Annotated in this window: 53 protein-coding genes (1 of these 53 running past the window's edge); 33 read left to right on the forward strand and 20 right to left on the reverse strand. The window is 65.7% G+C overall.

Annotated elements, in window-relative coordinates; all coding sequences use genetic code 11:
- Positions 1 to 449: 449 nt before the first annotated feature.
- Complete coding sequence (locus DNK34_RS13840; RefSeq protein WP_131175716.1) at positions 450 to 893, reverse strand: hypothetical protein; 444 nt, start codon at positions 891 to 893, stop codon at positions 450 to 452.
- A gap of 126 nt (positions 894 to 1,019) precedes the next feature.
- On the opposite strand from DNK34_RS13840, the gene pip reads away from it, so the two are divergent.
- The 14 genes from pip to trhP all read left to right on the forward strand — a co-directional run bounded on the left by pip (position 1,020) and on the right by trhP (position 15,303).
- Complete coding sequence (pip, locus tag DNK34_RS13845; RefSeq protein WP_131175715.1) at positions 1,020 to 1,991, forward strand: prolyl aminopeptidase; 972 nt, start codon at positions 1,020 to 1,022, stop codon at positions 1,989 to 1,991.
- Positions 1,988 to 2,425 (forward strand): D-aminoacyl-tRNA deacylase, encoded by a 438-nt coding sequence (gene dtd / locus DNK34_RS13850; protein ID WP_131175714.1) that lies wholly within the window; start codon positions 1,988 to 1,990, stop codon positions 2,423 to 2,425. The genes pip and dtd overlap by 4 nt, the downstream gene beginning before the upstream one ends.
- A gap of 161 nt (positions 2,426 to 2,586) precedes the next feature.
- Positions 2,587 to 3,378 (forward strand): transporter substrate-binding domain-containing protein, encoded by a 792-nt coding sequence (locus DNK34_RS13855; RefSeq protein ID WP_131175713.1) that lies wholly within the window; start codon positions 2,587 to 2,589, stop codon positions 3,376 to 3,378.
- A gap of 107 nt (positions 3,379 to 3,485) precedes the next feature.
- Positions 3,486 to 4,448 carry an amino acid ABC transporter permease gene (locus tag DNK34_RS13860; RefSeq protein ID WP_131175712.1) on the forward strand — a complete coding sequence of 321 codons (963 nt, stop codon included), beginning with the start codon at positions 3,486 to 3,488 and terminating at the stop codon, positions 4,446 to 4,448.
- Complete coding sequence (locus tag DNK34_RS13865) at positions 4,441 to 5,175, forward strand: amino acid ABC transporter ATP-binding protein (protein WP_131175724.1); 735 nt, start codon at positions 4,441 to 4,443, stop codon at positions 5,173 to 5,175. Before DNK34_RS13860 ends, DNK34_RS13865 begins: the two co-directional genes overlap by 8 nt.
- 384 nt (positions 5,176 to 5,559) lie before the next feature.
- Complete coding sequence (gene rloA2 / locus DNK34_RS13870; RefSeq protein ID WP_131175711.1) at positions 5,560 to 6,060, forward strand: retropepsin-like aspartic peptidase RloA2; 501 nt, start codon at positions 5,560 to 5,562, stop codon at positions 6,058 to 6,060.
- Between the two features lie 117 nt (positions 6,061 to 6,177).
- Complete coding sequence (locus tag DNK34_RS13875) at positions 6,178 to 8,208, forward strand: methyl-accepting chemotaxis protein (protein WP_131175710.1); 2,031 nt, start codon at positions 6,178 to 6,180, stop codon at positions 8,206 to 8,208.
- A 945-nt stretch (positions 8,209 to 9,153) separates the two neighbouring features.
- Positions 9,154 to 9,831, forward strand: a complete 678-nt coding sequence (gene creB, locus DNK34_RS13880) for a two-component system response regulator CreB (RefSeq protein ID WP_131175709.1) — start codon at positions 9,154 to 9,156, stop codon at positions 9,829 to 9,831.
- A gap of 61 nt (positions 9,832 to 9,892) precedes the next feature.
- Positions 9,893 to 11,314, forward strand: coding sequence for a two-component system sensor histidine kinase CreC (gene creC, locus DNK34_RS13885; protein WP_131175708.1), 1,422 nt, complete (start codon positions 9,893 to 9,895; stop codon positions 11,312 to 11,314).
- A gap of 119 nt (positions 11,315 to 11,433) precedes the next feature.
- Positions 11,434 to 11,871: a CBS domain-containing protein gene (locus DNK34_RS13890; protein ID WP_131175707.1), complete on the forward strand. Its 438-nt coding sequence runs from the start codon at positions 11,434 to 11,436 to the stop codon at positions 11,869 to 11,871.
- A gap of 190 nt (positions 11,872 to 12,061) precedes the next feature.
- On the forward strand, positions 12,062 to 13,417 hold the full coding sequence (gene creD / locus DNK34_RS13895; RefSeq protein ID WP_131175706.1) for a cell envelope integrity protein CreD: 1,356 nt from the start codon (positions 12,062 to 12,064) through the stop codon (positions 13,415 to 13,417).
- Between the two features lie 48 nt (positions 13,418 to 13,465).
- Positions 13,466 to 13,768, forward strand: a complete 303-nt coding sequence (locus tag DNK34_RS13900) for a hypothetical protein (protein ID WP_131175705.1) — start codon at positions 13,466 to 13,468, stop codon at positions 13,766 to 13,768.
- A complete protein-coding gene (locus DNK34_RS25450; RefSeq protein ID WP_165496925.1) occupies positions 13,765 to 13,914 on the forward strand; it encodes a hypothetical protein in 150 nt (49 codons plus the stop codon). Before DNK34_RS13900 ends, DNK34_RS25450 begins: the two co-directional genes overlap by 4 nt.
- 72 nt (positions 13,915 to 13,986) lie before the next feature.
- Complete coding sequence (trhP, locus tag DNK34_RS13905) at positions 13,987 to 15,303, forward strand: prephenate-dependent tRNA uridine(34) hydroxylase TrhP (RefSeq protein WP_131175704.1); 1,317 nt, start codon at positions 13,987 to 13,989, stop codon at positions 15,301 to 15,303.
- Positions 15,304 to 15,370: 67 nt separating this feature from the next.
- Here trhP and DNK34_RS13910 read toward each other — a convergent pair whose 3' ends face one another.
- The 6 genes from DNK34_RS13910 to DNK34_RS13935 form a co-directional block, all read right to left on the reverse strand.
- Positions 15,371 to 16,279 carry a restriction endonuclease gene (locus tag DNK34_RS13910; RefSeq protein WP_131175703.1) on the reverse strand — a complete coding sequence of 303 codons (909 nt, stop codon included), beginning with the start codon at positions 16,277 to 16,279 and terminating at the stop codon, positions 15,371 to 15,373.
- Positions 16,280 to 16,599: 320 nt separating this feature from the next.
- On the reverse strand, positions 16,600 to 17,304 hold the full coding sequence (locus DNK34_RS25720; RefSeq protein ID WP_131175702.1) for a hypothetical protein: 705 nt from the start codon (positions 17,302 to 17,304) through the stop codon (positions 16,600 to 16,602).
- Positions 17,301 to 17,945, reverse strand: a complete 645-nt coding sequence (locus DNK34_RS13920; RefSeq protein ID WP_131175701.1) for a hypothetical protein — start codon at positions 17,943 to 17,945, stop codon at positions 17,301 to 17,303. The genes DNK34_RS25720 and DNK34_RS13920 overlap by 4 nt, the downstream gene beginning before the upstream one ends.
- 71 nt (positions 17,946 to 18,016) lie before the next feature.
- A complete protein-coding gene (locus tag DNK34_RS13925; protein ID WP_242675164.1) occupies positions 18,017 to 18,268 on the reverse strand; it encodes a hypothetical protein in 252 nt (83 codons plus the stop codon).
- A 180-nt stretch (positions 18,269 to 18,448) separates the two neighbouring features.
- Entirely contained in the window at positions 18,449 to 19,156 is a 708-nt protein-coding gene (locus tag DNK34_RS13930) for a 3'-5' exonuclease (RefSeq protein ID WP_131175700.1), read from the reverse strand.
- Positions 19,153 to 21,084 (reverse strand): putative nucleotidyltransferase substrate binding domain-containing protein, encoded by a 1,932-nt coding sequence (locus DNK34_RS13935; RefSeq protein WP_131175699.1) that lies wholly within the window; start codon positions 21,082 to 21,084, stop codon positions 19,153 to 19,155. The genes DNK34_RS13930 and DNK34_RS13935 overlap by 4 nt, the downstream gene beginning before the upstream one ends.
- A 302-nt stretch (positions 21,085 to 21,386) precedes the next feature.
- On the opposite strand from DNK34_RS13935, the gene DNK34_RS13940 reads away from it, so the two are divergent.
- Positions 21,387 to 22,427: a glycoside hydrolase family 5 protein gene (locus DNK34_RS13940; protein WP_131175698.1), complete on the forward strand. Its 1,041-nt coding sequence runs from the start codon at positions 21,387 to 21,389 to the stop codon at positions 22,425 to 22,427.
- Positions 22,428 to 22,538: 111 nt separating this feature from the next.
- Positions 22,539 to 23,582, forward strand: a complete 1,044-nt coding sequence (locus DNK34_RS13945) for an acyltransferase family protein (RefSeq protein WP_131175697.1) — start codon at positions 22,539 to 22,541, stop codon at positions 23,580 to 23,582.
- 254 nt (positions 23,583 to 23,836) lie between these two features.
- On the opposite strand, the gene DNK34_RS13950 is transcribed toward DNK34_RS13945, so the two are convergent.
- Complete coding sequence (locus tag DNK34_RS13950) at positions 23,837 to 26,014, reverse strand: malate synthase G (protein WP_131175696.1); 2,178 nt, start codon at positions 26,012 to 26,014, stop codon at positions 23,837 to 23,839.
- A 710-nt stretch (positions 26,015 to 26,724) separates the two neighbouring features.
- On the opposite strand from DNK34_RS13950, the gene DNK34_RS13955 reads away from it, so the two are divergent.
- Complete coding sequence (locus tag DNK34_RS13955; protein ID WP_131175695.1) at positions 26,725 to 27,243, forward strand: glycine cleavage system transcriptional repressor; 519 nt, start codon at positions 26,725 to 26,727, stop codon at positions 27,241 to 27,243.
- A gap of 52 nt (positions 27,244 to 27,295) precedes the next feature.
- Here DNK34_RS13955 and DNK34_RS13960 read toward each other — a convergent pair whose 3' ends face one another.
- The 7 genes from DNK34_RS13960 to DNK34_RS13990 all read right to left on the reverse strand — a co-directional run bounded on the left by DNK34_RS13960 (position 27,296) and on the right by DNK34_RS13990 (position 35,410).
- Complete coding sequence (locus DNK34_RS13960) at positions 27,296 to 29,722, reverse strand: TonB-dependent receptor (RefSeq protein ID WP_131175694.1); 2,427 nt, start codon at positions 29,720 to 29,722, stop codon at positions 27,296 to 27,298.
- Positions 29,723 to 29,953: 231 nt separating this feature from the next.
- Positions 29,954 to 30,919: a FecR family protein gene (locus DNK34_RS13965; protein WP_131175693.1), complete on the reverse strand. Its 966-nt coding sequence runs from the start codon at positions 30,917 to 30,919 to the stop codon at positions 29,954 to 29,956.
- Positions 30,916 to 31,437, reverse strand: a complete 522-nt coding sequence (locus tag DNK34_RS13970; RefSeq protein WP_131175692.1) for an RNA polymerase sigma factor — start codon at positions 31,435 to 31,437, stop codon at positions 30,916 to 30,918. The genes DNK34_RS13965 and DNK34_RS13970 overlap by 4 nt, the downstream gene beginning before the upstream one ends.
- Before the next feature lie 169 nt (positions 31,438 to 31,606).
- On the reverse strand, positions 31,607 to 32,494 hold the full coding sequence (gene rarD, locus DNK34_RS13975; RefSeq protein ID WP_131175691.1) for an EamA family transporter RarD: 888 nt from the start codon (positions 32,492 to 32,494) through the stop codon (positions 31,607 to 31,609).
- Positions 32,495 to 32,577: 83 nt separating this feature from the next.
- Positions 32,578 to 33,552, reverse strand: a complete 975-nt coding sequence (locus tag DNK34_RS13980; RefSeq protein ID WP_131175690.1) for a serine/threonine protein kinase — start codon at positions 33,550 to 33,552, stop codon at positions 32,578 to 32,580.
- 300 nt (positions 33,553 to 33,852) lie between these two features.
- Complete coding sequence (locus DNK34_RS13985) at positions 33,853 to 34,617, reverse strand: TOBE domain-containing protein (RefSeq protein ID WP_131175689.1); 765 nt, start codon at positions 34,615 to 34,617, stop codon at positions 33,853 to 33,855.
- Between the two features lie 55 nt (positions 34,618 to 34,672).
- Positions 34,673 to 35,410, reverse strand: coding sequence for a ComF family protein (locus DNK34_RS13990; protein ID WP_131175688.1), 738 nt, complete (start codon positions 35,408 to 35,410; stop codon positions 34,673 to 34,675).
- Between the two features lie 81 nt (positions 35,411 to 35,491).
- Between DNK34_RS13990 and bioB the strand changes: the two genes are divergently transcribed.
- From bioB to DNK34_RS14040, 10 genes are all read left to right on the forward strand, one after another.
- Entirely contained in the window at positions 35,492 to 36,547 is a 1,056-nt protein-coding gene (gene bioB / locus DNK34_RS13995; protein ID WP_131175687.1) for a biotin synthase BioB, read from the forward strand.
- Positions 36,548 to 36,634: 87 nt separating this feature from the next.
- Positions 36,635 to 37,810, forward strand: coding sequence for an 8-amino-7-oxononanoate synthase (bioF, locus tag DNK34_RS14000; RefSeq protein ID WP_131175686.1), 1,176 nt, complete (start codon positions 36,635 to 36,637; stop codon positions 37,808 to 37,810).
- On the forward strand, positions 37,803 to 38,525 hold the full coding sequence (locus DNK34_RS14005; protein WP_131175685.1) for an alpha/beta fold hydrolase: 723 nt from the start codon (positions 37,803 to 37,805) through the stop codon (positions 38,523 to 38,525). The genes bioF and DNK34_RS14005 overlap by 8 nt, the downstream gene beginning before the upstream one ends.
- On the forward strand, positions 38,518 to 39,309 hold the full coding sequence (gene bioC / locus DNK34_RS14010; RefSeq protein WP_131175684.1) for a malonyl-ACP O-methyltransferase BioC: 792 nt from the start codon (positions 38,518 to 38,520) through the stop codon (positions 39,307 to 39,309). The genes DNK34_RS14005 and bioC overlap by 8 nt, the downstream gene beginning before the upstream one ends.
- On the forward strand, positions 39,306 to 39,989 hold the full coding sequence (bioD, locus tag DNK34_RS14015) for a dethiobiotin synthase (protein WP_131175683.1): 684 nt from the start codon (positions 39,306 to 39,308) through the stop codon (positions 39,987 to 39,989). The genes bioC and bioD overlap by 4 nt, the downstream gene beginning before the upstream one ends.
- A gap of 68 nt (positions 39,990 to 40,057) precedes the next feature.
- Positions 40,058 to 40,345: a hypothetical protein gene (locus DNK34_RS14020; RefSeq protein WP_411269311.1), complete on the forward strand. Its 288-nt coding sequence runs from the start codon at positions 40,058 to 40,060 to the stop codon at positions 40,343 to 40,345.
- A 270-nt stretch (positions 40,346 to 40,615) separates the two neighbouring features.
- Positions 40,616 to 41,365 carry a putative metalloprotease CJM1_0395 family protein gene (locus DNK34_RS14025; RefSeq protein ID WP_131175682.1) on the forward strand — a complete coding sequence of 250 codons (750 nt, stop codon included), beginning with the start codon at positions 40,616 to 40,618 and terminating at the stop codon, positions 41,363 to 41,365.
- A gap of 156 nt (positions 41,366 to 41,521) precedes the next feature.
- Entirely contained in the window at positions 41,522 to 43,327 is a 1,806-nt protein-coding gene (locus DNK34_RS14030) for a phenylacyl-CoA dehydrogenase (protein WP_131175681.1), read from the forward strand.
- A 297-nt stretch (positions 43,328 to 43,624) separates the two neighbouring features.
- Positions 43,625 to 44,914 carry a GGDEF domain-containing protein gene (locus tag DNK34_RS14035; RefSeq protein WP_131175680.1) on the forward strand — a complete coding sequence of 430 codons (1,290 nt, stop codon included), beginning with the start codon at positions 43,625 to 43,627 and terminating at the stop codon, positions 44,912 to 44,914.
- A gap of 119 nt (positions 44,915 to 45,033) precedes the next feature.
- Entirely contained in the window at positions 45,034 to 46,812 is a 1,779-nt protein-coding gene (locus DNK34_RS14040; protein ID WP_131175679.1) for an acyl-CoA dehydrogenase C-terminal domain-containing protein, read from the forward strand.
- A gap of 515 nt (positions 46,813 to 47,327) precedes the next feature.
- Here the strand turns inward: DNK34_RS14040 and DNK34_RS14045 are convergent.
- A complete protein-coding gene (locus DNK34_RS14045) occupies positions 47,328 to 47,834 on the reverse strand; it encodes a nucleoside deaminase (RefSeq protein WP_131175678.1) in 507 nt (168 codons plus the stop codon).
- Positions 47,831 to 48,874 carry an ABC transporter substrate-binding protein gene (locus tag DNK34_RS14050; RefSeq protein WP_131175677.1) on the reverse strand — a complete coding sequence of 348 codons (1,044 nt, stop codon included), beginning with the start codon at positions 48,872 to 48,874 and terminating at the stop codon, positions 47,831 to 47,833. Before DNK34_RS14050 ends, DNK34_RS14045 begins: the two co-directional genes overlap by 4 nt.
- 578 nt (positions 48,875 to 49,452) lie before the next feature.
- Here DNK34_RS14050 and DNK34_RS14055 point away from each other — a divergent pair.
- Entirely contained in the window at positions 49,453 to 50,448 is a 996-nt protein-coding gene (locus tag DNK34_RS14055) for an isopenicillin N synthase family dioxygenase (protein WP_242675330.1), read from the forward strand.
- Here the strand turns inward: DNK34_RS14055 and DNK34_RS14060 are convergent.
- On the reverse strand, positions 50,442 to 51,380 hold the full coding sequence (locus DNK34_RS14060) for a LysR family transcriptional regulator (RefSeq protein ID WP_131175675.1): 939 nt from the start codon (positions 51,378 to 51,380) through the stop codon (positions 50,442 to 50,444). The two genes, DNK34_RS14055 and DNK34_RS14060, sit on opposite strands and share 7 nt — an antisense overlap.
- A 102-nt stretch (positions 51,381 to 51,482) precedes the next feature.
- Between DNK34_RS14060 and DNK34_RS14065 the strand changes: the two genes are divergently transcribed.
- The 4 genes from DNK34_RS14065 to DNK34_RS14080 are packed head-to-tail and all read left to right on the forward strand — an operon-like array spanning position 51,483 to position 54,314.
- Positions 51,483 to 52,181: an MOSC domain-containing protein gene (locus DNK34_RS14065; RefSeq protein WP_131175674.1), complete on the forward strand. Its 699-nt coding sequence runs from the start codon at positions 51,483 to 51,485 to the stop codon at positions 52,179 to 52,181.
- Positions 52,178 to 52,411, forward strand: a complete 234-nt coding sequence (locus tag DNK34_RS14070; protein ID WP_131175673.1) for a hypothetical protein — start codon at positions 52,178 to 52,180, stop codon at positions 52,409 to 52,411. Before DNK34_RS14065 ends, DNK34_RS14070 begins: the two co-directional genes overlap by 4 nt.
- Positions 52,411 to 53,616 carry an aminotransferase class III-fold pyridoxal phosphate-dependent enzyme gene (locus tag DNK34_RS14075; RefSeq protein WP_131175672.1) on the forward strand — a complete coding sequence of 402 codons (1,206 nt, stop codon included), beginning with the start codon at positions 52,411 to 52,413 and terminating at the stop codon, positions 53,614 to 53,616. Before DNK34_RS14070 ends, DNK34_RS14075 begins: the two co-directional genes overlap by 1 nt.
- On the forward strand, positions 53,607 to 54,314 hold the full coding sequence (locus DNK34_RS14080; RefSeq protein WP_131175671.1) for a type 1 glutamine amidotransferase: 708 nt from the start codon (positions 53,607 to 53,609) through the stop codon (positions 54,312 to 54,314). The genes DNK34_RS14075 and DNK34_RS14080 overlap by 10 nt, the downstream gene beginning before the upstream one ends.
- A gap of 103 nt (positions 54,315 to 54,417) precedes the next feature.
- Here DNK34_RS14080 and DNK34_RS14085 read toward each other — a convergent pair whose 3' ends face one another.
- Positions 54,418 to 54,978, reverse strand: coding sequence for an NADPH-dependent FMN reductase (locus DNK34_RS14085; protein ID WP_131175670.1), 561 nt, complete (start codon positions 54,976 to 54,978; stop codon positions 54,418 to 54,420).
- A gap of 219 nt (positions 54,979 to 55,197) precedes the next feature.
- Between DNK34_RS14085 and DNK34_RS14090 the strand changes: the two genes are divergently transcribed.
- Positions 55,198 to 55,356 (forward strand): YqaE/Pmp3 family membrane protein, encoded by a 159-nt coding sequence (locus DNK34_RS14090; protein WP_003450258.1) that lies wholly within the window; start codon positions 55,198 to 55,200, stop codon positions 55,354 to 55,356.
- Positions 55,357 to 55,813: 457 nt separating this feature from the next.
- Here the strand turns inward: DNK34_RS14090 and DNK34_RS14095 are convergent, their stop codons facing one another.
- Positions 55,814 to 55,910, reverse strand: the 3' end of a protein-coding gene (locus tag DNK34_RS14095; RefSeq protein ID WP_131175669.1) for a hypothetical protein. Its footprint extends 275 nt past the window's final position; only the last 97 of its 372 coding nucleotides appear in the window; the start codon falls outside the window, past its right edge; the stop codon is at positions 55,814 to 55,816.

Here is a 55,910-nt window from a genome sequence, read left to right on the forward strand (position 1 = left end):
GGTGGGTTGCGGCGGCCTGCTCCAGGGACGACCGTCAGACCGAATGCGTCTCTACCCACCCTACGATCCGCGCCAGTCATCCGTAGGATGGGTGAAGCAGCGCTGGGCAGTGACCGGTCGGGCAAGGCGGTTGTGGAGCGCTGCGTAACCCATCAAGCGCTATCGGGCTATGTACCGATGGTGGGTTGCGGCGGCCTGCTCCAGGGACGACCGTCAGACCGAATGCGCCTCCACCCACCCTACGATCCGCGCCAGTCATCCGTAGGATGGGTGAAGCAGCGCTGGGCAGTGACCGATCAGGCAAGGCGGTTGTGGAGCGCTGTGTAACCCATCAAGCGCTATCGGGTGATGTACCGATGGCGGGTTGCGGCAGCCTGCTCCAGGGACGGCCGTCAGACCGAATGCGTCTCTACCCACCCTACGATGCCAGCACGCCCGTCAGCTGAGCCTCAATCCCACTCCAGTCGCGCCAGCTTCCACTCGCCATCGTCCTGCCACCACTCGAGCTTCACGCTGAAATGCCGCGCACTGTCGGGGATCAGCCCCTCGGCGCCGGTCAGGGCGACCTGGGCCTCGGTGTAGCCTTTTTCGCTGTAGGTCGGATCGATGTGGCTGTGCTTGCTCAGGGCCAGTACCTTGACGTTCTTGTGCCGCAGGAACAGCAGGGTCATGGTGCGTCTGGCCCACTCCCGGTCGTTGACCTGCTGGGCGGTGAACTCGCCATGCAACTGCTCGAGCACCGCGCCGGTCTGCTTCGCTTCCAGGTTGTCCTGCAACTGCTGCACGGCGGCGTCCAGCGCCGCCTGCGGATCGCTGCCGCCAGCGCAGCCACCGAGCAGCGCGAACGTCAACATGAACGGCAATGACCGGGCTACAAATTCCCTTATCGACATGCTCAACTCCTGTTTCATGGTTATGATGCCCGACAGAGCGGAAAACGGTGGTGGCTCGCCGACCGGCGCACGAGCGGTCGTGCGGGCGTGCCGAGCGTACCCTAAACCTTCACTCAGGAGCACACCATGCAGACGCTGTATCCGGAGATCAAACCCTACGCCCGCCACGAGCTGGCGGTAGCGGAGCCGCATGTCCTCTACGCCGATGAAAGCGGCTCGCCGGATGGTCTGCCCGTGGTGTTCGTGCATGGTGGCCCGGGGGCGGGTTGCGACGCGGCGAGCCGTCGCTACTTCGATCCCAACCTGTACCGCATCGTCACCTTCGATCAGCGCGGCTGTGGCCGCTCGACGCCGCATGCCAGCCTGGACGACAACACCACCTGGGATCTGGTCGCCGACATGGAGCGTCTGCGCGAGCACCTGGGTATCGACAAGTGGGTGCTGTTCGGCGGCTCCTGGGGCTCGACCCTGTCGCTGGCCTACGCCCAGACCCATCCGGAGCGGGTGCATGCGCTGATCCTGCGCGGCATCTTCCTGTGCCGTGCGCAGGAGTTCCACTGGTTCTATCAGGAAGGCGCCAGCCGCCTGTTCCCCGATTACTGGCAGGACTACCTGGCGCCGATTCCGGCCGAGGAGCAGGGCGATCTGATGCAGGCGTTCTACAAGCGCCTGACCGGTTCCGATCAGATCGCCCAGATGCACGCGGCCAAGGCCTGGTCATGCTGGGAAGGGCGCACCGCCACGTTGCGGCCCAACCCCCAGGTGGTCGATCGTTTCGCCGAAAGCCACCGCGCCTTGTCGATCGCCCGCATCGAATGCCACTACTTCGTCAACAACGCCTTCCTCGAGCCGGATCAACTGCTGCGCGACATGCCCAGGATCGCCCACCTGCCGGGGATCATCGTGCATGGCCGCTACGACGTGATCTGCCCGCTGGACAACGCCTGGGCCCTGCACCAGGCCTGGCCCAACAGCGAACTGCAGATCATCCGTGATGCCGGCCATTCGGCCGCCGAGCCGGGTATCACCGATGCCCTGGTGCGCGCTGCCGACCAGATCGCCCGGCGCCTGCTCGACCTGGCCCCCGACGAAGCATGAAGGCGCTGCTGCAACGGGTCAGCAGTGCCCGCGTGGAAGTGGCGGGCGAGGTGCTCGGCGCCATCGACCAGGGCTTGCTGGTGCTGGTCGGCGTCGAGCCCCAGGACGACCAGGCCAGTTGCGCCAGGCTGCTGCACAAGCTGCTCAATTACCGGGTGTTCAGCGACGAGGCGGGCAAGATGAACCGTTCGCTGCGCGACGTCGGCGGCGGCCTGCTGCTGGTCTCGCAGTTCACCCTGGCCGCCGATACCCGCAGCGGCCTGCGCCCCGGCTTCTCCACCGCCGCGCCACCGGCTCTCGGCGAAGCGCTGTTCGAGCACCTGCTGGAGCAGGCCCGGCTGCAGCACCCGCAGGTCGGCAGCGGCCGCTTCGGCGCCGATATGCAGGTGCATCTGGTCAACGACGGGCCGGTGACCTTGCTGCTGCAAACCTGACGATCTTAGCTTCAAGCTTCAAGCGAGAAGCCGTGCCTGTTCCGCTTGCAGCTTGTCGCTTGAGGCTCATGGCTGCCCCTCGCCATTCATGACGATCGCGGTTAGCATGCCGCGCCGCGTTTCTCCGCGCGCCCATCACTGTCTGCCATTCAGGATCAAGAATGAAGAAGCTTCTCGCCTCACTGCTGTTATCCGCCTGCGCCGTCACCGGCCTGGCCCAGGCTGGCGTCGTCGACGATGCGGTCAAGCGCGGTACCCTGCGCGTGGGCATGGACCCGACCTACATGCCGTTCGAGATGACCAACAAGCGTGGCGAGATCATCGGCTTCGAAGTCGATCTGCTCAAGGCCATGACCAAGGCCATGGGCGTCAAGCTGGAGCTGGTGTCCACCGCCTATGACGGCATCATCCCGGCGCTGCTGACCGACAAGTTCGACATGATCGGTTCGGGCATGACCCTGACCCAGGAGCGCAACCTGCGCATCAACTTCTCCGAGCCCTTCATCGTGGTCGGCCAGACCCTGCTGATCCGCAAGGAGCTGGCAGACAAGGTCAAGAGCTACAAGGATCTGAACAGCGCCGACTACCGCATCACCTCGAAGGTCGGCACCACCGGTGAGATGGTCGCCAAGAAGCTGATCGCCCAGGCCAAGTACAGCGGCTTCGACAACGAGCAGGAAGCGGTGATGGACGTGGTCAACGGCAAGGCCGATGCCTTCATCTACGACGCCCCGTACAACGTCGTGGCGGTGAACAAGGCCGGCGCCGGCAAGCTGGTGTTTCTCGACGAGCCCTTCACCTTCGAACCCCTGGCCTTCGGCCTGAAGAAAGGCGATCACGACAGCCTCAACTGGATCAACAACTGGCTGCACCAGATCCGTGAAGACGGCACCTACGCGCGAATCCATGACAAGTGGTTCAAGAACAGCAACTGGCTGAAGGATATGGAATAAAAGCAGCCATAAGCTTCAAGCTTCAAGCAAGAGCAAGAGCAAGAGCTGGATGCGGCAGGTTGGACCCTCGGCCCAACCTGCCTTTTGCCTGTATAGCGGGATTCATCGTGACTAGAAAACAACGCCGAACCTGGCCCTGGCACCTGCTGACCGGTCTGATCCTGGTCGTGGTGGCCGTGGGCATCTGGTACTCCACCTCGCTGATCGCCTACGAGTGGCGCTGGAACCGGGTACCGCAATATTTCGCCTACCAGGCGGAAGAGGCGCAGCGTGCCGCCGATTACGGCCGCGTCGAAGCGATCCGCGACCAGGGCGACGACGCCCTGGTGACCCTGCTCGGCGAGTCGGGCGACGCGCAGGTGCTGAGCGTGGCCCGTGACAGCCTGCAGTTCAGCCAGGGTGACGATGTCGCCGAGGGCGATGTCATCGGCGTCAATCGCCACTGGGCCGCCGGGCCCTTGCTCTGGGGGCTGTGGACCACCCTGTGGATCTCCGTGGCCGCCGGTGTGTTCGGTCTGCTGCTCGGCCTGCTCACCGGCCTGTGCCGGCTGTCGGCCAATCCGACCCTGCGCCACCTGTCGACCCTGTATGTCGAGCTGGTGCGCGGTACGCCGCTGCTGGTGCAGATCTTCATCTTCTACTTCTTCATCGGCACGGTGCTCAACCTGTCCCGGGAGTTCGCCGGGGTCGCCGCCCTGGCATTGTTCACCGGGGCCTATGTCGGCGAGATCGTCCGCGCCGGGGTGCAGTCCATCGTCCGTGGGCAGGACGAAGCCGCACGCTCCCTGGGCCTCAGCGCGGCGCAGTCGATGCGCCACGTGATCCTGCCGCAGGCCTTCAAGCGCGTGCTGCCGCCGCTGGCCGGGCAGTTCATCAGCCTGGTCAAGGACACCTCTCTGGTCTCGGTGATCGCCATTACCGAACTGACCAAGAGCGGCCGCGAGGCCATCACCACCTCGTTCTCCACCTTCGAGATCTGGTTCTGCGTGGCGGCGCTGTACCTGGTGATCAACCTGCCGCTGTCGCAGATCGCCAACCGCCTGGAACGGAGGCTTGCGCAAAGTGATTGAAGTCCGTGATCTGGTCAAGGTGTTCGATGCCCGTGGCCATCAGGTGCGTGCCGTCGACGGCGTCACCACCCGGGTGGCGCGCGGCGAGGTGCTGGTGGTGATCGGCCCGTCCGGCTCGGGCAAGTCGACCTTCCTGCGTTGCCTCAACGGCCTGGAGGAGCTGGACGCCGGTTCGGTGAGCATCGATGGCGTCGACCTGGCCAACCCGAAAACCGATATCAATGCCTACCGCCGTGAAGTCGGCATGGTGTTCCAGCACTTCAACCTGTTCCCGCACATGACTGTGCTGGAGAACCTGTGCCTGGCGCAGAAGGTGGTGCGCAAGCGCGGCAAGGCCGAGCGCGAGGCCAAGGCCCGCGCGCTGCTGGACAAGGTCGGTATCGGGCAGAAGGTCGACGAGTTCCCGTCGCGCCTCTCCGGCGGCCAGCAGCAGCGCGTGGCCATCGCCCGGGCCCTGTGCATGGAGCCCAAGGTGATGCTGTTCGACGAGCCGACCTCGGCCCTCGATCCGGAAATGGTCGGCGAGGTGCTCGACGTGATGAAGCAACTGGCCCTGGAAGGCATGACCATGGTCTGCGTGACCCACGAAATGGGTTTCGCCCGGGAAGTGGCCGACCGCGTGCTGTTCTTCGATCACGGCAAGCTGCTGGAGGATGCGCCGCCGGCGCAGTTCTTCGCTCAGCCGAAGGACCCACGAGCACAGGCGTTCCTGCGCCAGGTGCTTTAGGCTGCGCCAGCTACAAGCTACAAGCTACAAGCTACAAGCGCCGAGCCCGCTTGCCGCTTGTGGCTTGCCGCTGCGAAGGAGTCGAGCTATCCGCGTAGGATGGGTGAAACCCATCAATCGCCGAGGGGGCGCCTATGGCAGAGCGGCAAACCGCCGCCCGTGTAGGAGCGTCGACCTCGGCGCGATGCGATGCTGGCTATTCCACAGGCGCGTCACGACCACCAATCGCCGCGGGGTCGCGGCTCCTACGGGGTCTGGGCAAACCGCCGTTTTGCGGGCCAAACGCTTAACTAACTGGGTACTTGTCGCTTGCGTTGCCGAGTCGAACCATCCGGGGTGCGATCAGTCCGAATGCTGACTATTTCTGCATGAGGATGTTCTGGCGTGAAAACCGTTCTAGCCCTGCTGGCAGCTATCGTTACGCTGCCCGCGATGGCGAATCAACCGACGCTTTATGGCCGTTACGAATACATCGGGCTGCCGCAGATTGGTCAGACGCTCAAGGCCAAGATGGATACCGGGGCAATGACCGCGTCGTTGTCGGCGCGGGATATCGAACACTTCGAGCGCGATGGCGAGGACTGGGTGCGTTTTCGTCTGGCCATCGAGGAGGCCGACGAGCAGGTCTTCGAGAAGCCCCTGGCGCGTATTACCGAGATCAAGAATCGCGCCGAGGAGGGCGGTTCGGACGCGCCATCCTTCGCCAGGCGTCCGGTGGTCGACATGGACATCTGCCTGGGCGAGGAGGTGCGTACCATCGAGGTCAACCTGACCGACCGCAGCCACTTCGATTACCCGCTGCTGATCGGCGCCAGTGCCCTGCGTGAACTGGAGGCGGCCATCGATCCGGCCAATCGCTATACTGCGGCAAGGCCTCAGTGCTGAGCGAATAAAGCCGACGGCCTGCATAGCCCTCTGCCTGGCACAGGCGTGTTTCTTGCTTGGCGATAGCGTAATGCCACACCGTAGTATGCGTGTGGCTCAACGTTTTTGAGGTGCTGTATGAGTGGACTGCTCAAACCGGGTATTCGGCTGCTGGAGCGTGTCAGCTTCACGCGCAAGTTCCAGCTATTGTTCGTGCTGTTCATCGCCCCCCTGGGCTATGCGCTGTGGGTGATCGCCAGCAGCAATCTGGCCAGGATCGAGCTGCTCGATCGCGAGCTCGATGGCATGCAAGGCATCCACGCACTGGCGCAGGTGGAACAGGAACTGCTCGAGCAGCGCCTGCTGCTGGCGCGCTGGAAGGGCAACGACCCGGCTGCCGAAGCGCTGCTGCGCGAGCGCGCGCCGCGTCTCGACCAGGCGCTGGAAGCGGCTACCGAGCGTCTGCAGCAACCTTCGCTGGGTACCCAGGCCCGTCAGCAACTGGAGGCCCTGCAGGCTTCGCGTGGCGAGCTGGATCTGGCCATACTGGGCAAGATGGCCCTGCTCGACGCTCTGGAGCGTTACCAGAAGACCCTGTCCCTGCTGTTGGTACTGCGCGAGCAGGTGGCCACCGACAGCGGGCTGATCCTCGACCCGTACCTCGACACCTACCTGATGATGGAGCAACTGACCTTCACCCTGCCGCGTCTGCTGGAGAACCTCGGCAATTTCGCCAGCCAGGGCTACGGGTCGTTGGTGGCGCAGCACTTCACCCTGCAGAACCGGGTGCTGGTGCGTGACCTGCGTCGTTCGCTGGAGCTGTCCGGGGCGCAGATGATCAAGACCCGTACCACCCTCGAACAGGCGTCGGCCGCCAGCATGGTCAGGCTGCAGGCGCCGTTCGTCGAGGCCGAGCAGGGGCTGCAGCAGTTCTTCGGCGAGATCGACCGCGACATGTTCGAGGCCAGCCCGATGGTGTTGCAGCCCGCGCAATTCGTGCAGCGTGTCGAAACCCTGCAGGGCCACCTGCTCGGCCTGCGCGAGGCGGTGTTCGAGCAGTTCACCGCCAGCCTCGGCGATTACCGGCAGCAGGCGCAGCGCGACATGCTGCGCACCATCCTGATCTTCGGCGCCCTGACGCTGCTGGCGCTGTACCTGTTGCTGTGCCTCAACGCCTCCATCCGGCGCAGCACGGCCGGCATCATCGAAGCCGCCGAAGGGCTGCGTGACGGTGACCTGCGAGTGCGCATGCAGGTGCATGGCGCGGACGATCTGGCGAGCATCGCCGCGGCCTTGAACACGGCCGTGGCGCAGCTGCGCGATTCGATGCAGGGCGTCGGCCGGGAAAGCCGGAGCCTGGACGAAACCGTGCAGGGGCTGGGTAGCCAGGCCAACACGTCGCTCGACGCGGTCGAGCAGCAGCAGGCGCAGATGAGCCAGATCGCCACGGCCGCGACGCAGATGGCGGCCACCGCCCAGAGCGTTGCGCAGAGCTGCGAGCAGGCTGCCGTCGAGGCCGGGCAGACGCGTGAAATCGCCAACCAGAGCAACCAGCGCAGCACCCGTACCAGCGCCAGCATGCGCGAGCTGAGCAAGCGCCTGACCGGCAGCGCCGCCACGTTGCAGCAACTGCGCCAGCAGACCGAGCAGATCACCCGTGTGGTCGACGTGATCAAGGGCATCGCCGAGCAGACCAACCTGCTGGCGCTCAACGCGGCCATCGAGGCGGCGCGGGCCGGCGAACAGGGACGCGGCTTCGCCGTGGTGGCCGATGAGGTGCGCTCGCTGTCGCAGCGTACGCAGAATTCCACCGCGGAAATCGCCCAGACCGTGGCCGACCTGCACAGGGTGGCCGGCCAGTCGGTCAGCGAAATGGAGCAGGCGGTCACCCAGGCCGAAGGCGATGTCGGCAATGTCCTGGCCATGAGCGAAGACCTCGATGGCATCGTCGAGTCGGTGCAGCGGGTCAGCGACCGGCTGGCGCAGATCGCCACCGCCGCGGAACAGCAGGCGGCGACGGCCGACGAGGTCAGCGACAATATCCAGCAGGTCGACCAGGCCGCCAGTGCCTTGCTGGCGGGTGCGCGCATGGTCAATACGGCAGCGGATCAGTTGCGCCAGGGCAGTGAACGACTGGCACAGAATACCGGGCGTTTCCGCCTGCAATAGAGGCTGTCGAGCGGGGATCGATCAGAAAACGTACGCCTTGGCGCAGGCCGCGCCAGCCGTGGCCTGCGCCGTGTCATCCCCGCGTTGTCCACAGGTTCGTCCACGCAAATTGTGCATGCTTCGAGCGAACATCCGCATGCGTCGCTGCCCGTGGGTACTCTTCGATAAAAACCAGCAATTACAGTGGGTTGGATTCTTTGTCCTGCGCTTTTTCAGCGCTCTGGTCAAAAACTGTACGGGCCTTTGCAGGCCCCGTCGAGCCTGCCTGGCAGCGCTTCATCCCGAGCTTATCCACAGTATCTTCCACGGTAATTGTGCATAGTCGCCGAAGCCTTTTCACTGGGCTGGTGGGGCCGATCGTTTTTCACGTGAAAGAACCTGTCTCAGCGCAATGGCTGCTATCGCATCGCCCCGAGGTCGGGGCTCCTACGGATCGGTGGCAACCGCCCATGTGTAGGAGCCGCGACCCCGCGGCGATTGCTGACCGCGACTCGGTATGGCATGAAGCGGCCTATCTGGACATTCCCGAAAAAGTCTATTTCCCGTTTCTGCTCATAAAATGTACGACGCCACGCAGGGCGCGGCGGCTCTGCTTCAGCGGCAGCCATCCCCGGTTTATCCACAGATTATTCCACGTTATTTGTGCATAGCGCCGGGGCTCTCCTCCGCACGCCGAAGTCGGCGCGGTCCTGATGGGGAAACTGCACTGAATACAGTGCCTTATGACGATTTATCGGCTGTGGAAAAGGCTCCGATCAAAAAACCTACGCTTGCCCGCAGGCCAGGCGAACAGCGCTTCCGACGCTTTCATACCAGACTTATCCACAGTTTCATCCACCTGTTCTGTGGGTAATTGCATGACGCCGCATCGGCGGCGCCACCCTTGACGTCATGCCTGCCCTGTCGCAGGCTCCTCGACCCAGAGTGCAGCAGCAGGGATGCCCCATGGCGACCATCCTGATCGTCGAAGATGAAGCCGCGATTGCCGATACCCTCGTCTATGCCCTGCAGGCCGAGGGCTTCGCCACGCGCTGGTCGACCCTGGCCGGGGAGGCGCTCGAGCTGCTGGCCCGCGAGGCCTTCGACCTGCTCATCCTCGACGTGGGGCTGCCGGATATCAGTGGCTTCGAGGCTTGCAAGCGTCTGCGGCGTTTCTCCGAGGTGCCGGTGATCTTTCTCACTGCGCGCAATGACGAGATCGACCGGGTGGTGGGGTTGGAGATCGGCGCCGACGATTACGTGGTCAAGCCCTTCAGCCCGCGTGAAGTGGCGGCGCGGGTCAAGGCCATTCTCAAGCGTGTCGGCCCTCGAGAGGCCGCCGCGAAGGCGGTCGATGGGCCGTTCCGCATCGATAGCGAGCGGGTGCGTATCGATTACCACGGCCATGCCCTGAGCCTGACCCGCCTGGAATTCCAGTTGCTGCAATGCTTGCTGGGCCAGCCGGAGCGGGTGTTCAGCCGCGAGCAACTGCTCGATGCCCTGGGCGTGGCCGCCGATGTCGGTTACGAGCGCAATATCGACAGCCACATCAAGAGCCTGCGCGCCAAGCTGCGCCAGGTCGCCCCGCAGGCCGAGCCGATCCAGACCCATCGCGGCCTGGGCTACAGCCTGAGGCTGGAATGAGCGCGGGCGCCGCCGTGGACGGGAACAAGAGGCCGATCCTGGCGCAGGGGAGTGAACGCTGATGCCCCTCGGTGTACGCATCTTCCTGGCGTACTTCCTGTTCGTCGGCCTGTCCGGCTGGTTCGTGCTCAGCACGGTGATGGATGAGATCCGTCCCGGGGTACGCCAGTCCACCGAGGAGACCCTGGTCGATACCGCCCACCTGCTGGCGGTGATCCTGCGTGACGAGGTCAAGTCGGGGCGCCTGACCCAGGGCGAGCTGCCCGAACTGCTCAAGGCCTATGGCCGGCGCGAGCCCCAGGCGCAGATCTGGGGCGTGCCCAAGACCCAGGTCAATCACCGCATCTATGTCACCGACGCCCGGGGCATCGTGCTGCTCGACTCCAGCGGCCTGGCGGTGGGGCAGGATTATTCGCGCTGGAACGACGTGTACCTGACCCTGCGCGGTCGCTACGGCGTACGTTCGACCCGCGAGGATGCCAGCGACCCGGATTCCTCGGTGATGTACGTGGCCGCGCCCATCGTCGAGGCCGGCGAGATTATCGGCGTGGTCTCGGTGGCCAAGCCCAACCGCACCCTGCAGCCTTACATCGAGCGCTCCCAGCGGCGCCTGGGCTGGCTCGGCGCCGGGCTGATCGGCCTCGGGCTGCTGGTCGGCGGTTTGCTCAGTTGGTGGTTGAGCGGCTCGCTGCGGCGCCTGACCCGTTACGCCCAGGCGGTCAGCGAGGGGCGCCGCGCCGAGCTGCCCAATGTGCGCGGGGGCGAGCTCGGGCAACTGGCTCAGGCGGTGGAGCGGATGCGCACCGAACTCGAGGGCAAGGCCTACGTCGAACGCTACGTGCACACCCTGACCCACGAACTGAAGAGCCCGCTGGCGGCCATTCGCGGCGCGGCGGAGTTGCTCGAGGGCGATATGCCCGACGAGCAGCGCCAGCGTTTCGTGGCCAATATCGGCGAGGAAGGCGCGCGCCTGCAGAACCTGGTCGAGCGCCTCTTGCACCTGGCCCAGGTGGAGCAGCGCCAGGGCCTGGAAGAGCGCGTGGCCGTGCCGATGCGTGCCTTGATCGACAGCCTGGTGCTGGCGCAGATGGCGCGCATCGAGCGTGCCGGATTGCGTGTGGATAACCTGGTTGGCGAGGACCAGGTGCTGCTCGGCGAGCGCTTCCTGCTGCGCCAGACCCTGGCCAACCTGCTCGATAACGCGCTGGACTTCACCCCGCCGGGTGGCGTGATCCGCTTCTCCATGGGCGTGCAGGGCGAGATGCTGCAATTGCGCCTGTTCAACCAGGGCGAGGCGATTCCCGACTATGCGTTGCCGCGCCTGACCGAGCGTTTCTATTCCCTGGCGCGACCGCAGGGTGGGCGCAAGAGTACCGGCCTGGGGCTGAACTTCGTCCAGGAGGTGGTCGACCTGCACGGCGCTGAGCTGCGGATCGGCAACGTCGAGGGCGGCGTCGAGGTCTGCCTGAGTTTTCCGCGTTGACGCGCGCACCCGAGCGCTACGCATGCCGCGGCAACCACCTGGCTCGGCCCATGATGCGGATGTCGAGAGTTTGGCTATGCTGAGCTGATCGCCAATCGACCGGTACAGGGAGAACGCGCATGAAAAAGACCGTGGCCGATGTGCTCAAGGGCAAGTCCTACACCGATGTTTACAGCGTTACTCCCTCCACCTCGGTGTTCGATGCGGTGAAGCTGATGGCCGAGAAAGGCATCGGCGCGCTGGTGGTGCTCGACGGCAGGCGCCTGGCCGGCATCGTCAGCGAGCGCGACTACGTGCGCAAGATCGCCGTGCTGGAGCGTTCGGCCGCGGCGCTGACGGTGGGCGATATCATGACCGCCAAGGTCGTCACCGTGGAGCCGAAGGAAGACAGCCGGCGCTGCATGGAGCTGATGACCAGCGGCCGCCTGCGCCACCTGCCCGTGGTGGAAGACGGGCAGGTGATCGGCCTGCTGTCCATCGGTGACCTGGTCAAGGAGATCATCAGCGAGCAGGAAAACCTGATCCAGCACCTGGAGCAGTACATCCGCGGCGAATAAGACCCGGCAATGGCCCAGCGCGCGTCAGCCCGGACGCGCCAGGGGCCGCGCTTTTCATCCGCCTCGCGCCACCCTGCGCATCCGCTGGCTGTTTCCCCACAATCTCCACAGGATCTCCATCCAGGCTCCACGCGGCCTCCACAGGGCGTGGCCAGACTCCGTGCATCGAAACCGCACGGAGAGCTGCGCCATGAACCGAAGCCTGACCCTGAAACTGGGCACCATCGCCCTGTTGATCCTGTTGCTGATGATTCCCCTGCTGCTGATCGACGGTCTGGTCGGCGAGCGCCAGCGGCAGCGCGACCAGGTGCTGCAGGACATCGCCCGCAGCGCCAGCTATCGCCAGCAGCTCAGCGGACCGATTCTGATCGTGCCCTACCGCAAGACAGTCCGGCAGTGGAAGAGCGTGGCCGGCTCCAGTGAGCGTTACCTGGAGGAAGGCACGGAGCGCGGGCGCCTGTACTTCCTGCCGGATCGTTTCGTCCTGAATGGCGATGTACGCACCGAGCTGCGCTATCGCGGTATCTACCAGGCGCGCCTGTATCACAGCGAAAACCGTATCAGCGGGCAGTTCAACGTGCCGGCCCAGTACGGCCTCGGCGACGACATCGAGCATTACCAGTTCGACCAGGCCTTCATCGCCGTGGGTATCAGCGATGTGCGCGGCATCGGCAACGATCTCAAGCTGCGCCTCAACGACACCCTGCTGAATTTCCAGCCGGGCACCGGCAGCGATGCGCTCGGCGCCGGTGTGCACGTGCCGCTGCCTGAACTGGATGCCGGCCAGGAGCAGGCGCTGGCGTTCGCCTTCGAGCTCAACCTGCAGGGCACCGAGCAACTGAGCATCACCCCGGTCGGCCGCGACAGCCAGGTCGAGCTGCGTTCCGACTGGCCGCATCCCAGCTTCATCGGCGACTACCTGCCCACCCAGCGCGAGGTGAGCGGGCAGGGTTTCACGGCCCGCTGGCAGACCAGCTTCTTCGCCACCGACATGGAAGAGGCCCTGAACGCCTGCGTGAACGGCTCCTGTGGCGCCTTCCAGAGCCGTGTGTTCGGCGTGAGTTTCATCGATCCGGTGGATCAGTACCTCAAGGCCGATCGGGCGATCAAGTACGCGCTGCTGTTCATCACCCTGACCTTCGCCGTGTTCTTTCTCTTCGAGGTGCTCAAGCGCCTGGCCGTGCACCCGGTGCAGTACGCCCTGGTCGGGCTGTCGCTGGCGCTGTTCTACCTGCTGCTGTTGTCGCTGTCCGAGCACCTGGGCTTCGCCCTGGCCTACGGCTTGTCGGCCCTCGGCTGCGTCGCGCTGAACGGCTTCTATGTCAGCAGCGTATTACGCAGCTGGTCGCGCGGCATGGCCTTCGGCGCGCTCCTGGCGACCCTGTACGGGCTGCTCTACGGCCTGCTCGGCGCCGAGGACTACGCCCTGCTGATGGGTTCGCTGCTGGTCTTCGCCGTACTGGGCTGCATCATGCTGCTGACCCGCAAGCTGGACTGGTACGGGGTCGGCAAGAGCCCCGCCAGCGAACCGGCCACCCACCCCTGACGACTGACCGGCGCGGCCTGGTCTGGCCGCGCCCATGGAGATTCGACCATGCGCGCATGCCTGCAATTTTCCGCCTGCTTCGCCCTCGGCCTGTGCCTCGCCGCGGTGCTGCTGATCGGCCTGATGTTCGTCGGCCGCTTCGACTGGATCGACCTGCTGCTGCTCAGCGGCAAGCCGTTCGCCCAACTGAGCCTGCTGCTGTTGCCCGGGTCGTTCTGGGATGGCTTGACCGGGGTGGGCGATGCGGCCGCCAACCACGCCGTGCAATCCTTCCTGCAACTGTGCGTGGCCCTGGCGCAGATCGCCCTGCTGCTGGCCCTGGGGTTCTTCCGCCTCTGGTACCGGCGATGAGCGGGCGCATCGGCCTGCGCGAGGATGCCCGTGTCGGCCAGTTGCTGGCGCGGCGCATCGCGCTGCTGTTCATGACCGCGCCCCGGGCGCCGCTGCCGGCTGCCGCGTCCTGTCCGTCGCGGCATGGCGGCGATGCGCCGGCATAGATGCAGATCAATGGCCGTCGCCGCCGCTGCTTCTAGAATCGCCGGCCCCGTCATCCGTGAGCCCGCGACGTCATGTCCATCCCGCCCTTTAGCCCCGAACTGCTGTCGCCGGCCGGCAGCCTGAAGAACATGCGCTACGCCTTCGCCTATGGCGCCGACGCGGTGTATGCCGGCCAGCCGCGCTACAGCCTGCGGGTGCGCAACAACGAGTTCGATCACGCGCACCTGGCCCAGGGCATCGCCGAGGCCCATGCCCAGGGCAAGCGCTTCTACGTGGTGGTCAACATCGCGCCGCACAACGCCAAGCTGAAGACTTTCCTCGACGATCTGCAGCCGGTGATCGAGATGGCTCCCGATGCCCTGATCATGTCCGATCCGGGGCTGATCATGCTGGTGCGCGAGCAACACCCGCGGATGCCCATTCACCTGTCGGTGCAGGCCAATGCGGTGAACTGGGCCAGCGTGGCGTTCTGGCAGAGCCAGGGCTTGCAGCGGGTGATCCTGTCGCGCGAACTGGCGCTGGGCGAGATCGAGGAAATCCGCCAGCGGGTGCCGGCCATGGAGCTGGAAGTGTTCGTCCACGGTGCGCTGTGCATGGCCTACTCCGGGCGTTGCCTGCTGTCGGGCTACCTCAACCGCCGTGACCCCAACCAGGGCGCCTGCACCAATGCCTGTCGCTGGCAGTACGACGTCAAGGCCGCCAGCGAGAACGAACTGGGCGAGATCGTCCGTCAGGTCGAGCCGACCCTGGGCATCGGCGCGCCGAGCGAGCGGGTGTTCGTGCTCGAAGACGGCATCGAGGCCGGACAGCAGATGCCGGTGTTCGAGGATGAACACGGCACCTACATCATGAACTCGCGGGATCTGCGCGCGGTGCAGCACGTCGAGCAACTGGTGCGCCTGGGCGTGCATTCGCTGAAGATCGAGGGACGCACCAAGTCCCACTACTACTGTGCGCGCACCGCCCAGGTCTACCGCCAGGCGATCGACGACGCGGTGGCCGGCCGGCCCTTCGACCGCTCGCTGATGGACAGCCTGGAGTCCCTGGCCCACCGCGGCTACACCGAGGGTTTCCTGCGCCGCCATGTCCACGACGAATACCAGAACTACCAGCACGGCAGCTCGCTGTCGGAACGTCAGCAGTTCGTCGGCGAGTTCACCGGCGAGCGCCGTGGGGAGCTGGCCGAAGTGCGGGTGAAGAACCGCTTCGCCGTCGGCGATGGCCTGGAGCTGATGACCCCGCAAGGCAACCTGCGCTTCACCCTGGAGCACCTGGAAAACGCCCGGGGCCAGCACGTCCCGGTGGCCCCGGGCGACGGCCATGTGCTGTACCTGCCGCTGCCGGCCGGGGTGGAACTGCAGTACGCCTTGTTGATGCGGGATCTGTAGCGGCGCCTGCCGAGCTTCATTCGTGGGATGGCGGCATCGGCTAGATGGCGCGTGGCAGCGACCGGGCTCAGTCTTCGGTGAAGTAATCCGAGTCGATCTGCTTGATTTCGTAGATCTGCTTCACGTTGCAGCCCAGGTTGTTTTCGACCATCAGCCGTGCCAGTTCCACGCCATCGATCAGCACCACCTTGATATCCAGGCTCTGCGCCGCTGCGCGTGCTCCCGGGGAGAACTCCGAGGTGGTGATGAACACACCCTTGCGGGCGCGTTGGCGGGTCAGGGCGCCGATGAACTTGTCGATTTCCGGGCGATGCACCGTGTTGCTCCAGCGCTTGGCCTGCAGGTAGATCACGTCCAGGCCGAGCTTGTCTTCCTTGATGATGCCATCGATGCCATCGTCGTTGGTCTGCTGGGTCGCCTGGCCGGCTTCCTTGCGTGAGCCGCCGTAGCCCATGGCGATCATCAGATCGACCACCAGTTGTTCGAAGAAGCTCGGCGAGGCGTTGCGCACCTGGGCGAGCAATTCATCGGCGAGCGACTGCAGCAGGGCCTGATGGGCCAGGTTCAATTGCTCGTCAGGCGTGATGTCATCTGCCGGCTCGGCCTGTGGCAAGGGCGCATCCCCCGCCGGGCGTACACCGTGAAAGGCACTGAATTCCGGATACTGCTTGAGCCAACTGACGGTGATCCGCTGTGGCCCGCTCGCCAAGGCTTCGCGGCCACGCTCGGTGATCTGTACGAGGCCCTTGCCCGGAATGCTCAACAATCCCGCCTTGTTCAGATAAGTGCGCGCCCAGCCGATGCGGTTGTTGATCACCGTCTGCCGGCCCGAAGGCAGCATTTCGTGGCGCTCGGCTTCGCTCAACTGGAACTGCTCGATAACGCTCTCGCGCAGGGCCTTGAGGCTCAGCGGTAGCCCATCGGCAACCGTGGCCAGAACCGGGCGCATGACGGATTGGAAGTCGGGGATGGCCATGGTCGTTTCCTATGTCGTTCAGGTGCCGATGGGCGCCTTCAGTTTCTGCCTGGCATCTGCGCACCAGTCGGCGATGGCTGCTTCGATTGCGTTGCGATCCGCCAGTTGCGCAGGGTTCGGTTCAGCCGCTGGCAAGTGACTGAGATCGAGCGCGAGCCGGGCAAGCAGGGCGTTGCCCAGTTCTCCGCTGAGTGGGGGCTGCTACTGCCATCGGCAATCAGGTAGAGGCTGGCATGTGCTTGCTCGACATGGGCGAAGGTGCCCCGGCTGTCGGCTGTTATGGAGCCGGCCTGGGTATGCCATTGCACGGTCGCGCGCATTCAGGCAACTACCTGGGCGATGTGGCGTAGTCGCTGCCAGATGATCTGCTCGCGCTCGCTGTCGCCACGGGCGGCGTCCTGTACCAGGTAGCCGAACTCGTTATTGTCCAGCAGTGCGGTCAGTGTGTGGGCCAGATAGGCGCGTAGTTCGGGGGCTGCGGCGTCGACTTCCCGCTGCAGTTCTTCGCGGCCGTTAACCAGGTTGAGCATGTCCTCGAGATCCTGGCTGCCCAATGGGGTCTGCGCGCCGCGCCCGGCATAGGCTTCCAGTTTGCTGCCGAGAAAGTAGGGCGGGGTGAACAGGCGGATGCGGCAGCCGCTCGGCAATTCATGCCACTGCGCGTTGGCCAGGCCATCCTCGAACCAACGGTTATTGCAGCCCAGCAGGTTGGCGGTTTCGTCGTCTGCGGGCATGAAGTCGACCTTCAACTCGCCCAGGCGCATGCGGCAGATGACCTCGTCCTGTGACGACTGCTTGAAGCCCTTCTGTCGCAATCGTTCGACCAGCTTTTGCCATTGGACATAGCCGGCCAGATGGATGACCAGGTCGACGTCGTCGGTGTAGCGCACTTCTTCCCGGCTGAGCTCGTCGGTCAGCAGCAAGGCCGTGATACAGCCGCCCACGAACGCGACCTCCTGGCAAAGGTCTTGGCCGAGTGCTTGGGCGACGACTTCGAGCATTTCAATGTTGTGTATGTGGCTCATGCTTGCAGAACCTTGTCGCGCAGAATCTCGTTGGCGAGGTTGGCTTCCCTGGCATTACCCAGGCGGATTGCATCGATGAGGGCCAGGTATTCGTACAGGCGTGGGTCTTTCTTGACCGCACCTGGCACTGTCCTGAACAGGGGGGTGATGGATTGCCCCTTGCGATTACCGTAAGCGTCAGGCCAGACATGGATAAGGTCGCCGCCGCTCATCAACTTGTTTTGCAGAGCGGGGGCGGAAAAGCCTGTAGGAATGCCGCGCACGATTTCTGCCGGCTTGACCGGGAAGACGTAGCGCAAGCCATGTTCGATGAAGCCCAGTAACGCTTTGCTGTTGACCCGCGGCAACTGGGTGTTCGGGTCCAGGCGCAACAGCCCGATTTGCTGGCAGCGTTTCAGTGCAGCGGCAATTTCGGTTTTGCTTATACCGAGTGAGGCTTGCAGGGCCCGAACGGAGTAGCTGTCGTGATGAACAGGGGGATCTTGTTCAGACTGATCTTCCCAGCCTTGCCATTGGCCGGGTTGGTCGATATCGCTGCGTTCGATCAGCGCTGCCGTTTCGTTGTCGAGCCGTCGCTGCAGGCGCTCGCGTTGCTCAAGGCAGATCAACTTGATCAGCAGCAGAACGTCTTGACTCTTCATGGCGGCCTCGATTAGCGACTGTCCTTTGTCCTGGGACTGAGGACAGTTTAAGCGTTGCTGCATGGCGGCTGTCAATTCGCTTGGCTGCGGATGTTCTGATCCCGCTGGATCTCTCGGCCGAGCTTGTAGAGCAGGTCGGATTGGGTCGTCGTGGCATCGAATTCGATGCCGGCACGGCCGGCCAGATCCTGGGCCAGGGCTTCGCCGAGCTGGCGTAGCTTGATCAACGTGGTGTTGGGATCGCTGGCGAATACCCGCTCGGCGGTGCTCGCCAGTTGCACGAATACCGGGTCGTGTTCCTGGAGAAAAGTGAAGACTGCCATGATCGATCCTTGGTGGCCTGATCTGCACAGGTACGCGCGCAGTTGTGCAACATATGCCGCAGCTTAACCAAGATGGGTGGCTGCTGAGCACGGTGGTTGCGCATGTGGGCAAAGCCTGCTCGCTGCGGTGCATCAGGTAAAGGCGTGATGGCAAGCGCAGCCGTTACAGAGCGGCACTGTTCACAGCGACGGTGCCTGCTGCCGGCGGCGCCAGCCGGCCAGGCGCTGTTGCAGGGCCTCGAGGCTGTCGAGCTGCTGCCTGCGTGCGCGACTGAACAGGATCAGCGCCAGTTCCGCGGTGACCAGGGCATCGGCGCTGGCATGGTGGCGCTGGTGCACCTGCAGGCCGAAGTGACGCGTCCAGTCGTCCAACCCGCCCTGGCGTATCCCGGCCTGCGGGCAGAGCATGGGCGCCAGTTCGGCGACGTCGAGGAAGGTGTGGCGCAGGCGCAGCCCCAGGGTTTCCTTGAGGGCGCGGGCGAGCATGCGCTGGTCGAAGCCGGCATGGAAAGCCAGCAGCGGACTGTCGCCGAGAAATTCCATGAAGGCCAGCAGCGCTTCGGCCGGCTCGATGCCGGCGGCGATGTCGCTGGGGGCCAGGCCGTGGATCAGCACGCTGGCGCTGACCCGGTGATCCTCGCGCTGCAGGGTGCACTCGAACTGCTGGCCGAGCTGGATGGCGCCGTCGTCGATCACCACGGCGCCGATCGACAGCACCTGGTCGCGTTTGAGATCCAGGCCGCTGGTCTCCAGGTCGAGCACCACCAGGCGCTGGCGTGCCAGGGGCGTGTCGTCGAGGGTGGCAGGTACGGGCAGCGCGTCGCAGCGGCGCTGTCGTTCGGGGGGCAGGGGTGAGGGGCGGCCGGTCAGCCAGCGCAGGGCATTCATAGTTGATAGCGTAGCGTCAGGCTGCTTTGCAGGCGCTGGGCCTGACGCAAGGCTTCGCGCAGGATGCGTCGATCCAGCTGGTTGAGGCTGTCCGGGTCGATGCGGTTGGAGTAGGGCAGACCCTGGCGCGCCTGCAACTGGTGCTGCTGCATGCGGGTCTGCTGGATGAAGTGGTAGGCCTCTTCGAAGGCGGCGCCGTCCTGGGCGTCGATAATCCCGCCGGTGATCAGTTCGCGCAGCCGTTGCAGGGTGTTGCAGGCCTTGATGCCATTGGCCAGCGCCAGCAGGCGGGCACCGTCGACGAAGGGCGTCAGGCCCTGCACCTTGAGGTCGAGGGTGTCCTTCTCGGCGCCCTTGCGGGCCACCACGAAGTCACGGAAGCGCCCGACCGGCGGGCGCTGGCGCAGCGCGTTGTCGGCCAGCATGCGCTGGAACAGGCGGTTGTCGGCGATCTGTGCGAGCAGTTCCTCGCGCAGTTGCTCACAGCCCTGCACCTCGCCCCAGACCACGCGCAGGTCGAAATAGATGGTCGAGGCCAGCAGGTTCTCCGGCGAGGCTTCGCGCACGAAACCGGCGAAACGCCGCGACCATTCCTGGCGCGACAGGCACAGCTGCGGGTTGCCGGCCATGATATTGCCCTGGCACAGGCTGAAGCCGCAGCGCGCCAGGCGCTGGTTGATCTCCGCGGCCAGTGGCAGCAGGCGTCCGCGGATTGCCGCGGCGGCGGCGCCATCTTCGGCCTCGAAGAGGATGCCGTTGTCCTGGTCGGTATGCAGGGTCTGTTCGCGGCGCCCTTCGCTGCCGAAGCACAGCCAGGTGAAGGGCACGCCCGGATCGCCCATGTCTTCGAGGGTCAGCTCGATCACCCGGCATACGGTATGGTCGTTGAGCAGGGTGATGATGTGGGTGATCTGCGTCGAGCTGGCGCCGTGGGCGAGCATGCGGTCGACCAGTTGGCGCACGTCGTCGCGCAGCGCTGCCAGGCTGTCCACGCGCCCGGCGTGGCGGATGGTGCGCGCCAGGTGGACCAGGTCGACGCGTTGCAGGGAGAACAGGTCGCGCTCCGAGACCACGCCGCACAGCCGGCCCTGTTCCACCAGGCAGACATGGGCGATGTGCCGCTCGGTCATGGCGATGGCGGCATCGAAGGCGCTGGCGCCGGGTGGCAGGTGGAACGGCGCCCGGGTCATCAGGCCGCTGATCGGCTGCTCCAGGGAACTGCCGTCGGCCACCGCCCGGCGCAGGTCGCGCAGGGTGAAGATGCCCAGCGGGCGCAGGTCCGGATCGACGATGACGATACTGCCGACCTGCTGCTCGTGCATCCGTTTGACCGCTTCGCGCAGGGGCGTGTCCGCTGCGCAGGCGATCGGTTGGCGCATGGCCAGTTCGCCCAGGCGGGTGTCCAGCGAATACTGCGAGCCGAGGGTTTCCACGGCGCGCATCTGCACCTGCTGGTTGACCTGGTCGAGCAGGCTGCTGACGCCGCGCAGGGCGAAATCGCGCAAGGGCGCCGACAGCGAGAACAGTTTGACGAAAGCGCTCTTGTCCAGCAGCAGGCAGAAGGTGTCTTCGGCCGCCAGGTGCGCGGTTCGCGTCGCCCGTTCGCCGATCAGGGCGGCCATGGGAAAGCACTCGCCGGTGCTGATCTCGAAGGTGGTTTCGTCGCCGCGCCGCGCCGAATGCGGCCGCTGCCCGTGCACCCGGCCCTGCTTGACGATGTAGACGTGCTGCACCGGGCCATCGTCGGGCTGGACGATAGTGTCGCCTTCGCCATAGAAGCGCAGCTGGCAGTGTTCCACCAGATAGGCCAGGTGCGCCGTGTCCATCTGGTTGAAGGGCGGAAATTTCTGCAGGAACGCCAGGGTGCCGTGGATGTTCTGCCGCACCGCGGTCTTGCCGGCCTGGGCGAAGGCGTCCGCTTTGCTCATGACTCGGCTCCCCGTTCTGGTGATGGACGACATGGTGGCCGCGGCCAGCGCCGATCGACATAGGACGTAAGTCTAGCTTCCGGGCGGGTGTTCGCGTTTACGGCATGCCGCGTTCGCGCTTGCCGGCCTGGTGGCCTTGCGCTCGTCCCGCGTGTCCGGGCCATCGCCATTGCTTCGTCCGCGTGTCTAATCTGCCGGCAGTCGTGAACCTCTGCCGCCGTTTGGCGTCCTCATGTGTCTGCAACACGGTTTTTGCGAGCCCGGCCTCGCTTTCGATTTCCGGCCATTGGGAGGAGCGCCTCATGAGCGCCATCATCTTTCGCAGCGTACTGGCGCTTTGCGCGGGCATCGTCCTGAGCAGCAGCGTCAGTGCACAACAGAAACCCGTCGAGCTGATCGGCCTCAACGTCGCCGGGGCCGCCTTCGCCAGTTCGCACATTCCCGGCAAGCACGGCACCAATTTCTTCTTCCCGCCCAAGGGTTATTACGAAAAGTGGCAGCAGAAAGGTATCAGCTGGGTACGCTTCTCCATCCAGTGGGAACGCCTGCAGCCCAAGGCCAATGGCGAGTTCGACGAGAGCTACGCCAGGCTGATCGACAAGACCCTGACCGAGGCGCACCAGAACGGCATCGAGGTGATGCTCGATGTGCATAACTACGGGCGCTACTACGGCAAGGTGATCGGCACCGAGGAGGTGCCGATCTCGGCCTACCGCAACCTGATGGAGCGTATCGCCGAGCGTTGGGGCGACAACCCTGCGATCTATGCCTATGACCTGATGAACGAGCCTTACGGCGCCGCCAACCAATACTGGCCCGCCGTGGCTCAGGCCGGCATCGACGGTGTGCGTAAGCACGATTCGCGCAATGCGGTCTACGTCGAGGGCGCCGAGTATTCCTCGGCGCTGCGCTGGCCGAAACTCAACGATGCGCTGCTCGACCTGCAGGACCCGGCGGACAATATCGTCTACTCCGCGCACATGTACATCGATCCCGATGGCAGCGGCAGCTACAAACAGGCGCTGGCCAGCAATCTGGACCCGATGATCGGGGTCAAGCGCATCGAGCCGTTCGTGAACTGGTTGATCGAGCACAACAAGAAGGGCCATATCGGCGAATTCGGCGTGCCCGCCGATGACGCCCCCGGCCTGGTGGCGCTGGACAACGTGCTCGCCTATCTGCAGAAACACTGCATTCCCTTCACCTACTGGGCGGCGGGGCCATCGTGGGGCAACCACAAGCTCTCGGTGGAACCGGTCAAGGGCGTGGACAGGCCGCAGTGGGCCGTGCTGCAGAAGTACCTGGGGGGCGGCAACTGCACCAGCATCGGCCCGGGAACCTGAGTCGAGGGCCAGGGGTCTGTTGACCTCTGAGCAACGCGGGCCTGTGCCGACACGGCAGCAGGCCCATGCAGCGGGCGTACCCCGTCCGCACACTTCCTCAAGGATGCATGCATGACGAATCGCAATCTCTGGGTGGATTACGCCAAGGCCATCGGCATCCTGCTGGTGGTCTATGGCCATGTGGTGCGTGGCTTGCTCAACGGCGGCATCATCACCGAGAACGTGGATTTCCACTGGCTGGTGGACAGCATCATCTACACCTTCCACATGCCGCTGTTCTTCTTCCTGTCCGGGCTGTTCTTCTGGCATTCGCTGAACAATCGCGGCAGCGGCGGTTTGTTCTGCAACAAGATCGATACCATCTTCTACCCCTTCGTGCTCTGGTCGCTGTTGCAGGGCGGCATCGAAGTGCTGCTGGCGCGCTATACCAACGGTGGCGTGGGTATCGGCGAGGTACTGGCGCTGCTGTGGTCGCCACGGGCGCAGTTCTGGTTCCTCTATGCGCTGTTCGCCGCGTTCTGTCTGGCGATCCTGCTGTACCGCTGGTTCTCGCCGCGGGCCTTCCTGCCGTTGCTGCTGCTCAGTGCGCTGTTCTACCTGCTGCAGCAGTGGACGCCCAAGGTCGCCGCGCTGGTATTCCTGGCGCAGAATTTCGTGTTCTTCGCCCTGGGCATCTGGTTCAACCACATCCGTGACGGCATCGAGTCGAGCGCTTCGGCGGTGCTGCTCGGCAGTGGCCTGGCGTTCGTCGTCCTGCAGTACCTGTTCCACGGCCCCCTCGGGCTGACCTACGCCGACCGTGGGGCGGCGTCGCTGCTGCTGGCCCTGGTCGGCATCCTGTTCAGCGTCAGCCTGTGCATGGTGCTGGCCCGTCGTCCGCTGGGCTGGGTGCTGACCCTGGGCGCGCTGTCGATGCCGATCTTCCTGATGCACATCCTGGCCGGCAGCGGCGTGCGCGTGATTCTCAGCAAGTTCCTCGGGATCAACGACGACACCCTGCACATCGTCGTCGGTTGCCTGGCCGGTGTGCTGTTGCCGATCATCGCGGCGAAGCTCCTCGAGGCGCTGAAGATCGACTGGCTGTACGAGATGCCCAGGCGTTTCTCCGTCTACCGCTGGCAGCAACGCCGGATCGCGGTGCAGCCGGCAGGATAGGAGCCCCGGGTATCGCTGCGCTCAACCGCAGGCTACGGACAGCCTTGGTAGCCCGGGTTGAGCGCAGCGATACCCGGGAGCGGTTATAGGTGGCACTGCGGCGATTTCCCTGGGTGTAATGCCGACGATCGCCTGGTGGGTTACGCGACGCGCCGAGGGAACGTGCGAGGCATCGCGTCGCTGACCCACCCTACGCCTATTCCGACTTGCCAAAAGAAAACCGCCTTGCGGCGGCTTTCTTTATTTTGCGGATGTTAACGGGCCAGGCTGGCCTTCAGCTCGCGGCGCCGACGGTGCAAGACCGGTTCGGTGTAGCCGTTGGGTTGCCTGCTGCCCTCGAGCACCAGTTCCAGGGCGGCCTGGAAGGCGATATTGCCGTCGAAGTCCGGCGCCATCGGGCGGTACAGCGGGTCGCCGGCATTCTGCCGGTCCACCACCGGCGCCATGCGCTTGAGGCTCTCGACGATCTGCGCTTCGCTGGCGATGCCATGGCGCAGCCAGTTGGCCAGCAGCTGGCTGGAGATGCGCAGGGTGGCGCGGTCTTCCATCAGGCCGATATCGTTGATGTCCGGCACCTTGGAGCAGCCGACGCCCTGGTCGATCCAGCGCACCACGTAGCCGAGGATGCCCTGGGCGTTGTTGTCCAGTTCGTTGCGGATCTCTTCGGCCGACCAGTTGGTATCGGCGGCCAGCGGGATGGTCAGGATGTCATCCAGCGACGCGGGCGTGCGCTTGGCCAGTTCGGCCTGGCGGGCGAACACGTCGACCTTGTGGTAGTGCAGGGCGTGCAGGGTGGCGGCGGTCGGCGAGGGCACCCAGGCGGTGTTGGCGCCGGATAGCGGATGGCCGATCTTCTGCTCGAGCATCGCCGCCATCAGGTCGGGCATGGCCCACATGCCCTTGCCGATCTGGGCGCGGCCCGGCAGGCCGGTGGCCAGGCCGATATCGACGTTGTTGTTCTCGTAGGCGCCGATCCAGGTCTCGCTCTTCATCGCCGCCTTGCGCACCACGGCGCCGGCTTCCATGGAGGTGTGGATCTCGTCGCCGGTACGGTCGAGGAAGCCGGTGTTGATGAACACCACGCGCTCGCGGGCCGCCTCGATGCAGGCCTTGAGGTTGACCGTGGTGCGCCGCTCCTCGTCCATGATGCCGACCTTGAGCGTATTCGGCGCCAGGCCCAGGATCGCTTCGACGCGGCCGAACAGCTCGCTGGTGAAGGCCACTTCTTCCGGGCCGTGCATCTTCGGTTTGACGATGTACACCGAGCCGGTGCGGCTATTGCCGCGGCTGGTGTTGCCATTGAGGTCGTGCAGCGCGGCGAGGCTGGTGCACAGGGCGTCGAGGATGCCTTCGGGCAGTTCGTTGCCGGCGGCGTCGAGTACCGCCGGGTTGGTCATCAGGTGGCCGACGTTGCGCACGAACAGCAAGCTGCGCCCGTGCAGGGTCAGCTCGCCGCCGTCGGGACGGGTGTACACCCGGTCCGGGTTCATGGTGCGGGTGAAGCTGCTGCCGCCCTTGCTCACCTGCTCGGCCAGATCGCCCTTCATCAGGCCCAGCCAGTTGCGGTAGACCAGGGTCTTGTCGTCGGCATCGACGGCGGCCACCGAGTCTTCGCAATCCATGATGGTGGTCAGCGCCGCCTCCAGCAGCAGATCCTTGACCCCGGCCGCGTCGGTGCTGCCGATCGGGCTGCTGGCATCGATCTGGATTTCCACGTGCAGGCCGTTGTGTTGCAGCAGCACGGCGATCGGCGCGCCGGCCTCGCCCTGGAAACCGACCAGTTGCGTGGCCTCACGCAGGCCGGTGAGCTCGCCGTTGCCGAGGCTGACCAGCAGCTTGCCGCCTTCGATGCGGTAGGCGCTGGCGTCGGCATGGGAGCCGCTGGCCAGCGGCGCGGCTTCGTCGAGAAAGGCGCGGGCGAAGGCGATGACCTTGTCGCCGCGTACCCGGTTGTAGCCCTTGCCTTTCTCGGCGCCCCCTTCTTCGCTGATCACGTCGGTGCCGTACAGGGCATCGTACAGCGAGCCCCAGCGGGCGTTGGAGGCGTTCAGGGCGAAGCGGGCGTTCATCACCGGCACCACCAGTTGCGGGCCGGCCAGGCGCGCGATCTCGTCGTCGACGTTGCGGGTCGCCGCCTGGAAGTCCGCGGGCGGCGGCAGCAGGTAACCGATCTCCTCGAGGAAGGCCTTGTAGGCCGCCGCGTCATGGGGCTGGCCGGCACGGGCACGGTGCCAGTCGTCGATCTGCGCCTGCAGCCGATCGCGTTTGTCGAGCAGCGCGCGGTTCTTCGGCGCCAGATCCGCGAACAGCGCGGCGGCGCCGGCCCAGAAAGCCTCGGCGCTGACGCCGCTACCCGGAATGGCCTCGTCGTTGACGAAGTCGAACAGTACCTTGGCGACCTGCAGGCCACCGACTTGAACACGTTCAGTCATTACTCGCCTCTCTGCTTCGCTGCACTCGTATAGCCGCTTTGCCGGCTGGTAAACCCCTTTACTGCGCCGGCATGCCATTGCCAGGGCCGCTGTTGGCGGCCGATCCGGGTGATGCGGCAATACCGGGAGGTGCTTCGTGAGCGGGGCTTTCCACGGCCGGCGGGACGGGGTTGGAAATCTTGTAGTGATATTTTTCGAATACTACATGAACGTCGCGGGAAAAACAGCGTGCATGCGCTCGGGCAACCGGGCAATCGCGCTATGCGCTCGAAGAGCCGGCGACTGCATGGATGCAGGAGGTAGAGCGAAGCAGGAGCCCGAGCCGGAAACAGCGCTGGAAAGCTGGAGGCTGAACGAAAAGCGGCTCGAGCACGACGCGAAACAGCGGTTTCTCGTCCAGCTTTCCAGCCTCCAGCGCTTTTCATCGAGTGCGGGCAGGCTCAGGCAGCCTCTGCATCGCTTGCCTTGTGCGACGCCATAGCGCTGGCTGCCTATACTGCAGCTGTTCCCTGAGGCGTTCGGCCCTGTCCGTCCGCCCCGCCTGGCCTGTCGATCCCGGTGACCCGAATGCCCTGGCCCGCAGCTGGAAACGGCGAAGACCGACCTGGCGGCACAATCGCCATACGAGCGTCGCGCTCAAGTCCGTGACGCGGTCTTTCATCGGTACTGGCTCGATCTGAGCTGAGCCGCCCTTGCACGAGGAAGCCAACATGGATCACCTGATACTGAGCGTCATCGCCCAGGACCAACCCGGTCTGGTCGAGCGTGTCGCCCAGTGTGTCGCCAGCCACGGCGGCAACTGGCTGGAAAGCCGCATGTCACGCATGGCCGGACAGTTCGCCGGCATCCTGCGGGTGGATGTGCCGCCGCAGTCCCACGGCGAACTGGTCGAAGCGCTGCAGGGGCTCAGCGCCCATGGCATCCGCGTCCTGCTGGCGCCGGCCGGCAGCGAGCCATCCTGTACCTGGAAGTCGATTCACCTGGATCTGCTCGGCAACGACCGCCCGGGCATCGTGCGCGATATCAGCCGCCTGCTCGCCGAGCACGGGGTGAATCTGGAGAACCTGAACACCGAAGTGACCCCGGCACCGATGAGCGGCGAGCCGCTGTTCCATGCCGAGGCCCAACTGGCGGTACCCGAGGGGCTGGCGCTGAGCGTGCTGCAGACGTCCCTGGAGACCCTGGCCGATGACCTGATGGTGGAGTTGAATCTGCGCATGGAAGGCTAGGTGATCCTCATGTCCGTGCGAGCCGGACATGAGGATCGGGTACTACGCTGACTTAGAACTCCAACTGTGCCGAGAAGGACAGGGTGCGCGGTGCACCGAGATAATGGCGGCTCAGCCAGTAGTCCTTGTCCGTCAGGTTGCTGACGTTGGCGCGCAAGGTCAGGCTGTTGTCAGCCACTGGGACGCGGTAGCGAGCGCCGGCATCGAAGGTGGTGAACGACGGCAGGCTGTGCTGGTTGGCCTCATCGGCGTATTGCTTGCCTGTGTAGTAGGCACCGCCAGTCAGGGCCAGCCCAGGCACTGCGCCGATTTCGTATTCGCCATAGAGTTTGGCCAATTGCGATGCGACACCCACCGGTTTCTTGCCATCGGTAGCGGCGGAGGCTGTTTTCTTCACTTCTGGATCCAGCAATGTCAGGCCGGCTACCAGGGTCAAATCTGGCGTCACCTTGCCGGTCAGGCCGAGCTCCAGGCCGGTGTTTTCCTGTTTGCCGTCTTGGACATAAACGTTTTGGTCGTTGGTGAAGCTGTTTGGCTTTTCAATGTTGAAAAGGGCGGCTGTCAGGAGTGTTTCTCCCAGTGTGGCCTTCACCCCGACCTCATATTGTTCACTGACCGCGGGTGACAGAACCTGGCCCGCATTGATCGATCCACTCGGAGCAATACCGCCTGCTTGCAGACCTTCAATATAAGTCGCATACGTGGTGATCCAGGGTTGCGGTTTATAGATCAGGGAGATATTGGGAGAGGTTTTGCTCTTGCTGTAGTTCTCGATCTCAGGTGGGAACGTGGGGAACGCTTCGACCCACACGAAATTATCGCTGAATGTCTTGATGCGCGTACGCGTTACGCCCAGTACGGACGACCACTGCTCGTTGAATGTAATCACGTCGCCAATCAGCACATTATCGGATTGCGTGCGTGACGAGAGGTGTTGGTCACCATGTCCGACGGAATAAGGTGGTTTGGGTACTTGCGGACGGTCACTGATCGGGCGGTTTCCGATTACTGAGCCGTATTGGTAATCCAGATCGATGTAATCGGTGTAGTTGCGCTCACGGGCAATGTTGCCCTGATAGCCAAGGGTGACCTTATGGCCAATGCCACCCGTATCGAAAGCCGAGTCGAGGAACAGATAGCCCGAGGTTTCTTCCCGCTCTACCGGCGCGAAAGCATAGAGCTCCTGCACATAGGTATCCGGGTTGTAGAAACTAGGGCCGGTGTAGGCGTACTGGGTTTCGTTCAGGTCGTATGCGAGAGCACCGCGCAAACTGAAGATTTCGCTGAGTTTCCAGTCGAAGCGGCTGCCGACCCGCTTGTGCTCGCTGTCGGAGAATGCCCAGCGTTGGCTGTATAGCTCATCGTTCTTCAGGTCGCTCGCATCCGGGCGATAGGCCTGGTCGGCGAAATACCAGTAGCTGGTCAGGCCACGGGTCTGGTTTTCCTTGTAAGAGGCATCGAACTGGATCTGCAGGTCGTCGTTGACGTTCCAGTCCAGTGCCAGGCTGACCAGTTGGCGCCGACGTTTCTGCATGTCGATGGCGGTCTCGCCATCCTGCGTGAGCAGGTTGACGCGGTAGGCGAAGACACCCTGATCGTCGATCTTGCCGCCAAAGTCACCGTGCAGGTAATAGTTCTCGCCGCCGGCATTGCCCAGGGTCACGCTGTTGTAGCGTTCATAGGTAGGCCGCTTGAGTACATAGTTGACCAGGCCACCGGGTGCTGCGGGGCCATACAGAAAGCCGCTCAGGCCCGTGATGATTTCCAGGCGCTCCATTTCCTCCACGAAATTGCCGCTGTCGGAGGCGTTGCTGAAACGCAGGCCGTCATTGGCGATGTTCAGGTTACCCAGGTCGCTGAAACCACGGACGCTGACCGAACTGGCATAGCCCGCAGTGGATGGGGAGGTGAACTGAGTGGAAGGATTGAGCTTGAACACATCATCGATCGAGGTTGCCTGGATGTTGCGCATCAGATCGCTGGAAACGACGCTGATCGAATAAGGCGCGTCCTGCAGACTCATGCCGCCAAGCGCCCCGATGTTCTTCACGCTTGTCGCACGGTAGCCGGAGGATTCGCCGCCATCATCCGCTACTGAACTCGCACTGATACTGGTTTCGGGCAATGCGAGGCTGCCTTCCTCCGCTACCGGCTGCACGCTATAGGTACCGGCCGCACCCGGCACCAGCACCAGGCCGGTACCGGACAGCGCGCGGCGCAGTGCGCCCTGGGTGTCGAACTCGCCCTGCACCGGCTGGGCGGTCTTGCCGGCGGTCAGGCTCGGGTCGATGCTCAACACCACGCCGGCCTGGCTGGCGATCTGGTTGAGCGAACTGGCCAGAGGCGCGGCAGGCAGCTGGTAATGGCGGACGGCGGCGGATTCCGTCGTTTGGGCCAGGCCGATCGTCGGCAGGCTGGCCAGCGCCATGGCGGCGACCAGCAGGCTCGGGCGGAAGGGGTTACGGCTGAACATCTGCATTGCAAGCTGCTCCTGGAGGGAAAGTGTGCCTCGATTCCCTATTGCCGAAGCAGATGCAAAAAGTGATAGGGCCGCTGCGCATTTTTTCAGAAACAACAGCTACAAGGCGGAGCGGAAGCGGACGTAGGATGGGTGAAACCCATCGGCATATTGATGGGTTTCACCCATCCTACGAGTTGTGGGAGGGGCCGGGCGGCCATCCGGCTTGATGCTCAGGGCTGCCTATCCGATCTACGGCGTTTCCGTCTGCGGGACGACCTTGATCCACCAGTCGGTGTAGCGCTCGACGCGCACCGGCAGGCTGGCTGGCAGCGCGGCCAGGGCCTGTTCGCGGTTGCGTAGCGGGAAGCTGCCGCTGATGCGCAGGTCGGCGATGCTGTCGGCGACGCCCAGGTGGCCGCGCTGGTACTCGGCGAGACGCTGCAGCAGATCGGCCAGGCGTACGTTCTCGACCACCAGCATGCCGTGCATCCAGGCATCCGCCGCCGCCGGCGCGGCGAGGTTGTCGCCGAGCCCGGCGCTGTTCATGAGTACCTGCTGGCCCTGTTCGATCACCCGTTCGTCGTCTCCGCGTTGAGGATGGGCGGCGACTGCCGACTGCAGCACGATCAGGCGCGTGCCCTGATCCTCATGACGCACCAGGAAGCGCGTCCCCAGCGCGCGCAGGCTGCCGTGTTCGGTTTCCACCAGGAACGGTCTGGCGTCGCCATGGCCGGTTTCCACGAGGATCTCGCCACTGCGCAGAAACAGCCGGCGCTGGCTGGGGCTGAAGTCGATATCCAGCGCGGTGCGGCTGTTCAGACGCACCCGGCTGCGATCCGACAACTGCAGTTCGCGCTGTTCGCCGCTGGCGGTGACTTCGTCGGCTAGCCAGTCGCTCAGCGGCCGCTGGCGATCGACCAGGCCCAGGCACAGGCCGCCGACCAGCAGCAGCCCGAGCAAACGCCCGGCGTTGCGCGCCAGGGAGGATCTGGCCGGGCGTTGCAGCAGGGCGCGGCGTGCCGGCTGGCTGCCGGCGGCCTCGAGGCGTTGATCGATGCCGGTCAGTTGGGCCCAGGCCCTGGCGTGTTCCTGGTCGGCCGCCAGCCAGCATTGGAACTCGGCCTGCTGGCGTTCGCTGGCGGCGCCGGAGCCCAGGCACAGTTGCCAGTCGATGGCGGCATCGAGCACCCGGTTGCTGACCGGCAGCTGTTTCATGCCGCCGGCTCTCCGTAGGCGGCGATGTAGCACTGGCGCAGCGCCTGGGCCAAGTACTGGCGTACGCGCGGTACGGAAACCCCGAGGAGGCCGGCGATCTCGGCGTGGCCCAGCCCGTCGATGCGGTTGTAGAGGAAGGCGCTGCGGGCCTTGAGCGACAGGTTGCCCAGCAGGCGGTCGATCTCGCGCAGGGCCTCGAGCACCAGGGCCTGTTCCTCGGGGCCGCCGTGCACGGCTTGCGGGGTACGGCTCAGTTCGTCCAGGTAGGCCCTTTCCAGGGCGCTGCGGCGGAAATGATCGATCAGCAGGCCACGGGCGATGGTGCCGAGCAGGGCGCGCGGCTCACGCAACTGCTGCAGGTCGGCCTTGCCCAGCACCCGGACGAAGGTGTCCTGGCTGAGATCCTCGGCGCGCTGTGGGCAGCTCAGACTTTTGCGCAGCCAGCCGAGCAGCCAGTCGCGGTGATCGCGATAGAGCTGGCTGGTCAGTTGCTGGTGCGTGGATTGCCCGGCGGACACGATCGTCTCCGTGAATAGGGAGCAAGGTACGATATAAAGCAATAATGATTCGCATATGATTGCAGGATGCAACTATAGCCTGCAATCGCTGGTGGTCGGTTTTCTGCGCGATACCGGCCGCTGCCGCCATCGGTTCTGACCGCAGGCGGCTGGCATCGGGGACGCTGGTCTAGCTGCGCCGGCGCAGAGTCCGCCAGACATCGAGGCTGTAGACGGCCAAGCCGGCCCAGATGAAGACGAAGGACAGCAGCTTGCTCGGGTCGAAATGCTCGCCGAAGACGAAGACCGCCAGCAGCAGCACCAGGGTCGGCGCGACGTACTGCAGAAAGCCCAGCGTGGTGTAGGGCAGGTGCCGGGCGGCGGCGTTGAAGCACACCAGCGGGATCAGCGTGACCGGGCCGGCGGCCATCAGCCAGAGCGCCTCGGAGGTGGTCCAGAACGCCGGCTGGCTGCTCATCGCGGCCGGATGCAGCAGTAGCCAGCCGATCGCCAGCGGCAGCAGCAACCAGGTTTCCACCACCAGGCCAGGCAACGCCGCAACCGGGGCCTGCTTGCGGATCAGTCCGTAGAAGGCGAAGGACAACGCCAGGAACAGCGAGACCCAGGGCAGGCTGCCGACCTGCCACAACTGTTGCGCCACACCGGTTGCCGCCAGCGCCACTGCCAGCCATTGCAGGCGGCGCAGGCGCTCGCCGAGCAGCAGCATGCCGAGCAGTACGTTGACCAGCGGGTTGATGTAATAGCCGAGGCTGGCCTCGAGCATGCGTTCGTTGTTCACCGCCCAGACGTAGACCAGCCAGTTGCTGGCGACCAGCACGCCGCTGGCGGTCAGTACGGCGAAGCGCCTGGGGTTTTCGCGCAGTTCGCGCAGCCAGCCCGGATGCTTCCAGACCAGCAGCAGGGCGGCGCCGAACAGCGCCGACCAGAGCGCGCGGTGGACGATGATTTCCAGCGGCGGCACCGCCTGGATGGCTTTGAAGTAGATCGGGAACAGGCCCCAGATGGTGTAGGCGGCAAGGCCCAGAATGTAGCCGCGACGCGGGTCGGCGGTGGCCATGGTTGTCCTTGTACGGGCGACGAACGGAGGACGGTGATTCTATCCGCCGTTGTCCGTCCGTTCAGCTTTTTCTTGGCGGCCCCTCAGTACAGTCTCAGGGGCTCTTCGTCGAGGGCGGCCATCTGCTCGCGCAACATCAACACCTGTTCACCCCAGTAACGCTCGCTGCCGAACCAGGGGAAACTGTGCGGGAAGGCCGGGTCGTCCCAGCGCCGCGCCAGCCAGGCGCTGTAGTGCATCAGGCGCAGGGCGCGCAGGCCCTCGATCAACGGCAGTTCGCGCGGGTTGAAGTCGTGGAACTCCTGGTAGCCGTCCATCAGTTCCGACAGCTGGCCGAGCCGTTCGTGGCGTTCGCCGGCGAGCATCATCCACAGGTCCTGCACCGCCGGACCCATGCGGCAATCGTCCAGGTCGACCATATGGAAGGTGTCGTCGCGGCACAGCAGGTTGCCCGGATGGCAGTCGCCATGCAGGCGGATCGCCTGCACCGGGTTGGCGGCGAACAGGCTGTCCAGGCGCCCCAGCAGATCGCGCGCCACCGACTCGTAGGCCGGCAACAGGCTGCGGGGGATGAAACCGCCGTCCAGCAGCGTGGCCAGCGAGGCATGGCCGAAGTTGTCCACCTGCAGCGCCTCGCGGTGCACGAAGGGACGCAGGCTGCCAACCGCGTGCAGGCGGCCGAGCAGTTGCCCCAGGCGATACAACTGATCGAGGTTGCCGGGCTCCGGCGCGCGGCCGCCACGACGGGGAAACAGGGAGAAGCGGAAGCCCGCGTGCTCGAACAGGGTATCGCCGTCGCGTTGCAGCGGCGCCACCACCGGCACGTCGCAATCGGCCAGCTCGAAGGTGAAGCTGTGCTCCTCGCGAATCGCCTCGTCGCTCCAGCGCTGGGGGCGGTAGAACTTGGCGATCAGCGGCGTTTCCCCTTCGATACCGACCTGATAGACACGGTTCTCGTAACTGTTGAGCGCCAGCACCCGGGCGTCGCTGAGATAACCGAGGCTTTCCACGGCATCCAGTACCAGGTCGGGCGTAAGGGTGGCAAAGGGATGGGACATGCGCGGCTCCGTCGGTTGGGCGCTGAGTGTAACGCCTGCGCGACCGGGAACGCCGTATTTCGGCGTTCGCGACATATGGGCCGCGCTTACGCTCTGTAAGAAGCCTGCAGCAGCGATGCGTTCCGCGCTTCAGACGCGATGGCGGCTAACGGTCATGGCCGTCTTGAAGGGTGAAAGTCGCCATCCGCGTCGCAGCCGCCAACTGCCGCGGGGGCGCGGCTGCAATGGCCGGTCCGCCGCGAGAGTGGACCTCGGGGCGATGCGCTGGCAGCCATTGCCCTGGAAGCAGGTTCTTTCACGCTAGATTTGCGTGCCCAGCAGCACCTGACTGGCGGCGAACTGCACCCGCACCATACTGCCGACCCGCAGCCCCTGGGCTTCGAGGTCGACGACCTCGGCCAGGGCGCAGAGCGTCTGCCCATTGGCCAGGGCGATGCGCACTTCGCTGGGGCCGTCGGCTTCGCCGAGGATCTGTTCGATGCGCCCCGGCAACAGATTGAGCCGCGGGTCGGCCGGCTGCGCGGGCGCGCTGAGCTGCAGCCAGCCGGCCTTGATCAGCGCCACCAGCGAGCTGCCGGGCTGCAACTGCAGGCGTTGTGTGCTGCCGCGGGTGATCTGCGCGCGGATCGGCATGCCGCCGGGCAGCTCGATCTCGACCAGGTCGTTGCAGCCCTGGGCCGTGATCGACCGCACCTTGCCGCTCAACTGATTGCGCGCGCTGGTGCGTAGCATCAGGCGGCCGAGCAGTTGCAGGTCGGCATCGTCCTCGGCGGCTTGCAGCACCTGGGCCTGAATGGCCTGCAGGCGGCCATAGAGCGACAGGAGACGCTCGCCAGCGGTGGTCAGGCGGGCGCCGCCGCCGCCCTTGCCGCCGACGCTGCGGGCGACCAGCGGCTGTTCGGCGAGGTTGTTGAGCTCGTCGATGGCGTCCCAGGCGGCCTTGTAGCTGAGGCCCGCGGCCTTGGCCGCACGGGTGATCGAGCCCTGTTCGGCGATCTGCTCGAGCAGGGCGATGCGCTGCGGGCGGCGGGTGACATGCTGGGCGAGCAGGGTGAGATCGGTCATGGCCTGTGGTTGCATTCACGCTGGCGGGACAATGTGCGCGAGGGCGCGGGGGCCGTCAATCCTCACCCGGCGCTGGCGTGCGGGCCAGGCAATAGACGTCGACCCGCAACGCGCCGGCGCGCTTCAGCAGCAGGGCCAGTTGCTGTGCCGTGGCGCCGGTGGTGAGCACATCGTCGACCAGCGCCACATGCCGATCCGCCACCCAGGCCCGCTGGCTCAAGCCGAAGGCGCCGCGCAGGTTGCGCCGGCGTGCGGCGGCATCGAGGCCTTGCTGGGCCTGGGTATCGTTGTGCCTGAGCAACCAGTCGCCGTGCAGGGGCATCCCCAGGGGCTTGCTCAGCCACTGGCCGAGCAGCAGCGCCTGGTTGAAACCGCGCTGGCGCTCGCGACGCCGGGCCAGTGGCACTGGTAGCAGCAGTTGCGGCCGGGGCAGGCCTTCCGCGTAGGCATGCAGCAGGTGGCTGGCGAGCAGCTCGGCGAGCAGCCGGCCCATCGGCCAGCGGGCCTGGTGCTTGAAGCGGTTGATCAGGGTGTCGACCGGGAAGGCATAGCGCCAGGGCGCTTCGACCCGGGAGAAGGCGGGCGGTCGCTTCAGGCACGTCCCGCAGGTCAGCCCCTCGACGGACAGGGGCAGCGCACAGACCTGGCAACGAGCGCCCAGCCAGGGCAGATCCGCTTCGCACTCGCCGCACAGGGGCAGGGCGGTCTCGCCGCCGGCGTCGCACAGCAAACAGGTTTGTCTGTTTTTTAACCAGTTGTAAACCTTTGTGTATTTCCAAGGTTGACAGTGCATGAGCCTTCCCTAACTATGCCGAACATCCGTGTTGGGTCTGCTGACTGTAGCAGGCCGTTTGCCTCTGATAAGGACTTGCCCATGAGCGCTAGCACCGCCGCCCACCTGCGTCACGACTGGACGCTCGCCGAAGTCAGGGCGCTGTTCCAGCAGCCCTTCAACGATCTGCTGTTCCAGGCGCAGAGCGTGCACCGCGCCCATTTCGACGCCAACCGCGTGCAGGTTTCCACCCTGCTGTCGATCAAGACCGGCGCCTGCCCGGAAGACTGCAAGTATTGCCCGCAGTCCGGCCACTACAACACCGGGCTGGACAAGCAGAAGCTGATGGAAGTGCAGAAGGTGCTGGAGGCCGCCGCCGAGGCCAAGGCCATCGGCTCGACCCGTTTCTGCATGGGCGCGGCCTGGAAGCACCCGTCGGCCAAGGACATGCCCTACGTGCTGAAGATGGTCGAAGGGGTGAAGGCCCTGGGCCTGGAGACCTGCATGACCCTGGGCCGGCTCGACCAGGAGCAGACCCGCGCCCTGGCCGAGGCCGGCCTGGACTACTACAACCACAACCTCGACACCTCGCCGGAGTTCTACGGCAACATCATCACCACCCGCACCTACAGCGAGCGTTTGCAGACCCTGGCTTACGTGCGCGAGTCGGGCATGAAGATCTGTTCCGGCGGCATCCTCGGCCTGGGCGAGTCCCTGGACGACCGCGCCGGTCTGCTGATCCAACTGGCCAACCTGCCGGAGCATCCGGAGTCGGTACCGATCAACATGCTGGTCAAGGTCGAGGGCACGCCGCTGGCCAACGAGGACGACGTCGACCCGTTCGACTTCATCCGCATGCTCGCGGTGGCGCGGATCATGATGCCCAGGTCCCACGTCCGGCTGTCGGCCGGGCGCGAGGCGATGAACGAGCAGATGCAGGCCCTGGCCTTCTTCGCCGGCGCCAACTCGATCTTCTACGGCGAGAAGCTGCTGACCACCGCCAACCCCCAGGCCGACAAGGACATGCAACTGTTCGCCCGCCTCGGCATCCAGCCGGAAGCCCGCGAGGAACATGCCGACGAGGTGCACCAGGCCGCCATCGAGCAGGCCCTGGTCGAGCAGCGCGACTCGCGGCTGTTCTATAACGCCGCATTATAAAAAGACGCTGAAGGCTAGAGGCTGAACGCTGAACGAGAGGGCTTTCTCGTCCAGCCTCAAGCCTCCAGCCGCTTTTATCGAGCCTTTATGTCTTTCGATCTCGCATCCCGCCTCGCCGAACGCCGCGTGGCCGACCTCTATCGCCAGCGGCCCCTGCTCGACAGCCCCCAGGGCCCGCTGGTGCGGGTCGATGGCCGCGAGTTGCTGGCGTTCTGCTCCAACGATTACCTGGGGCTGGCCAACCACCCGCTGGTGATCGAGGCCTGGCGCGCCGGCGCGCGACGCTGGGGCGTGGGCGGTGGCGCCTCGCACCTGGTGATCGGGCACAGCACGCCGCACCATGAGCTGGAAGAGGCCCTGGCCGACTTCACCGGGCGGCCGCGGGCGTTGCTGTTCTCCACCGGCTACATGGCCAACCTCGGCGCCGTCACCGCGCTGCTGGGGCCAGGCGACACAGTGCTGGAGGATCGCCTCAACCACGCCTCCCTGCTGGATGCCGGGCTGTTGTCCGGGGCGCGCTTTTCCCGTTATCCGCACAACGACGCCGCCAGCCTGGCCACGCGCCTGGACAAGGCCAGGGGCGACACCCTGGTGGTCAGCGACGGCGTGTTCAGCATGGATGGCGACCTCGCCGATCTGCCGGCCTTGTGCCGCGAGGCGCGCAGCCGGGGCGCCTGGGTGATGGTCGACGATGCCCATGGTTTCGGCCCGCTGGGCGCCAGCGGTGGCGGCATCGTCGAGCACTTCGGCCTGGGCCAGGACGATGTCCAGGTGCTGGTCGGCACCCTGGGCAAGGCCTTCGGTACCGCGGGCGCCTTCGTGGCTGGCAGCGACGAGCTGATCGAGACCCTGGTGCAGTTCGCCCGGCCCTACATCTACACCACCAGCCAGCCGCCCGCCCTGGCCTGCGCCACCCTGCAGAGCCTGCAATTGCTGCGCAGCGAACACTGGCGCCGCGAGCACCTCGCCGCGCTGATCCGCCGTTTCCGTGACGGCGCCGCCCGTATCGGCCTGAGCCTGATGGACAGCACCACGCCGATCCAGCCGATCCTGGTCGGCGACAGCGCCCGGGCGCTGCAGCTATCGCAGCTGCTGCGCGAGCGCGGCATCCTGGTGACGGCGATTCGCCCGCCGACCGTGGCGATGGGCAGCGCCCGGCTGCGGGTGACCCTGTCCGCGGCCCATGACGGCGCACAGGTCGACCGTCTGCTGGAGGCCCTGGCGGCCTGCTGGCCGCTGCTGGTGGAGGCGGGCGATGCCTGAGCAACTGCTGCTATTGCCCGGCTGGGGGCTGGGCCAGGCGCCTCTGCAGCCCCTGGCTGAGCGCTTGAGCGGACGCTTCAGCGTGCGTATCGAGGCGCTGCCGGCGCTCGCCACGGCCGAACCCGAGGCCTGGCTCGATGCCCTGGACGCCCGCCTGCCCACGGACAGCTGGCTGGCCGGCTGGTCGCTGGGCGGCATGCTCGCCAGCGCCTTGGCGGCGCGCCGTGGCGAACGCTGCCGCGGACTGCTGACGCTGGCCAGCAACGCCTGTTTCGTCGCCCGCGCGACCTGGCCCGCGGCGATGCCGAGCGCGACCTTCGCCGCCTTTCGCGCCGCCTGTGCCAGCGATGAGCGCGCCACCCTCAAGCGCTTCGCCTCGCTCTGCAGCCAGGGCGCGGCGGATGCCCGGCAGCTGTCGCGGCGCTTGCTGGCGGCTGCGCCCGAGCCGTTGCCGGGCACCTTGCTGGCGGGCCTGGATCTGTTGCACAGCCTGGATGGCCGCGCCGCCCTGCGGGCTTTTGCCGGGCCGCAATTGCACCTGCTCGCCGGGCAGGACGCCCTGCTGCCGGCGAGCGCTGCCGAGGCCCTGCGGGCATTTCTGCCCGCGGCCGAGGTGCGCCAACTGGAGGGCGCCAGCCATGCCGGCGTGGTCGAGCGGGCCGACGAGGTGGCGCAGACCCTGGTGCGTTTCATCAGCGAGGCCGGGCATGCCTGAGCTCCCCGACAAGCGCCAGGTAGCGGCCTCCTTTTCCCGCGCCGCGGCCAGTTACGACAGCGTCGCCGCCCTGCAGCGCGAGGTCGGCCATCAACTGCTGGCACAGTTGCCGCAGCGCCTCGCGCCACGACGCTGGCTCGATCTCGGTTGTGGCACCGGCTATTTCAGCCGCGAACTGGGGCGCCGTTTCGAGCGCGCCGAGGGGCTGGCGCTGGATATCGCCGAGGGCATGCTGCGGCATGCCCGGCCCCAGGGCGGCGCGGCGCACTTCATTGCCGCCGATGCCGAGCAACTGCCCCTGGGCGACGCATGCTGCGACCTGATCTTCTCCAGCCTGGCGCTGCAGTGGTGCAGCGATTTCCAGGCCGTGCTCGGCGAGGCGCGGCGGGTCTTGCGCCCGGGTGGCGTGCTGGCGTTCAGCAGCCTGTGTGTCGGCACGCTGCAGGAGCTGCGCGACAGCTGGCAGGCAGTGGATGGCTTCGTCCACGTCAACCGCTTCCGCTCCCTCGAGACCTACCAGGCGCTCTGTGCCGCCAGCGATCTGCAGGTGCTCGGCCTGCAGTGCTTGCCCCGGCAGCTGCATTTCGCCGACCTGCGCAGCCTGAGCGGCGAGCTCAAGGCGCTCGGTGCGCACAACCTCAACCCCGGCCGCCCGGACGGCCTCACCGGGCGCGCGCGCCTGCGCGCGCTGATCGCGGCCTACGAGCGTCTGCGCGAGCCCCAGGGGCTGCCCTGCACCTATCAGGTGGTGTATGGCGTTCTGCAGAAGGCGGTCGTGCAATGAGCGCCGCCTTCTTCGTCACCGGTACCGACACCGAGGTGGGCAAGACCACTGTCGCCGCCGGCCTGCTGCAGGCCGCGCGCCGAGCCGGCCTGTCCACCGCGGCGGCCAAGCCGGTGGCCTCCGGTTGCCTGGCCACGGCCGACGGGCTGCGCAACGACGATGCGCTGGCCTTGCTCGATGAGTGCAGCCTGGCGCTGCGCTACGACGAAGTGAACCCGCTGGCCTTCGCCCCGGCCATCGCTCCGCACCTGGCCGCGCGCGAGGCCGGTGTCGTGCTGGATGTGGCGGTTCTGCTGGCGGCGGTACAGCGCATTCTGCACAAGCAGGCGGACTTCACCCTGGTCGAGGGCGCTGGTGGCTGGCGGGTACCGCTGGCCGGGCGCGAAGCCCTCGCCGACCTGGCCGTTGCCCTTGGCCTGCCGGTGATCCTGGTGGTGGGCGTGCGCCTGGGCTGCATCAATCACGCGTTGCTGACAGCCGAGGCGATCCTCGGCGATGGCCTGCCACTGGCGGGTTGGGTGGCCAATGTCGTCGACCCGCAGACCGCCCGCCTGCAGGACAACCTCGCCACGCTGCTGGAACGCTTGCCCGCGCCCTGCCTGGGGCAGGTACCGCACCTGCCCCGGGCGACCGCGGCGCGGGTGGCGGACTGCCTCGATCTATCGCGTTTGGTGCTATAGAACCCGGGCGGGTCATGGTTTTTTGTTGTACGTTTTTTGAGCGTATTCTGGTTAAATAGCCATTCGCCATGTTCGAGCAGTTGGAGCTGACCATGCAGATTTCCCCGGGCGCATTCAATGCCGGCATCAATACCATCCAGTCGGGCCAGCGCCGCGTCGAGCAGGCCGCGGGCGATATCGCCAGTGGCTCGGTGGCGGCCGAGCGGGCGCAGGTCAACCAGTCCTCCGCTGCCCGCGCCGATATCGCCGACAGCCTGGTCGACCTGCGCGTCGGGCAATACGAGGCGCAGGCCGGTGCCCGGGTGGTGGCCACCGCGGACAAGGTGCTCGGCACCCTGATCGACGTCACGGCTTGAGGGGCGCGCCCGCCAGGGCGTCTTAGAGCTTGTTCACGATCTGCTGCGCGTCGGCCCTGCTGCGTTAAAAACAGGCTCGGCAGGCCGCTTGCGGCTAACGCGCTTCAGCGCGACCCGAAGGGCGAGTGAAGCGCGAGGCATGCTCATTTACAGCTCGTAAACTCGCGTGCGAGCCCAGTCCGCTTCCTCGCCTGTTTTTGCGGGGACGTCCAGTCCTTGCATGGCTCTAGCTCGCGAGATCGTGAACAGGCTCTTAGCCGGGAGGGAAACATGCAGATCGGCGGCGTCCCTTCGTATTTCCCCACGACCCCCACGACGCTGCCCGCGCAGACCGTCGAGTCGTCTGCCTCGGCGGATATCGCCCGCGCCGCCTTTGCCCCCATCGCTCCGGGGGCTCCCAGCGACGATCCGCAATCGCCAAGTGCACGCGAAGAGGCCGACCAGCCGGCCGAGCGGGACGCGTCCGCTGCGTCCGGGGAAAAGCCCCGTAGCGAGCAGGAACTGCGCCTGGAGCAGTTGCAGATCGCCGAGCTGGCCAGTCGCGACCGAGAGGTGCGTACCCACGAGCAGGCTCACGCCGCGGTCGGTGGCGTGCATGCCGGTGCGCCGAGCTACACCTACACCCGCGGGCCGGACGGCAAGCGCTATGCCACGGCTGGCGAGGTGAGCATCGACGTCGGTGCGGTGGCCAACGACCCCCGGGCGACGCTGAGCAAGATGCAGGTGGTGCTGCGCGCCGCGCTGGCGCCCGCCGAACCTTCCGCCCAGGATCGCAGTGTGGCCGCTCAGGCCCAGGCGCAGATGGCGGTCGCCCGCGGTGAGCTCGCCCAGTTGCAGCGCCGCGAAGCCGAGGAAGAGCGGCCAGCCGCCGAAGCGTCGGAAAAAAGCGACGACCCGTCAGTCACGTCCGCTGACCCCGGCGCGACCTCCGCAGCCCAGGTAGCCCCTGCCGATCTCGATATCTACAGGCGTTCCGCCGAGCCCCCCGAAGCGTCGGGCCTTATCGACCTACGCGCCTGAGCATCCTTGGCTACCCTTGACAAGGAATGGGTGTAAACGTAAGTTTCAAACACCTGTTTGATTGGTTGCGTTGGCAGCCTGACAGTCGGAAGCGATTCCGCGAACGACCGGCTATCGGTCACCCAAACATAAGAGACCACCGCAGAGGTACCCGCTATGCCTGATTACAAGGCCCCCTTGCGCGATATTCGCTTCGTCCGTGACGAACTGCTCGGCTACGACGCGCATTATCAGAGCCTGCCTGGCTGCCAGGACGCTACACCGGACATGGTCGACGCCATCCTCGAGGAAGGCGCCAAGTTCTGCGAGCAGGTGCTTTCTCCGCTGAACCGTGTGGGTGACACCGAGGGCTGTACCTGGAGCGAATCCGGGGTGAAGACGCCGACCGGTTTCAAGGAAGCCTACAAGCAGTTCGTCGAAGGCGGCTGGCCGAGCCTGGCGCACGACGTCGAGCATGGCGGCCAGGGCCTGCCGGAGTCCCTGGGCCTGGCGGTCAGCGAAATGGTCGGTAGCGCCAACTGGTCGTGGGGCATGTACCCCGGCCTGTCCCATGGCGCGATGAACACCATCTCCGCCCACGGCACCGCAGAGCAACAGCAGACCTACCTGACCAAGCTGGTCTCCGGCGAGTGGACCGGCACCATGTGCCTGACCGAGCCACACTGCGGCACCGACCTGGGCATGCTGCGCACCAAGGCCGAGCCCCAGGCAGACGGTTCCTACAAGGTCAGCGGCACCAAGATCTTCATCTCCGCCGGTGAGCACGACATGGCCGACAACATCGTCCATATCGTCCTGGCGCGCCTGCCCGATGCACCGGCCGGCACCAAGGGTATCTCGCTGTTCATCGTGCCGAAGTTCCTGCCGGCGGCCGATGGTGGTGTGGGCGCACGCAATGCGGTGACCTGTGGCTCCCTGGAACACAAGATGGGCATCCACGGCAACGCCACCTGCGTGATGAACTTCGACGGCGCGACCGGCTTCCTGATCGGTCCGCCGAACAAGGGCCTGAACTGCATGTTCACCTTCATGAACACCGCACGCCTGGGCACCGCGCTGCAGGGCCTGGCCCATGCCGAGATCGCTTTCCAGGGCGGCCTCAAGTACGCTCGCGAGCGTCTGCAGATGCGTTCCCTGACCGGGCCGAAGGCGCCGGAAAAGGCCGCCGACCCGATCATCGTGCACCCCGATGTGCGGCGCATGCTGCTGACCATGAAGGCCTTCGCCGAAGGCAATCGCGCCATGGTCTATTTCACCGCCAAGCAGGTCGACATCGTCCAGCACAGCGACAACGAAGAAGAGAAGAAAGCCGCTGACGCCATGCTGGCCTTCCTCACCCCGATCGCCAAGGCGTTCATGACCGAGGTCGGCTTCGAGTCGGCCAACCACGGCGTGCAGGTCTACGGTGGCCACGGCTTCATCGCCGAGTGGGGCATGGAGCAGAACGTGCGCGACAGCCGTATCTCCATGCTGTACGAAGGCACCACCGGCGTGCAGGCGCTCGACCTGCTGGGACGCAAGGTGCTGATGACCCAGGGCGAGGCGCTCAAGGGCTTCACCAAGATCGTGCACAAGTTCTGCCAGGCCAACGAAGGCAACGAGGCGCTCAAGGAGCTGCTCGAGCCGCTGGCCAGGCTGAACAAGGAGTGGGGCGAACTGACCATGAAAGTGGGCATGGCCGCCATGAAGGATCGCGAGGAAGTCGGTGCCGCCTCGGTGGATTACCTGATGTACTCCGGCTACGCCTGCCTGGCTTACTTCTGGGCCGACATGGCGCGCGTGGCCGCCGAGAAGATTGCCGCGGGTTCGGGCGATCAGGCGTTCTACAAGGCCAAGCTGCAGACGGCGCGTTTCTACTACGCGCGTATCCTGCCGCGTACCCGTGCCCACGTCGCCGCCATGCTGTCCGGTGCCGGCAACCTGATGGAAATGGACGAAGAGGATTTCGCCCTGGGCTACTGAGCCGTCTAAGGCGTCGTGCTGTACAGGCCGCGACCTTCGGGTCGCGGTTTTTTTATGGCCAGACATCCTTGGCGGCTAGCCGGAGGGCGTCACAGGCGATGCCAGAAATGGCTCCCGGCGATTTTTTGTGACCCGCCATCCCTGGCGGTCACCCTGTGGGCCGCCTCCCGCGACGTCAAAAATCGCTCCCGGCGATTTTTTGCCCATAGTGCGTATGCGTCACACCCCGGGCCGTGCGCAAATCCGCGGCTACAGGCAGAATGCCAGTTCACTTTTTCTTCGCTTGCGGAGTTTGCCTTGCCGGGCCTTGCCGCCGTGCGCTTCAGTCATTTCCTGCCGCCCCTGCTTTTGCTCGGCAGTGGCCTGCTGGCGTCCACCTTGCCACGTCTGAGCGAGTTCTTCAGCTCGCTGTTCAACGTGCTGCCCACCCTGTTGCTGCTGCTCGGCGGTACCTTCTGCCTGGTGTATGGACGGCAGCGCGAGCTGTTCCTGCTGCTGGTGCTGTACCTGGGCTATTTCGTGCTGGACGTGCAGCTCGACCATTACCGTGAACACGGTCGGGTGCGTGACGATGCGGCGCTGGTCTTCCACCTGTGCAGCCTGCTGCTGCCGCTGCTCTACAGCCTGTACGCGTTGTGGCGCGAGCGTACCCACCTGATCCAGGACCTGGTCGCCCGCGCCGCGGTGTTGCTGGCCGTCTGCGCCGTGGCTCTGGCCCTGGCCAGGCGTTATCCGGATGCCCTGCAGCAGTGGCTGTCGCTGATCCGCTGGCCGGCGCTGCATGCCGAGTGGATGAGCCTGGTACAACTGGCCTATCCGTTGTTTCTGATCGCCGGCGTATCGATGCTGGTGCAGTACCTGCGCACGCCGCGGCCGGTGCATGCCGCGCAGTTGCTGGGGTTGGCCGGTGTGCTGTGGATGCTGCCCAACACCTTCATCCAGCCCAATGCGCTGCAGGCCATGACCAGCCTGATCATGCTGATGATCGTCGTCGGCGTGGCGCACGAGGCCTACCAGATGGCCTTTCGCGACGAGTTGACCGGCCTGCCGGGGCGGCGCGCCTTGAACGAGCGGCTGCAGCGGCTGGGCCGCAGTTACGTGATCGCCATGGCCGATGTCGATCATTTCAAGAAATTCAACGATACCCATGGCCATGACGTCGGCGACCAGGTGTTGCGCGTGGTCGCCAGCCAACTGCGCAAGGTCGGTGGCGGCGGCAGCGTCTATCGCTATGGCGGCGAGGAGTTCACCCTGGTGTTCGCCGGCAAGACGGTCGAGGCGTGCATGCCCCACCTGGAGGCGGTGCGCCAGGCCGTGGAACAGTACCGTATCCAACTGCGCGACCGACAGCAGCGCCCACGGGACGACCAGCAAGGCCGCCAGCGGCGCTCGGGGGCCACGGCTGCCGAGGTCGCGGTGACGGTGAGCATCGGCGTGGCCCAGCGCACCGATGCCCTGCGCGACGTGGACGAGGTGATCAAGGCGGCCGACAAGGCGCTCTACGCCGCCAAGAGCGCCGGGCGCAACTGTGTGCGCAGCCAGGGACAGCGGCGTGGCGCGGTGAAAATGCCGGTCGAGCGGAAGTGAGCGAGGCGCGGAGCCTTGGCGTGATCGATTGGTGGCTGTCCGGTCACGACGCGACCCTATGTGTCTGAAAAGTTGTTGGGTTAGACTCGGGGTCTGAAGCAAGCCCTCGAGGATTTCCCATGGCCGATTACCAAGCTCCCCTGCGCGACATGCGCTTCGTGCTCCACGAAGTATTCCAGGTCTCCAAGCTGTGGGCCGAATTGCCGGCTCTGGCCGAGGTGGTCGATGAAGAGACCGCCAATGCCATTCTCGAGGAGGCCGGCAAGGTCACCGCCGGGGTGGTCGCGCCGCTCAACCGCAGCGGTGACGAAGAGGGCTGCAGCTGGGCGGATGGTGTGGTGACCACCCCCAGTGGTTTCATCGAGGCCTACAAGACCTATGCCGAAGGTGGCTGGGTCGGTGTCGGCGGCGATCCGGCCTTCGGCGGCATGGGCATGCCCAAGGTGATCTCCGCCCAGGTCGAGGAGATGGTCAACTCCTCCAACCTGTCGTTCGGCCTGTACCCGATGCTCACCGCAGGCGCCTGCCTGTCGCTCAATGCCCACGCCAGCGACGAGTTGAAGCACAAGTACCTGCCAAACCTGTACGCCGGCATCTGGGCGGGCTCCATGTGCCTGACCGAGCCGCACGCCGGTACCGACCTGGGCATCATCCGCACCAGGGCCGAGCCCCAGGCCGACGGCAGCTACAAGGTCAGCGGCACGAAGATCTTCATCACCGGCGGCGAGCACGACCTGACCGAGAACATCATCCACCTGGTGCTGGCCAAGCTGCCCGACGCGCCCGCGGGGCCCAAGGGCATCTCGCTGTTCCTGGTGCCCAAGTTCCTGGTCAATGCCGACGGTTCCCTGGGCGAGCGCAACGCGCTGTCCTGCGGTTCCATCGAACACAAGATGGGCATCAAGGCCTCGAGCACCTGCGTGATGAACTTCGATGGCGCCACCGGCTACATCATCGATGCGCCCAACCGCGGCCTGGCCGCGATGTTCACCATGATGAACTACGAGCGCCTGGGCGTCGGTATCCAGGGGCTGTCCACCGGCGAGCGTTCCTACCAGAGCGCCATCGACTACGCGCGCGAGCGTATCCAGAGCCGGGCGCCGACCGGGGCGGTGGCCAAGGACAAGGTCGCCGACCCGATCATCGTGCACCCGGACGTGCGCCGCATGCTGCTGACCATGAAGGCGCTGAACGAAGGCGGTCGGGCCTTCTCCAGCTATGTCGCGGTGCAGCTCGATACCGCCAAGTTCAGCGAAGACCCCGCGGCCCGCAAGCGCGCCGAAGAACTGGTGGCGCTGCTGACCCCGGTGGCCAAGGCCTTCCTCACCGACATGGGCCTGGAAACCACCCTCCATGGCCAGCAGGTCTTCGGCGGGCATGGCTACGTCCGCGAGTGGGGCCAGGAGCAGCTGGTCCGCGATTGCCGCATCACCCAGATCTACGAAGGCACCAACGGTATCCAGGCCCTGGATCTGGTCGGGCGCAAGGTGATCGGTAGCGGCGGGGCCTTCTACAAGCATTTCGCCGAAGAGGTGCGGGCCTTCACCGAGTCGGCCGACGCGTCGCTGGCCGAGTTCGTCGAGCCGCTGCAGGCCGCCATCGCCAACCTGGAACAGATGACCGCTGACCTGCTGCTGCGCGCTCGCGACAACCCCAACGAGATCGGCGCCGCTTCCGTGGAGTATTTGCACGTGTTCGGCTACACCGCCTATGCCTACATGTGGGCGCTGATGGCCAGAGCCGCGCTGGACAAGCAAGGGCAGGACGATTTCTATGCCAGCAAGCTGGGCACCGCACGCTTCTACTTCGCCCGCATCCTGCCGCGCATCCACTCCCTGAGCGCCTCGGTGAAGGCCGGCAGCGAAAGCCTCTACCTGCTCAGCGCCGAACAGTTCTGATGTGGGCGCCCGCGTGTAGGCCATTGCTTACACGCTGTGATGCTTTTTGCCACTATGGGCCTCTGTGGGCGCGGCGTAGTCTTGCTTTCCAGGACGTCGCGCAGGAAGCGCACTAACGATCAGGGATACGTGGGATTGCTGCCAGGATGGCAAGCGGATCAAGGATGTCAGGACTCAGTCTGCAAAACCCCGCCTCGGCGGGGTTTTCTTTTTTCCGGTGGGCCTCCCTGCACGGGACTCCGAAACAAGCGCGCAGAATTGCCCCGTTTGGGTAGGAGCCGCGACCCCGCGGCGAATAGCGGCCATACCGCGATTTTGCAGTATGGCCGCCCTCGCATCGCGCCGGGGGCGGCGCTCCTACGTGTGAACCCTGACTGCGAACGGGCGCTTGCAGGCCAAGGATCAAGACGGTCTCTGCGGGCGTGTCGCTGCGCAATGTCGAACAGGCTGCCTCGTTCGTTCAGGCGCTGCGCTCCTGTCCCTTGCTCGCCGTGAGCGGCCCTCGCTCCCGAATCTCAATCTTTCCAGGCCCCCAGGTGCGACTGCCTGGCTTCCTCGCGCAGCGCCGGGCCGATGCACTCGATCCGGCTGGGCGAGGCGTCGAACACGTCGCGGCAGGACAGTTCGGCATCGCGCTGATCCAGGCGCTCGCCACGGAAGTCGCGCAGGGCCACGGCGTCGATACCGAACACCACGCGCCCGAGGTTGGCCCAGAAGATGGCGCCGGCGCACATCACGCAAGGCTCGGCCGAGGAATACAGCGTGGCTTGTGCCAGCTCCTCGCGGCTGCACTGCGGCGAGGCCAGGCGTATGGCGCTGGTCTCGGCGTGGCCGGTGCAGTCGCCGGTTTCCGTGGTGTTGCACCAGGCTTCGGCCAGCACCCGGTCGTCGGCGCCGACGATGACTGCGCCGAATGGCCGGTTGCCGCGCTGGCGGCCCTGGTCGGCCAGGGCGATGGCGCGGCGCAGGTAGCCGGCGTCGCGTTCGTTCAGGGCCGCTTCGTCGCTGTCGTGCCGGCTCATGCGTTCACCAGGCGCTGGTCTTTCGCCGGCAGCAGCGACAGGTCGTAGAGGTCGGCGACGCTGGGCGTCGTGTCCAGCTCGAAGACACGGCCAACGCTGTCGATCTGCCGCTGCACCAACGCTTCGCGCACCATGCCCAGGCCGTCTTCCCGGGCGTCGGCGGCGGCGACGTAGCGGCGGGTGATGGCCCAGCGCTGCTGTTCGATGGCGCGGTCGAGAATGGGTTCGCGGGCCATGACCGCGGCCAGCGCCGGTTGCGGGTCGGCGAGGGTTTCTCGCAGGGCGCGGTTGGTCGCGCGGAGGAAGGCGGCGACCGCCTCGGGGCGCTCGTCGATCAACCGGCGGCTGGCGAGGATGGCGTTGCCGTAGAGGTCCAGGCCGGCGTTGGCGTATTCCAGCACCGACAGCCTGTCCGCCGGCATGCGGGCGAACAGCGACACCGCCGAGTCATGGAAATAGGTGGCGGCATCGACGTCGCCGCGGATGATGACGTTGTCGCGCACGGCGAAGTCGGTGGTGACCCACTCGAAGAACTCGGTCTGCACGTTCAGGCTGCTGGCCACCATGGGCCACAGCCGCCGGGTGGACTCCACCGCGGCGGCGGCCACGCGCTTGCCGCCCAGGCTGGCGAAGTCGTCGGTGATGCCGCGGTCCTTGCGCCCGATGATGACGAAGGGCGCGCGGTTGTAATACTGGTACACCGCCTGCACCGGGGCGTTGCCGGGGTTCCTGGCGTGGAATTCGATCAGCGAGCTGACATCGCCCAGGGACATGTCGTAGGCGCCGGTGGCCACGCGGGTGATCGAAGCGACCGAGCCGGCGCCCACGTCCACCGTCACCTCCAGGCCTTCCTCGCGGTAGTAGCCCTGGCTCAGGGCGAGGAAGAACGGCGAGGTCTGGCTGGTGACGCGAAAGTCGAGGGAGAACTTGAGCGGGGTCAGCGCAGTGGAGGATTGGGCACGGGCGGGTGCGGCAAGGCTGGCGAGGGCGGGGGCGCTGGCCAGCAGGGCGAGGCTGGAGAGAAAGCGACGGCGATCCATGGGAATGCTCCGGACAGGTTCTTGAAACCCGGCGGCGCGGGGCCGGCGGGACGACAAGAGCAATTTCCGGGCATGCGCGAATCGGCAGGCTGAACGCTTCTACTCTTGGGCTGAGCCAAGCAGCATGTGTGCCAGAGCGCTTTGCTCTTGTTTCGGAACGCCGGCCGGGCGCGCTGCGCCGGGCAATACCGCTGGCGCGCGGGGCAAGGTCGAGCTGTCGCGACAGTGGGCGTTGCGAGCACCGATTCGGCTCATGACTGACGCTTTTGGTGCATGAAAGGCATGGGCGAGGAGCCGCCAGGTGGCCTGGCACGGCGCCGCCGCCCGCCGCTCGCGGGGCCGGGCATGACTGGCATGAAGCCTGCTTCGCTGTCGGCAAGAGTAGAAGCGTTCAACCTCCCCGGCAGCTGTCCAGCCCCGCCGTGGTCGGTCGGTAATTGCTCTTGAAGTCGGTATGGCTGCGTTCCGCCCCGGAAGCGTTCATGCCGGTCCACCTTCAAGAGGCAATGCGGCCGACCGTCGATGTTCTGCCGTCGTCCGCGTGCCTTGTGAACCCACGGTTATCCAGGAGCATGACGATGCACGAGCAATCCCCCTATAGCCTGACCGAGCTGAACAAGGAATCGCGCATGGGCGCGATGGGCAGCGAAAACAACGCGCGCGAAGTCCGCCGCATCGACCTGTCCGACTTCGAGCGGCGCAAGGCGGAGATCACCGAGCAGCTGTGGCGCGCCTCGGTGGAGGTCGGTTTCTTCCAGCTCTACAACCACGGCATCGAGCTGGCCGAGGTGCGCTCGGCCTTCGCCGCCATGGAGCGTTTCTTCGCCCTGCCGGAGGCGGTCAAGGCACAGTACCCGCTGAAGAAGGGCTGCAACGCCGGCTGGGAGAGCAAGGCTCAGGTGCGGCCGTCCACCGGCACGCCGGATCAGAAGGAGTCCTACCAGATCACCCGCCCGCACATGGCCGGGCTGTGGCCGAGCGACGCCGAGCTGGCGGGCTTCCGCGCGACCATGCTGGCCTTCGAGGCGCAGTGCTGGACGCTGGGCATGCGCGTGCTGTCCTGCTTCGCCGAGCGGCTCGGCTTCGCCAGCGATTTCTTCACCCGCGCCCACGATCCGGCCGGTGCCGGTTACCAGAGCACCTTGCGCCTGCTGCACTACTACCCGATCCTGGCCGAACTCAAGGGGCAGCTCGGCCTGTGGCGCGCTGGCGCGCACACCGACTTCGATTGCCTGACGCTGCTGTTCCAGCGCCAGGGGCAGGGCGGCCTGCAGGTGTGTCCGGGTAAGGAGATGGACGGTGCGCAGTGGACCAGCATCGAGCCGGCGGAGGAAGTCATCACCTGCAACATCGGCGATATGCTGATGCGCTGGAGCGACGACCAGTTGCCCTCCAACTTCCACCGCGTGCGCAACCCGCGCCCGGACGAGTACCAGGGCTCGCGCTACAGCCTGGCGTTCTTCTGCCAGGCCAACCGCGAGGTGATGATCGAAGGGCCGGGCGGCAAGTACCCGGCGATCAGCGCCGAGGACTACCTCTACCAGCGGGTGAACGCCAACTTCTCCCGTTATTGAGGAACGCCCCGCAGCGTGCCGCTGGTGCCTGGCCCCACAGGGCCGCGCGGTGGCTGGACGATGTCTTCCAGCACCGCGCGCAGCAGTTCCAGCATGGCCTGTTGGCGCTGTGCATCGCGGAACACCAGGCCGACATGCAGGGGTACCCGCGGTTCGCTCAGGGGTTTCCACAGCAGGGCCTGATTGCCGTGCATCTGCCGGGCGCGGCCGGGCAGCACGGTGGCCAGGGGCGTGTGCATCAGGCTGTCGAGAATGCCGCCCATATGGTTGAGTTCGGCCTGTACCCGGGGGCGACGGCCAAGCAGGGCCAACTGCTCCTGCCATATCTGGCGGATACGGAACTCCTCGCCCAGCAGCAGCATGGGCAGTTCGGCCGCCTGGGCCAGCGAGACTTTCTTGAACTCGCGTAGCGGATGAGTGTGCGGGATCACCAGTTGCAGTTCGTCCTCGTACAGCTCGAGGCTGTGCAGGCCGGGCTGGCGCGGCGGCAGGAAGCCGATGCCGATATCCAGGCTGCCGGTGAGCAGGCGCCGCTCGATATCGATGCCGGACAATTCGTAGATGCGCACCACCAGGTGGGGTTGGGCCAGATGCAGGCGTTCCAGCAGCAGGGGTACCAGGCTGGCGTTGACCGTCTGCAGTACGCCGATGGTCAGGCTGCGTGGCCCCTGGCCGCGGAAGCTGCGCAATGCCTCATGGGTGCGTTCCAGTCCTTCGAGCAGCGGCAGGGCGTGGTTGTACAGGGTATGGGCGCCGAGGGTCGGCAGCAGGCGCTTGCCGGTGCGCTCGAAGAGGCTGACCTCGAGCTGCTGTTCCAGTTGGCGGATCTGCTGCGACAAGGCCGGTTGGGAGATGCTCAGGCGCTCGGCGGCGCGGCCCACATGGCCTTCTTCGTAGAGCGCGACGAAATAGCGAAGCTGCCTGAAATCCATAAGCTCGACTTATAAATAAAGCAAGGAAAACGAAATGGCCGTGGTCGCTGTATGGCCATAACCTAAAGCCCGTTGAAGCTATTCTTAGCGCCGGAGAGGGCAATGGGCAAGCTGAGTATTCAAGGCGTTTTCATAGGTAAAGCCGAAGATATCGGTGGCGGCTTGCGCAGTGCCATCGACAAACAGCGGGTCAACCACCGTCTCTGGCTGTGGCCCCAGGGGCTGGGCAGCGACGAGCAAGGCGACCTGCGTTTCCATGGTGGCCCGGAACGGGCGTTGCATCATTATCCGGCCGAGCACTACGCCTACTGGAACGAGCGTTATCCGCAGGTCGCCTGGCAGGCGCCGGGTTTCGGCGAGAACCTGTCCAGCCTGGGCCTCGATGAACGGCAGGTGTGCATCGGCGATGTGTTTCGCTGGGGCGATACCCTGCTGCAGGTCAGCCAGCCGCGCTCGCCTTGCTACCGCCTGAGCCGGCGCTGGGGGATGGAGCATTTCCCCCGCGAGGTGCAGGACAGTGGCCGCTGTGGCTGGTTCTACCGGGTGCTGAAACCGGGTTTCGCCAGTGTGGAAAATGCCTTCGAACTGGTCGAGCGGCGCTATCCGAGCCTCAGCGTGGCCCAGGCGCTGGTGTATTTCTTCCATGAGCCGCTCGAGCGCTCCGGCCTGCAGCAACTGCAACAGTGCCCGGCGTTGTCGGCGCGCTGGCGTGACCAGGCTGCGCGACGCCTGGCCAGCGGGCGTGTGGAGGATTGGTCGGCACGGCTGCTCGGACAACCACTGGAGGGAATGAGCGCATGAGTGACTATCGGATCGTGCTGTCGCGCTCGGGGCTGATGCTGGCCGAACTCAGCGTCAGCAGTGCGCGCTATGTCGAGGTCTGCCGCGAATTGCGCCAGCGCTTCCCGGTCGAGGAGGGCTTCGAGCTGTACATCGAGCGCTTGCGCGAGATGCGCCGGATCCTCGAGCAGGGGCCTCAGGGCTTGCGCCTGCTGGGTATCGAATACCGTCACGAAGAGGTACAGCGGTGATGCGCGATGCCCTTGCCAGCCTGCGCCTGATGAGTACCGTGGTACGCCCTGAACAGGTGTTCGTCCGTGGCCAGGGCTCCTGGCTGTGGGACGCCGGTGGCCGGGCCTATCTGGATTTCACCCAGGGCTGGGCGGTCAACAGCCTGGGGCATAGTCCCACGGTGCTGGTGGAAGCGCTCAAGCGCCAGGCCGAACAGTTGATCAACCCGGGGCCGGCATTCTACAACCGCGGCATGCTCAACCTGGCCTCGCGCCTGTGCCAGGCCACGGGCAGCGACCAGGTGTATTTCCTCAACAGCGGTGCCGAGGCCAACGAAGGGGCGATCAAGCTGGCGCGCAAGTGGGGGCAGGTTCACCGCGATGGTGCCTCCGGCATCGTCACGGCCTGCCACAGTTTCCATGGGCGTACCCTGGCGACCATGGCCGCTTCCGGCAAGCCCGCTTTCGAGGGCATGTTCGCGCCGGTCATGCCCGGCTTTCGCAAGGTGCCGTTCAACGACCTGGACACCCTCGCGGCCACCATCGACGCGCAGACCGTCGCCGTGATGCTCGAACCGGTGCAGGGCGAGGCCGGCGTTTTCCCGGCGACCCTGGAATACCTGCAGGGGGCCGAGCGGCTGTGCCGTGAGCGTGGCGTGCTGCTGATCCTCGATGAGGTGCAGACCGGCATGGGTCGCTGTGGCGCCTTGCTGGCCGAGGAGCTGTACGGCGTGCGTGCCGACATCATCACCCTGGGCAAGGGCCTCGGCGGTGGCGTGCCGCTGGCGGCGCTGCTGGCGCGGGGCAACGCCTGCTGCTTCGAGCCGGGCGACCAGGGCGGAACCTACCACGGCAATGCCCTGATGACGGCGGCGGGCCTGGCGGTGCTCAAGACCGTGCTCGAGGCCGGCTTCCTCGAACATGTGCGCGAGGTGGCCGCGCACCTGCATGACGGGCTGACGCGCACGGCGCGCCGGCATGGTCATGGGCCTATCCGTGGACAGGGTTTGCTGGTCGGTATGCCGCTGACCGGCGTCGCGGCCAGCGAGGTGGCGCGCCTGGCGATGGAAGAAGGTTTGCTGATCAATGCCCCGCAAACCGGCTGCCTGCGTTTTTCCCCGGCGCTGACGGTCAGCCACGGCAACGTCGACGAGATGCTCAGGCGCCTGTCCCGTGCCTTGTCGCGGGTCAAGGGGCGCACGATGGAGGGACTGACATGCGCGTAGCCATCCTGCAACACGTGCCTTTCGAAGGCCCGGCCGCCATCGCCAACTGGCTCGACGGTTACGGCGTGCAGCCGCAGGTGTGCGCCCTGTACCTGCAGCAGGCACTGCCGCGGCTGGACGAGTTCGACCTGCTGGTGGTGCTCGGCGGTCCGATGAGCGTCCACGACGAGGTCGCGCTGCCCTGGATGTCCGCGGAAAAACGCCTGATCCACCAGGCCCTGATGGCGGGCAAACGGATTCTCGGCATCTGTCTGGGCGGGCAACTGCTGGCCGAGGCGCTGGGCGCATCCGTGACGGCCTGCAGCCAGGCGGAAATCGGCTGGTGGCCGCTGGAAAAGCATGCCGACAGTGCTCGCTCGCCGCTGGGACGCATGCTGCCGCAACGCCTGATGGCGCTGCACTGGCATGGCGAGCAGTTCGACATTCCCCATGGCGCGCTGCCGCTCTATGGATCAGCCGCCTGCGCCAACCAGGGCTTCGTCTGGCGCGAGCGGGCGATCGCCCTGCAGTGCCACCTGGAAACCACGGCGGGCAGCGTCGAGGCATTGCTCGAGCACTGCGCGGACGAACTCACCCGGCCAGGCGCGGTGCAGGACAGCGCCGCATTGCGCGATGGCATTCCTCATTGCGGGTCGGCGAACAGCACCCTGTTCCGGGTACTGGATTACCTCACTGGGGGTCATGCCCACCTGACCTGAGCGGATCTACCGTTTGCGAGGTTTTCGCGACGCCCCTGTCCATGGGGCGTTTTTTTTTGGCCGCCATCCCTGCGGGCCGTCGCGACGACTGCCGCTGGGGCAATCAGCCTTTGGCGGTCTTCTCCACCCAGGCGGCGTAGGCATCGATGAACTTCTGCAGGAAGGGTTTGATACCCTCGCCAAGGGTGCCGGCCTCGTCGAAGAAGCTGCCGGCACCGCCCAGGTAGGCTTCCGGCTGTTGCAGCAGCGGCATATCGAGGAACACCAGGGCCTGGCGCAACTGATGGTTGGCGCCGAAGCCGCCGATGGCGCCCGGCGAGGCGCTGAGCACGGCGGCGGGCTTGCCGCTGAAGGCGCTCTGGCCATAGGGGCGTGAGCCCACGTCCACGGCGTTCTTCAGCGGTGCCGGGATGGAGCGATTGTATTCCGGGGTGACGAACAGCACCGCGTCGGCAGTCTTGAGCTGTGCGCGGAAGCTGGCGTAGGCCGCCGGGGCCGGATCGACGTCGATGTCTTCGTTGTACAGCGGCAGCTCGCCGATCTCGACGACCTGCAGTTTCAGCGAAGCGGGCGCCAGGTCGGCGAGGGCCAGGGCCAGCTTACGGTTGATCGAGGCTTTGCGCAGGCTGCCGACCAGTACGGCGACGTTGTAGACCTTGCTCATGGAGAGTCCTTCTGTAAGTGGGCGTCTGTGGAAATGCAAGCCTGAACACTATAACGCTGTTGGCCGTCGCCGGCGTGGTGCCGATAATGAGGCACAGGTGCGTGCCAGAGGCGTCGAAGGCGTCAGCTACGCCGTGATTCTTCTGGAACCGGGAGGCGCGCGCGGCGGTCGATTGTCAGGCATCGCCCAGTCGGGCCAACCCTATAAGGACATAACGTCATGGATCTGATCCGCATTCTGATCGCCATCCTCCTGCCACCGCTCGGTGTCTTCCTGCAGGTCGGTTTCGCCGGCGCCTTCTGGCTGAACATTCTGCTGACGTTGCTCGGTTACATCCCCGGCATCGTGCATGCGGTATATATCATTGCCAAACGCTGAACCTTCCCCAGGCTGCTGACGTTCCATCGCAGCCACTGCCAGAGCGCCGCGCTGCCCGGACGAATCGTCACGGGGCGCGGCGCCACACTGGGAAGGCATAGCAACGTGCTTTCTCGGCGTTATCGGTGTCAGCCCCATGCCTTTCAACATGTTGGCGGCTGAGAGGGAACAGCCGAGAAGAGCGCCGGAGGCTTGAGGCTGGACGAAATGCGGCGTTGCTCTTCTCGTCCAGCTTTCAGCGCTCTTTTGCTGGCCCGGGCTGGATCGAATGGGCGGTACGGACAGAGAGTCCAGCTGCCTTCTGCAAGCGGCTTTCTGCCATACGGCAGAGCCGCGCCGCATAAGATGGTCAGCGGTCATGCCGCTGTGCGTGCCGGAGACCGGGGCGACGACAGCCGCCAACTGAGCGATTCACGAGGGTGGTACCGCAAGAAAACGCGGCCAGCGCGGTTTCCCGTCACTGCGGTGAAGACGCGGTCAAACCGCCGCACGGAGCCGCCGGGCCGCCGGTCAGCGCTTCCACGTTATCGAGTACGCTATGCCCCTGGTTGATC

Origin of the sequence: Phytopseudomonas dryadis (assembly GCF_004327355.1) — a bacterium.
Lineage (GTDB): Bacteria > Pseudomonadota > Gammaproteobacteria > Pseudomonadales > Pseudomonadaceae > Aquipseudomonas > Aquipseudomonas dryadis.

Bases quoted from the DNA above. Each gene is read 5' to 3' on its own strand.
- DNK34_RS13840 (WP_131175716.1), bottom strand. From the start codon at position 893: ATGTCGATAAGGGAATTTGTAGCCCGGTCATTGCCGTTCATGTTGACG.
- pip (WP_131175715.1), top strand. From the start codon at position 1,020: ATGCAGACGCTGTATCCGGAGATCAAACCCTACGCCCGCCACGAGCTG.
- dtd (WP_131175714.1), top strand. From the start codon at position 1,988: ATGAAGGCGCTGCTGCAACGGGTCAGCAGTGCCCGCGTGGAAGTGGCG.
- DNK34_RS13855 (WP_131175713.1), top strand. From the start codon at position 2,587: ATGAAGAAGCTTCTCGCCTCACTGCTGTTATCCGCCTGCGCCGTCACC.
- DNK34_RS13875 (WP_131175710.1), top strand. From the start codon at position 6,178: ATGAGTGGACTGCTCAAACCGGGTATTCGGCTGCTGGAGCGTGTCAGC.
- creB (WP_131175709.1), top strand. From the start codon at position 9,154: ATGGCGACCATCCTGATCGTCGAAGATGAAGCCGCGATTGCCGATACC.
- creC (WP_131175708.1), top strand. From the start codon at position 9,893: ATGCCCCTCGGTGTACGCATCTTCCTGGCGTACTTCCTGTTCGTCGGC.
- DNK34_RS13890 (WP_131175707.1), top strand. From the start codon at position 11,434: ATGAAAAAGACCGTGGCCGATGTGCTCAAGGGCAAGTCCTACACCGAT.
- creD (WP_131175706.1), top strand. From the start codon at position 12,062: ATGAACCGAAGCCTGACCCTGAAACTGGGCACCATCGCCCTGTTGATC.
- DNK34_RS13900 (WP_131175705.1), top strand. From the start codon at position 13,466: ATGCGCGCATGCCTGCAATTTTCCGCCTGCTTCGCCCTCGGCCTGTGC.
- DNK34_RS25450 (WP_165496925.1), top strand. From the start codon at position 13,765: ATGAGCGGGCGCATCGGCCTGCGCGAGGATGCCCGTGTCGGCCAGTTG.
- trhP (WP_131175704.1), top strand. From the start codon at position 13,987: ATGTCCATCCCGCCCTTTAGCCCCGAACTGCTGTCGCCGGCCGGCAGC.
- DNK34_RS13910 (WP_131175703.1), bottom strand. From the start codon at position 16,279: ATGGCCATCCCCGACTTCCAATCCGTCATGCGCCCGGTTCTGGCCACG.
- DNK34_RS25720 (WP_131175702.1), bottom strand. From the start codon at position 17,304: ATGAGCCACATACACAACATTGAAATGCTCGAAGTCGTCGCCCAAGCA.
- DNK34_RS13920 (WP_131175701.1), bottom strand. From the start codon at position 17,945: ATGAAGAGTCAAGACGTTCTGCTGCTGATCAAGTTGATCTGCCTTGAG.
- DNK34_RS13925 (WP_242675164.1), bottom strand. From the start codon at position 18,268: ATGGCAGTCTTCACTTTTCTCCAGGAACACGACCCGGTATTCGTGCAA.
- DNK34_RS13930 (WP_131175700.1), bottom strand. From the start codon at position 19,156: ATGAATGCCCTGCGCTGGCTGACCGGCCGCCCCTCACCCCTGCCCCCC.
- DNK34_RS13935 (WP_131175699.1), bottom strand. From the start codon at position 21,084: ATGAGCAAAGCGGACGCCTTCGCCCAGGCCGGCAAGACCGCGGTGCGG.
- DNK34_RS13940 (WP_131175698.1), top strand. From the start codon at position 21,387: ATGAGCGCCATCATCTTTCGCAGCGTACTGGCGCTTTGCGCGGGCATC.
- DNK34_RS13945 (WP_131175697.1), top strand. From the start codon at position 22,539: ATGACGAATCGCAATCTCTGGGTGGATTACGCCAAGGCCATCGGCATC.
- DNK34_RS13950 (WP_131175696.1), bottom strand. From the start codon at position 26,014: ATGACTGAACGTGTTCAAGTCGGTGGCCTGCAGGTCGCCAAGGTACTG.
- DNK34_RS13955 (WP_131175695.1), top strand. From the start codon at position 26,725: ATGGATCACCTGATACTGAGCGTCATCGCCCAGGACCAACCCGGTCTG.
- DNK34_RS13960 (WP_131175694.1), bottom strand. From the start codon at position 29,722: ATGCAGATGTTCAGCCGTAACCCCTTCCGCCCGAGCCTGCTGGTCGCC.
- DNK34_RS13965 (WP_131175693.1), bottom strand. From the start codon at position 30,919: ATGAAACAGCTGCCGGTCAGCAACCGGGTGCTCGATGCCGCCATCGAC.
- rarD (WP_131175691.1), bottom strand. From the start codon at position 32,494: ATGGCCACCGCCGACCCGCGTCGCGGCTACATTCTGGGCCTTGCCGCC.
- DNK34_RS13980 (WP_131175690.1), bottom strand. From the start codon at position 33,552: ATGTCCCATCCCTTTGCCACCCTTACGCCCGACCTGGTACTGGATGCC.
- DNK34_RS13985 (WP_131175689.1), bottom strand. From the start codon at position 34,617: ATGACCGATCTCACCCTGCTCGCCCAGCATGTCACCCGCCGCCCGCAG.
- DNK34_RS13990 (WP_131175688.1), bottom strand. From the start codon at position 35,410: ATGCACTGTCAACCTTGGAAATACACAAAGGTTTACAACTGGTTAAAA.
- bioB (WP_131175687.1), top strand. From the start codon at position 35,492: ATGAGCGCTAGCACCGCCGCCCACCTGCGTCACGACTGGACGCTCGCC.
- bioF (WP_131175686.1), top strand. From the start codon at position 36,635: ATGTCTTTCGATCTCGCATCCCGCCTCGCCGAACGCCGCGTGGCCGAC.
- DNK34_RS14005 (WP_131175685.1), top strand. From the start codon at position 37,803: ATGCCTGAGCAACTGCTGCTATTGCCCGGCTGGGGGCTGGGCCAGGCG.
- bioC (WP_131175684.1), top strand. From the start codon at position 38,518: ATGCCTGAGCTCCCCGACAAGCGCCAGGTAGCGGCCTCCTTTTCCCGC.
- bioD (WP_131175683.1), top strand. From the start codon at position 39,306: ATGAGCGCCGCCTTCTTCGTCACCGGTACCGACACCGAGGTGGGCAAG.
- DNK34_RS14020 (WP_411269311.1), top strand. From the start codon at position 40,058: ATGTTCGAGCAGTTGGAGCTGACCATGCAGATTTCCCCGGGCGCATTC.
- DNK34_RS14025 (WP_131175682.1), top strand. From the start codon at position 40,616: ATGCAGATCGGCGGCGTCCCTTCGTATTTCCCCACGACCCCCACGACG.
- DNK34_RS14030 (WP_131175681.1), top strand. From the start codon at position 41,522: ATGCCTGATTACAAGGCCCCCTTGCGCGATATTCGCTTCGTCCGTGAC.
- DNK34_RS14040 (WP_131175679.1), top strand. From the start codon at position 45,034: ATGGCCGATTACCAAGCTCCCCTGCGCGACATGCGCTTCGTGCTCCAC.
- DNK34_RS14045 (WP_131175678.1), bottom strand. From the start codon at position 47,834: ATGAGCCGGCACGACAGCGACGAAGCGGCCCTGAACGAACGCGACGCC.
- DNK34_RS14050 (WP_131175677.1), bottom strand. From the start codon at position 48,874: ATGGATCGCCGTCGCTTTCTCTCCAGCCTCGCCCTGCTGGCCAGCGCC.
- DNK34_RS14055 (WP_242675330.1), top strand. From the start codon at position 49,453: ATGCACGAGCAATCCCCCTATAGCCTGACCGAGCTGAACAAGGAATCG.
- DNK34_RS14060 (WP_131175675.1), bottom strand. From the start codon at position 51,380: ATGGATTTCAGGCAGCTTCGCTATTTCGTCGCGCTCTACGAAGAAGGC.
- DNK34_RS14065 (WP_131175674.1), top strand. From the start codon at position 51,483: ATGGGCAAGCTGAGTATTCAAGGCGTTTTCATAGGTAAAGCCGAAGAT.
- DNK34_RS14070 (WP_131175673.1), top strand. From the start codon at position 52,178: ATGAGTGACTATCGGATCGTGCTGTCGCGCTCGGGGCTGATGCTGGCC.
- DNK34_RS14075 (WP_131175672.1), top strand. From the start codon at position 52,411: ATGCGCGATGCCCTTGCCAGCCTGCGCCTGATGAGTACCGTGGTACGC.
- DNK34_RS14080 (WP_131175671.1), top strand. From the start codon at position 53,607: ATGCGCGTAGCCATCCTGCAACACGTGCCTTTCGAAGGCCCGGCCGCC.
- DNK34_RS14085 (WP_131175670.1), bottom strand. From the start codon at position 54,978: ATGAGCAAGGTCTACAACGTCGCCGTACTGGTCGGCAGCCTGCGCAAA.
- DNK34_RS14090 (WP_003450258.1), top strand. From the start codon at position 55,198: ATGGATCTGATCCGCATTCTGATCGCCATCCTCCTGCCACCGCTCGGT.